Below are 57,671 nucleotides of genomic sequence, written 5' to 3'. Positions count from 1 at the left end.
CTCTTAAAGCTTGCACAATTGCCCGACGGTTAGAATCCTCATCGGTATACAGACGAATTTGACTCACGATTGTTTGCTATATCTGTGCAACGCTAGAAGACGATCATATTCAGCTTCATCTGCTGCAATGTCCACATCGATTTCATTTTTGTTGGCGTAGTAATGGGTTAATGCTGCATAAACCTGCGCCAAGTTTAAATGCCCTATTTCATGGGCAATTTCTTCTATGCTATGACCCGCGTTATGCCAAATTGCAATTCGACGAACAGTAACTCCTGTGCCTGCAATCAAAGGAGTACCCCCATGAATTCCAGGATCAGAGTCAATTAAACTACCAATGTTAACTCCTACAGTCAAAACGTTTTCCTCTACACTCAATGCTTTTATAAGGATCTTAGCTTAATCTGACGCTCTCGCGGTTTTGAGGCAACAACGAAAAAAGCTTGGGAAAACATATTCAGAGCAGCAGTTTAGGATATAACTACCCCTACTACATCCCTATTTTTTTATATAGTTTCTCACCCTTGACTATCTCTTCATACTGCTGCTCATAGGGAGTGAACCTGAGCGATTCTTGTCGTCCTAAACCCAAGATACCAAAAGTGCAGAGGCTATTATAAAAGAGTTCATTTACCCGCTTTTGAAGTACCTGATTGAAATATATGAGGACGTTACGGCAAAGAATAACATTAAACTCATTAAAAGAGCTATCAGTTGCTAAATTATGCTGGGCAAAAACAATATTTTCTCTTAGAGATGCTCGAAAAATAGCGTTATCATAAGCTGCTGTATAATATTCTGAAAATGACCTCTTGCCGCCTGCTTTCAGGTAAAGCTGAGTATATTCCTGCATCAGTTTCAGGGAGAAAATACCACTTTTGGCATTTTGTAATACCTTCTCGTTCGTATCAGTGGCATATATGCGGCAACGGTGGTAAAGTCCTTCTTCTTGCAGTAAAATTGCCATTGAGTAGACTTCTTCACCGGTTGAACATCCAGCGTGCCAGATGCGAATAAACGGATAGGTTTGTAAGACAGGGATAACTTTATTTCTGAAGGTGTTATAAAAGCTAGGGTCACGAAACATTGATGTTACATTCACCGTCAGACAAAGCAAAAATCGTTCCAGATGTACACGGTTGTGGAGTAACCGCTCTTGTAATGCAGAAACATTGGCTAACCCTTCTAACTGCATGAAGCCATGAATACGGCGCTTGAGTGAGGAAAGAGCATAATTTCGGAAGTCATAACCGTAGTATTGATACACCCCTTCTAGTAGTAGATGTATTTCGATATCCTCCAAAGTAGGTTTGAGCAAAGTCATAATAATTCGTAATTCGTAATTCGTAATTCGTAATTCGTAATTCATAATGATATAGTCCCCGCTACGTTCGCGGAGCGTCTCGTAGAGAAGACGGTAATTTCGTATTATTACCCCACCTATGAATGAGCTTTTGTAAATAATGATGCTGGGCTTTTGATCATTTCGATTATTAAAATTTTAGGCTGGTAAGGTTTTTAGAATCCAAGTGAATTTTATACCTAAAATAGGCTTACTAGATTTATAAAATTTGATCAAGGTCTTATTTATGTGTTTTAGTTTAGCCAAGTGGCTGTTACTCCTAAAACAGCGATCGCTATTATTGAAATTCCAGCTAGCCATCTGACTTGATAGCGGAGATTTTTAATCTCTTGGTTCAAAGTTTCTGTTTGTGTTACAGGATATAATTCAACTTGTGCAACTTCGATAGCTACTTCTTGGGGTCTATTTTGGGTATTTCTAAAAGCGACCTGCGAGTGTAGCCAATTAGTAATCAGTTGTGGACAGTTTTTCTTAAACCAATTTAAGGCGAAGACTCTAAAAACTGGTTTGGACATTCTGGCAATTAATTTCATCACCCTGTTAAAAGGTTGTGAGCGAAGCTTTTGGTTGATTAGGTTGACTGAGCCAATATCGTAAAGACAATCCAGAATTAATTTAACAGTGGCTTCTTCACTGTTAAACAAGTTTTGCAGTAATAGCTGAATATCATGTAAACGCTCCGCTTCAATATATTTTTCTGCCAACGTTTCTGGAGGAATTACTGATGGATTTAGGGAGTCTTGTCTTGCTAATGCCATATTTTAAACATATCAATCATGCTAATGTAAGTACAACTATCGACCGAGAGAAAGAGGTTTTATCTAGAGAGGGAACCTAAAAAGTTATATAAAATCAAGCCCTCTGGCTAAAAAATGAGAAGTTCCATAAATTATTTTATGACCGAAGTGAGTTTTCTGTCATTGCTATTGTTTTGACATTCTTCCCCATTGCTGACTCCCTTAACGATACAGCCAAACCCGGAGTAGTGAAAGTAGTTGCTCGGTATCTACAGGTTTGGTAATGTAGTCAGAGGCTCCAGCTTCGATGCACTTTTCTCGATCGCCTGGCATGGCTTTGGCAGTTAAAGCAATAATTGGTAGTGAGTGAAACTGTTGTTGCAGGCGGATGGCGCGGGTGGTTTCATAACCATCCATTTCTGGCATCATTATATCCATCAAAACTATATTAATGTCAGGATTAGCTTGCAGCTTGTCTATGCCATCTCTGCCATTTTCGGCAAACAGCACTTGCATTTGATAACGTTCTAAAAAGCTGGTGATGGCAAAGATATTTCGGAGGTCATCATCTATAATCAGAATTTTCCGATTAGCTAGCACCGGATCGTTTTGATGTAGTTGCTCTAGCATTTGACGCTTCGGTGGGGGCAAATTTGCTTGCACCCGATGCAAAAACAGCGCAGTTTCGTCTAATAACCGCTCTGGCGATCGCACATTTTTAATAATAATTGTCTCTGCCAGTCCCCGCAATTGGGTTTCTTCTTGTCGGCTAAGTTCTTTACCTGTGTAAACGATGATTGGTAGTTTCGAGAGCCTGGATTCTTGCTTTATCTGCTCAATCAGTGCAAACCCGCTCATATCGGGCAGACCTAGATCCAGTACCATACAATCAAAGTGATGCGATCGCAAAACGAGCAGTGCTTCTGTCCCCGTACCCACTGCTGTACTCTGAACATCGCCATTACCAATTAATTCGATAATACTCTGGGCTTGTACAGGGTCATCTTCTACCACTAAAAGATTTTTTACCTGACGCTCAATAAAGCCTTTAATCTCAGTCAATACTTGAGTTATTGCTTCTGGAGAAATGGGTTTTTGTAGATAAGTGATTGCTCCTAGCTGTAATCCTCGTTGCTGTTTGTCATCAACAGAGAGTATATGTACTGGTATGTGTCTGGTATCTGGGTTATGCTTCAGACGATCCAGCACCGTCCAACCATCCATCTCTGGTATATGGATATCGAGCATAATTGCATCTGGCTCAAATTGTTGTGCCAGTGCTAAACCTTGTTTGCTCTGTAAAGCAACGATTGTTTTAAAGCCCTGCTGACGTGCCATATCTAATAAGATGCTGGCAAATTTATCGTCATCCTCAATTACAAGTAAAATGCGATCGCCCGGTTGAATTGTTTCTCGGTCATCTGGGATTTCGTTGGGGAAGGTAGGAAGCACTTTCGCTGATGAAGAGGCATCCACAGACGTAGGTCTACTTGCCTGTAAAGATACGGAGGTGGTTGGCTCAGAAGGTAGTATGGTGAGAGTGTTTATACCCCTCTCTCCTTGTAGCGTGGGCAAGTAGAAGATGAATGTGCTTCCCTGCCCTGCTTGGCTGACTAGCTCAATTCTCCCCCCCAAAAATTGAGCTAACTCGCGACTGATGGACAAGCCCAAGCCAGTTCCCCCGTACTTGCGGCTAGTTGTGCCATCTGCTTGCTGAAATGCTTCAAAAATAACCTTCTGCTTTTCGACTGAAATGCCAATGCCCGTGTCGCTGACTGCAAAAGCAATCATGGGATTATCAGCTTGGTCTGGCTCAATTGCCATGCTAATTTGTAACTTCACGCCTCCCTGTTCAGTAAACTTAAAGGCGTTAGCTAGTAGATTCTTTAGCACTTGTTGCAGGCGTTTAGAGTCGCTATAAATTAACGAAGGTAATTTATCATCCAGTTTAATAGTAAAACTGAGTTCTTTATTGTCGGCAACTTGACGGAAAGTTTGCTCTAGAGATAACTGCAAATCTGTAAAAACGATTTGTTCAATATTGAGCGACATAGTACCCGACTCAATTTTTGCCAAATCTAGAATGTCATTGATCAACTCCAGCAGATCGGTGCCAGCAGAGTAAATAGTTTGGCTGTATTTTACCTGTTTGTCGGTCAAGTTGCTTCCAGAGTTATCTGCTAGCAGGCTTGCTAAGATTAACAGGCTATTTAGCGGTGTCCGTAACTCGTGGGACATATTCGCTAGAAATTCCGATTTATATTTGGAAGACAACGCCAGTTGTTCAGCTTTTTCTTCTAAAGCCTGCTTCGCCTGCTCAACTTCCTCGTTCTTACGAGCAACTTCCCAATTTTGTACTTCTAACAATTCAGCTTTTTCTTCTAGCTCTTCATTTAGTTGCTGCAATTCTTCGTTAGATTCCTTCAGAAGAAATTGTGATTCCTTCAACTCTTGCGTCTGCTTTGCTAGGAGTTGATTGCTCTGTTGGAGTTCTTGTTGCTGGCTTTGCTGTTCCTCTGTTAAAGCAACAGACTCTTCAAGTAGTTGCTGAGTTTGCAATTGTGAGGTGATGTTATTTAAAAATACACCAACGATTTCACTGAATTGCTCTAAAAATTTCAGATGCAAATCGTTGAAAGTCTTAAAAGAAGCAAGTTCAATTACAGCACTCACTTGCATCTCAAACAGTATAGGCAACACAATAATATTCAGAGGTGGAGCTTCTCCCAAGCCAGAACTAATGCGGATATAGTCACTGGGAACTTCTGTTAGGAGAATTCTTTTTTTTTCTAGGGCGCATTGTCCCACTAGTCCTTCGCCAAAGCGAAACTGATTTGCTACGTTTTTGCGCTCTTTGTAAGCATAACTACTCAACAACTTTAATACAGGCTCGTCATCTATTGAGTTCATTACATAAAAAACGCCCTGCGACGCCCCAACCAACGGCGCCAGTTTCGACAAGATTAGGCGAGTCACACTTTCTAGATTCCGATGCCCTTGAAGCATCTGGGTAAACTCAGCCAAGTTAGATTTTAGCCAATTTTGCTCTTCATTTTTTTGAGTTGTGTATCGCAAATTAACAATCATTTGGTTGAAAGTGCGCGACAACACACCAATTTCATCCTGGCGATCGCTGTCTGGTAAAGTAACTGATAAATCCCCATCTGCCATTTTTTCTGCTAAATCAGAAACTTGCTTCAGTGGTACTGAAATATGTCGGGTTAGGGAGAATCCAATCACAACCAAGATCACAAAAAATAGGGGAATACTAAAGAAAATATTAGCGATCGTTTGCTGGGCAGCTGCTTGTGCTTCTTTAGAACGCTGCTTTAGAAGTACATTCTCCTCGTTTTCCATCGCCAGGATTACCTTGCGGATTTCACTCATCAATCGCTTGCCCTGATCTGTCAGAACAACCTTCTGAGAAGCTTCAAAGCTTTGGTTCTGGCGCAAGTCAATAGTTTGTTGAAGTTCAGCCAGTTTGTTAGCAATTAGTGGCTGCAAAATATCTAGTCGCTGCTGTTGCTTAGGATTATCTGCTGTTAATCGCTCAAGTTCTCTTACTTTTGAATCTACTAGATTAACGGCAGCGTTATAAGGTTCTAAATAGCGTTGTTCTCCAGTAATAATGTAACCGCGTTGTCCAGTCTCAGCATTTGTCAGTTGCAAGTTAAGGTCTTCAAGCTGACTGATCACCTGATAAGTATGTTTTTCCTTCTGTGAAGTTTTAATTAGTTCATTAGTGTTTTGGTAGAAGATTATACCAATAGTAGTAAGAGTTGCCAAACTCAGGGCAAAACTAACTCCAATCTTGGTTCCAATCTTCAAACGTTTCAACATTATTCAACATTATTTAGGATAGTTACTTAAATGATTTCTATTGCTATTATGTTTCTTTGAAATATACCTAATGATTTTTCAAGTCATACTCGACTACTTTTGCAAAGTTTATTTACAATAGAAATTTTTATAACAATAATATTTTTGCGCTGGAATTAACAGCAAATTCTTAGATAGTATAACGTGCTTTAAAACAAACAACCGGATTATATTTTAATTGAATTTTACGGAAAATAATTAAATATCTATTTTTGAAATATAAGTTTAATATAATATTTTTTTAGTAATCAAAAAGCGTTTTAAGGATATTAAGTAATTCAAGGAGCCTTCAATGTTCTATTGTGATGATTAGACAACTTTTAAGGCTGACAAAAAGGCTGGATAGCAAAATAAAGCAAAGAATACGAAAAATAGACCATCTGTAGAAAGGCGATTTATCGCGTCTCTATGCAAGGATCTGTTGCAATCATTAATTAAATTGGTATTTATGTGAAAAAATGAGGTTTCAAAAGGTAATTTCTGCTCATATTAGTATGTAATTTATAGGAAAAGTAATATGCTTATCCTATAAACTTTTACGAATATACACAATAAAAGTATGTTGTCAAACCTCTTCAAATTAACTTTGAGGTTTAACTATAGCAATCCGATTTCATATTTAAACAGAACAGATAAAATTCAGAATTATTATGAATCACGTATGCCAATCGGCATACTATTTATGTTCATTTAGGACTGCTATATGTACCCAAAGCACCACCACTAACCGAGCTTTGATGTATTGCTAGTATGCTTTTTTACTTCCACACTAGCAATATCATCTTGTTCTTCTGGATTCCGTGCAATTACAGAAACTTTGGGTATTGGAAAATCAGCAGTTTTTAGCTCCTGAAATGCCAATTGTGCGTATGAGCATTTAGCAAAAATGCTTACAAACTCTCGCTCTTTTTCTAACGTCATTTTACTGGTTCTATTGACTAGAAAGGATTCCCCAAATTGTTAAATCAACTGAGGAAATTACGCAGCGCGACGAGTTACTAAACCCCAAAGGAAAATTAATAGCATAGCACCAAGAACTGCAAATAAAATGCTTCCAAGTGAGAAAGCTCCTACGGATGCTCCTGCTGCTGCACCACTTCCTAAGAATGTTTGACCCAAATAACCCCCGACTACAGCCCCAAGAATTCCTAATATAATGGTGGAGAGAATACCGCCACCTTGAGTTCCTGGATAAAATAACTTAGCTAACGCACCTGCAATTAAACCCAAAACCAACCAAGCTATGATGTTACCCATAAAATTTCTCCTTTGTGAAAAAGTCGTTTGTTTGCTTTTGACTATTCCATATTAAAATTTATCTGCAAAATTCCTGATCTATCTGAAGAACTAATATCAAAAATCTTTAGACATCATTTTAATGTTCCCAAGGTCATCTGTAACGATAAATATATAAGTTAGTAACAATAATATATTTGGTGTGTTTATTTCACATCTACAATTACTGGTGTTAATAAGCTAATCGGCATTTAAGTTGCATAATCAGGGCGGATAAGATTTCGGCGTGAGCGCTCAGTCCTTCCCTGCGGGGCGCTACGCGTAGCTTACTTCCCCGTTGGGGGTACGACAAGGTGATACAGTGAGCTTGCCGAACTGCTCAGGAACCATCGAATGCTGCCCACCCCGCAAGATTTTGATAAAATCAAAATATGCAAATTAGATGTGTTTTAGCTTAGGAGGCTCCTTTTGTTGACTGGCGGCAGCAGCCCAATGAGGTGTATTTCCAGTCAGAGGCTAGAAACGAGGTTTTGTTTTATGACTCTCCTACGTATATTCTCAAAAGATTAAACAATAATCTTATACAAGCATTGTTGCTGCTAATACGGCGGTTATATTTTTTACCTTACTTGAATTATTAAGAATTAATAGTATAAATACTTTCTATCTTTGGAGCTACAGCAAAAGGTTGAAGCTGGCTGTATCTCATGATTTTTTATCCTGTCAGATAATTCACCACTGTCTACCTTAGGTAGTAAATGATTTCATCTTCAGATAGAGCAATAGAATAATTCCTTTCCATCTTTCGGATATTAATTTAACTCTTAAAGATGAATTTAGCCTTTAAAAAACTATCTATAACGAACAAAAATATTTTCCATAAAAACATCTATAGATAGAAGATATAAAAGTTATCTAGAAAGTATTCTATAAACATTGCAACGCCTAAGTTGGCAAGCAATAAATAGTAATTAGTGAACAAATTTAGGAGCATAATATTATGAGTATCGAAGATAGAGCAAAAGCTGTTGCTAAAAACGTTGAAGGGAAAGTGCAAGAGACAATTGGCGAAGTAACTGGCGACCCCAATGATAAAGCTGAAGGTAAAGCTAAACAAGTTGAAGCTCAAATTCGCCATAGCGCTGAAAACGTCAAAGATGAAGTTAAGAAAGCTATAGACTAGATTTAGCTTTATTATTCTTTTGTGTTTTAGTGTTTACAGGTTTTGCCTGTAAACACTATTTTATTTTTGATTGAACTGGAAACCAAGAATACATATTTAGAGATTTCGCCTGCATGTTTCGCATCTCCATAGAGATTATTAATAAGTAAATTATTTTATCTAACCCGTATTGCTTTATTAGCCGCAGAACCGCAATAAAGAGTGTTTCCTTCTTAGAACTTGGAAAAGAGATTTGCAAAAGGTTTTATTTAAAATTGACACAGACGATAGATGTGCACTCCTACCGCCTATCCAAAGGAGAACTTCTAGTTTTCGCCAGCCACAGGTAAACGTATAGTAAATGTACTACCTTGCCCTGGCTCAGATATTACATCAATTGTGCCTTGATGTGCTTCAATAATGCAACGAGATAGATATAGTCCTAAACCACTACCAGAACGCTGATGTTTACCTTGGCGAAATCGCTCGAATAAAATTGCTTGGTCTTGTTTAGAAATTCCCGGACCTGTATCTTGGATATCAATATTCATAGCCGCTAAAGTAAGATGGCAGTGAATATTTATAGAACCTTGATCTGTAAATTTAATGGCATTGCCGATGATATTTGTTAAAACTCGCCGCAGTTCTACGCGATCGCCCATTATGGTGTTTGCAGTTTCACTTTTGTAGGTTGTTTTTTCTCTCAGTTCAATGCTTACAGCTAATCCTTTTTCTTCAGCTAAAGGAGTTAATTCCTGGGCAACTTCATTAACTAATTCTTGAATATTACATGGTAAAATTTTTAAGGTTTTACAGCCTGCCTCATGACGATAAACTTCTAACAAGGTATTTACCATTTCTAGCAGGTCTTGGTTACTGCCAATCATCGTATCAATTATTTCTTGCAATTGTGGTGAGACTTCGCAAAACCTACCTTCCAGCAATAATTTTAATATCCGGTTAGAGGCTACCAGGGGTATGCGTAAATCGTGAGTAAAACGCGAGACAAAATCTGCACGCAGGTTAGCCATTTGATCTCGTTCGTCGATACTATGCTTGAGGCGTAGGAGCGATCGCACTCGTGCATCTAGTTCATCAGGATCGAATGGTTTACGAATGAAGTCATCTGCACCAGCATCAAGTCCTTTAACAACGCTTGACTCATAGTGAGCCGTGATGAGCAAAATGGGGATAAATGGCAACGCCTGATTCTGTCGGATGCGTCGAGTGAATTCATAGCCATCCATCTCTGGCATCATCACATCTAAGAGGATTAAGTCTGGCGGCGACTCCTCAACCATACTTAGAGCAATTTTGCTATTTTCCACCAAGGTAATTTCATAGTCCTTATCTTCTAGGACTGCTTCTAATACCAGTAAATTGTCAAAAACATCATCGACAACGAGAATTTTATCTTTTTTGACAGTTTTAGTTAAAGACATGGCTAAATAAAAAAAGAAGTGCTTGGCTATTCCCCGCAAATTTAGTAATCGAAACTCTTGCCTTAGAAAAACTTACGAGATAAGGTTATTTATGTCCAATGGTGGATGAAGTTCGAGAAACAATACCAAACGCATTGCTTTTTGTATAAAATCCCGAATGAAAGAACAAGATTATTTTAATCTGTACTCTAGTATAGATAGCAGTAAAATTAAGCAACTATGAGTGAAATCAAGATCCTTGTAATTGAAGATCACAATCTTACAAGAATCGGCTTACGAGCCGCCTTGCAAACCCAGCCAGATTTAAACATTGTTGGTGAAGCAGCCAATGCAGCAGAGGGAATCAAGCTTCTGAAAACTCTCAAGCCTGATGTTGCTACGATTGACATTGGTTTGCCTGACATGGATGGTATTGAATTAACACGCATATTTAGGCAATATCAAGCAGAGAATGAAGATTATACAACAAAGCTGCTGATTTTAACGATGCAGAATAGTGAGCAGGCAGTCTTAGCAGCATTTGCAGCAGGTGCAGATTCTTATTGTATGAAGGATATCGAAAGTGAGAAACTAGTCGAAGCTGTGCGAACGACTCATGCAGGTAGCTCATGGATCGATCCAGCGATCGCAGACCTTGTACTACAGCAAATACGTCAAGATTTCCCCGATGGCAGCAAAGGGGTAGCAGGAAAAAGAGTGTTGATTGAAGGCATTGACCCAGATGTTGAAAAAAGTATAGTCAGCTATCCTTTAACTCACCGCGAAATGGATGTTTTGGAGTTGATTGTCGGTGGGTGTGACAATGCAGAAATTGCCAAAAGGCTTTATTTGACGGTCGGTACTGTAAAAACTCATGTTCGAGGTATTCTCAATAAACTCTGTGTTGCTGACCGGACACAGGCTGCTGTCCGTGCTTTGCGGGCTGGGTTGGTACCGTGAGTAAGTAATATCATGTTCGATACAAGACTTATTATTACAGCAGTTTTCGGTGTTGCATAAAATAGGGATGATTTTTGTGGGGTGGGCATCCTGCCTGCCCGAAAATATAAGGGACGGGGAAGACTTCGGCTTCTCTACGAGACCCTACGCGATCGCTCAGTCCTTCGACAAGGCTCAGGAACCATCGAACGCTGTTCAGCCTACAAAACCAACAGGCGTTGCTGATTAATGGGATGAATTTTGTTTCGCGCAAAGGCGCAAAGGCGCAAAAAATCTAGATTTACCTTTTGCTAACAATCTCAATTCATCCCGCATTTATGGAACGCCAACCAACAAAATCACCCTGCAAATATTCAATGCAAGGTCATAAAAATTTAAAGACAAAAGTTAATATTGACTAAATAGTAAAAACCCTGTCTGGAATAACCCGATAACAAAACCCAAAACACCACCTAAAGTTACAATCGCCTGCAATTCATTTTTGACAATTCCTTCAATAGCCGCTTCTAAATCAGCCGCCGAAGTTGATTTTACCCGGTCCACTATCACTTGATCTATCGACAAAATCGGAATGACCTGGGTCACAATGGCTTCTAAATCTTTTTCCAAATACTTTTCTAAAATTAGAGCCAACTCTTGACTCATAACTTCTAAAGAAGTACTTACAACAGATGAAGTACCAAGACGATTCAGCAGCACTACAGCAATATTTTCCCAATCAACAGAATCAGTTAATCCCTGTAGTAAATCACTGCCACCGCTCTGCACGTAATGACGGACACTTTCGTGTGTGGTCTTTCGCAGTTGTCGCACAGTGCCAATTGGCAAGTTTTGTAATGATAAATTTTGCATTAGTTTCCTAATGCGATCGCGCATCTGCAAATCTTGAGTCAATTCTTGCAAGCGAGCATTGGTAGTCTCCTTTTCATCCAAGCAAAAAGTCCGCAGCCGGGTGAGAGTATTACGTAAACCAAATAAATTTGCTACTACCCAATAAGTACCACTCGTTTTTTCTCGAAAGCCTTCATCAATAATTTGAATGGTGCGATCGGTCAAAAAATCAACTATCGCCTGGCGCAGCATATCTGGCGGTAAAACTATTTGCAATAACCAATCCGCAAGCCGCGTTGCTTGTTCTTCACTCAGTTGAAATTCCAGCAATATCTGGTCAAAAATTTGATTGATCTGTGCTTCTAAAAAATCTTCACGTCGCGCCAAAACTTTGAGTAATCGTGGCAATGATTCCCCTATCAAATCCCGCAAAATTCCCGCCACAATTTTGGCGCTTTTCTGGTTTTTATCTGTTTTGATTTGTTCGATCGCCAACTGCAACAACCAGATAATTGCTGCTTGTACTCGTTCTGTTTGCAACAGACGCCTTGCCAGCTTTTGTAATTCTTGTGGTGTCAGAAGTGACCCCATGATTGTATCGGAAACGTTCACAGCCAGACGTTCCTGGTTGCGAGGAATCAATCCAGGGGTGAAGGGTACTCTTTGTCCAGCGATATAAATTGCTCGGTAAGGACGGAACAACATTTTTATGGCTATATCATTTGTGAAATAACCAATAATTCCACCCAGTACCGGGGGAGACACATAAAGCCAAAGATGAGACCAGTCCACAGGATTTTGGATTTTGGATTTTGGATTTTGGATTCTAGATTAGAAATTCAGGATTGGGGCTTGGTAATTGGCGGTTATTAGTTATGAGTTATTTTTCTACTAACTAACTGACTACTAACGATTCTCCATTAGCCATTACCTATTCCGCAATCCCCAATCTAAAAGACGTTCGTAGACTCGCTAACGCTACGTTCGCGGAGCGTCTCGTAGAGAAGAAAGCAAATCTAAAATCTAAAATTTGCTGACTACCAGCACTCCCATCATATCGTTCGCAATGGGGTAGTGTGTGGCAACAGCAAAACCAACTTGACGGGCTAACTCTGCTTGCTCTTTCCCGATGGGAAAGCGGTCTAAGCTGGGACTGATGTATGCATATTCTTCCTTTAAGCCTAAATGATTGGCAACTGGCACTACAAAACCGTCCAGATACCACTGTTGAAAGGCACGTAGCGAAGGATTACTCGGTCGATGAAAGTCTAAAATTGCGGCTTGAGCGCTTGGCTTGAGGACACGGTATAACTCTTGGAGACTAAGGGTAATATCTTTAACATTTCTTAAACCATAGCCCATTGTTGCCGCGTCAAATTGGTTGTCATCAAAGGGTAGATTTAGCACATCGGCTTCTACCCAGTTGATAACAGGTTGGCGGTACTGCCTTTGGGAGCGTTCTCTAGCAGTTTCTAGCAGGTTTGAGGAAAAGTCCACTCCGTACACATGTCCTGTTGTTCCGACATGCCGTGCCAAACGCAGGGCTAAATCACCACTACCGCAACACAAATCTAATGCAGTATTTCCCGGTTTGGCTGCACTCCATTTCACTGCCATTTCTTTCCAGATTCGATGCTGTCCCAGACTCAACCAATCGTTTAACTGGTCATAAACTGGAGCAATGCGGTTAAAAATGGACTGAATTTCGTTAGTCATTGATCATTGGGCATTGGGCATTGGGCATTAGTCATTGTTTTTTGACAACGGACAAAGGACAAATGACTAATGACAACTATAACAATGGTTTAATGGCAGCCACTAATAGTAAGAGCGATCGCTACTAGTTGCGCTGATAAATCAACTAGCTTTAATTCATCTTCTCGCAAAGTGCACGGTTGTTTCCACTGTAGTGACAATACGCCCAAGAGTTGATTATGGTAGCTAATTGGCATAACTAAATGTGCTTGCACACCAGTGTTCTGGTAGTGAATAGCATTATTTAAGTTAGTGTCTTTAAGTATATTAAAGCAAAATTGGATTTTCCCTGTGGCGATCGCTTCTTTTGTTAATGTGTCTTCAGAGAGCCAATTTTCTATTGCACCTGCATCACTGTAAGTTCCTTGAGTTGCAACCAGAGTATTTCCATTTAGAAGTTGCAGAATACAGCCTTGGGCCCCAAAGGTTTCACTAACAGCTCTAGTAATTAGGGCGAGAGTTTCCTCTAAGCTAGAAGCTGCATGAGTTATCTGCACCAAAACACTCACTAGTGCCATTTGAGCATGAACACGGCGTAATTCTTCTGTACGTTGCTTGAGTAAATCGTAGGTTTCTGCTGCTCTTTGTACTACCGCCTTCAGTTCCCCTGGGTCCCAAGGCTTGGTAATATATTTGTAGACTTGCCCAGCGTTAATCGCTTCTACCAAGTCTTCAATATCAGTAAATCCAGTCAGAATTATCCTTACTGTATCGGGAAACTGAGGTACAGTCTTGCTGAGGAATTCAGTTCCTTTCATTTCTGGCATTCGTTGATCGGAGATAATCACCGCTACTTCTCCTTCTGTTGCCAAAACTTGTAGGGCGTGGACTCCACTATCAGCTTTCAAAACATTAAAGTCGCGTCTAAAGGTGCGATAAAGCAGATCGAGATTATCTGGCTCATCGTCAACTACCAAGATTTTGAGCTTTTTCGGTCGTTCTAGAGTCATAACTTGATATTGGAGTTTATCAATTTCGAGACTGGGATTATCCATTAAGATATTTCCTTTAAATATTCACTATCTCGTTATATTCCATACCAAGCTTAGTTGAGAATAGCTGAAAATTATCAAGGGTTTTTACGGCCTTAGTTTGCGTTTTTAAACACATTTAATTTAAAAACACGGAGAAAGTTTTCTTTCCCAAATATCTTGTCCCACCTGCCTACACAAGCGAAATTTGCAGCCGATGTGAATATATCCACCCAGTCAAAGGAAAGTCGGATCGTAGCGGCAAGATTTTTAAGTGTGGGGATTGCGCTTCTGAACATGATTCCGATAGAATCCTTCCGCTTGGGTTTATCTGTAATCCAGATCGAAAGTCTGGGTCTTTCTTGTCAACTAAAGGTCAGATTTGAGGCTGAATCTCAAGGCTTATAGGCGTGGATTGCCTACAGATTAGAATTAGAATAAAACTTGCTCATGAGGTATTAATCAACCTCTCAAGTTGAAACTGGCACTCCGATTATGACTGATCTACCACCCAACGCTCAGAATCCCGAAGAAAATGCTACCAACGATGTAGCACAAGAATTACTGCGAAAGCTGAGGCAAAAACAAGGCAACTGGGTGGAATGGGGAATAGCGATCGCCTCGTTGCTCAAGTCCGGTTACAATCCCCAAGAAATTTTTGAGGCAACTGGATTTGAGCCGATTCAACAAAATCAGGTTGTTGTTGGTTCTCAAGTTTACAATTCTTTGGAAAACTCTGGAGTATCGGCAGCCACGCGATCGCACTATGCCATACGCGGCAGTGATGTTTTGTACGAGCTGCGTTTACTTACCCAAGAAGAACGCGCCGCCGCCGCCGAACTGATCTTCGTCCATAAAATCGACGCTGATGAGGCACGGGATGTGGCAAAAGTAATTAAAGAGTTTTCCTATTTTCGTATTTTGCCAGAAGGATTTTCTGCCCATCCTGGAGATGCCGTTGCTCACCAAGTTTGGAAACTGGCACGCCAAAATACAGATTTGCAACAGCGATCGCGCCTAATCGCTAAAGGTTTACGCTTTGCTCACACGCCAGCAGCAAGGCAAAAAATCGAACAGTTACTAACTGACTTTACTACCGTTCCCCAGCGTCCGGCTCCAATTTTACCCTTTTATCGTCTGGAATCTGAAGAACAATTACCCCGAATTGTTCCTGTGGTAGGCGAGTTGCCATTGTCACAGCAAGATTTGCAAGCTGTACCCATAGTCACAGAAATTGAACCATTTCGGATGGTCAAGTTTTCTGGAGAACAAGCTTGGGTATCGTTACCAGGTTGGCAAGTGCTATTGGCAGCAGAAGATCCAGTAGTGATTTTAGCAAATAGCGATCGCTTCCCCATCCAAAACCAAAGCCGAATAGAATCCGTCGTCGTAGTGGTAGATCGTGCCCAACGACAATGGGATGCCTCCAGCTACTTTGTTGTTGAAAAGGGCGGTGAATTAGATTTTCAGTGGTTTGAAACTGAGCCAGAAATTCCTTTACTAGGACAAATTATTATCATTGTGCGTCCTCAGAAAATTCTGGATGAAGAATTAACTAAGGATTCCTGGCAAATTGATGAATAATTTAATTTTAGGCAGGACTAACTCAGTAATGTGATCTATTAAGATTGTCCAAACAGCGTATAAGATGGGCATTGGTTGAATGTTATGTTTAGCCAATGCCGCCAATTGCTTTAACTCTTTTAAGCAGAACAAAGCACTGCCCATTGGTGTCAACTTAAGCTAAAAATAGCTTGTCTTTTGGCTTCCACGCTCGCCCGGAAATGAATTTTAGCGCTAATAGCCAAAGTCTATAGTTATCAAATTTTAAATAAATTTTCAAACTATTTTTAATAGAACGCACTGGATTAAGAATCTTCACAGATATATCATCCGAGCAAAATTCTTAAGAAATTAAGTATTTTTTTTGTGGTTTGAGATTTTCTGGTATCTTCATATTTCATTACCACAATTAATTAAAAAAAATAAATCCTATTTTTTTGATTTAGTTTCATAACGAAACAAACGCAATGGGTTTTCCTTTGACAGGAATGACTCAAGCATTTTGCAAGATATCTATCACTCGTTTGTAGCTGAACAAGGAGTTTTCCAAAAATGTCTCTGACGAAACAACGTCGAGGAGCTAGTCTAAAAGTCTTTTTCAACTGTACGAAAGCTCGATTTCCCATTGTTCTCTCGTTCCCATGTTCTGCATGGGAATGGCTGATTAGGGGCTGCTGCCTCCAGTTAGACATTGAGCCAGAGACTCAATGAATGCATTCCCAGGCTCCGCCTGGGAACGAGGAAAGCCTTATCAAGTTTTACTACCGATAAAAGGACTTTTCAGAGTTCTTAACAATCCTTCGACTTAGATAATAAATTAGCAAAGCAAAATTTGTTATCTAAGTCGGAGGATTATTCATATCTGCGGTTTGGGAATTACATTCAACATACACATATATAAGACTTATGCAAAACTGCACGCGCTCTGGGGCAATTCATGAATTGCCCCTAACTGAAAATCATTTTTTCGGCTATTGTTTGCGTAAGTTCTGATATATTTAAAATATAAAATTTGATATGTCTGATTATAATTTTACTGTTCCTGTGGCTCAAGAATCGCTCAACTCAGAATTGTCTGAGCGATCGCCCCTTCCCTCTCTGCGTGAGAAAATTCTAACAATCCGCAATGGTCTACGCCCTGGACAACAGCAAATGGCTGACTGGCAATCTGGCCCCCTGGCGATTTCTGCTGTTCCAGGCGCAGGCAAATCTACTGGTATGGCGGCGGCGGCGGCGATCGCGATCGCACGTCAGTATGAACGTTCATCCTCGCGTCGTCATCTGGTGGTTGTCACCTTTACTCGTTCAGCTGCTGCCAATATTAAAGCGAAGATCCGCAAAGACTTAAAGAAATTATCTTTACCGCAGATGGGCTTTTTTGTCTATACCCTACACGGTTTAGCATTAAATATTGCCAGTCGCCATCCTGATTTGTCAGGTTTACAGCTAGAAAATGTCACATTAATTACACCAACTCAAAGTCATCGCTTTATCAGGACTGCTGTAGAACAATGGATTGCAAATAATCCAGGACGTTATTTGCGGTTATTAGAAGGTCATCAATTTGACGGAGAGGAGACAGAAAGGTTACGTCGCCAATCGGTGCTGCGAACAGAAGTGTTACCGGAATTGGCTAATACGGTAATTCATGAAGCAAAAAGTTCTGGGATATCGCCAGAATTGTTACGGGAGTGGAGTAAACAAACTACAGACGAATATGCAATTTTGAGCGTAGCGGCGGGGTTGTATGAGCAATATCAAAACTTAATGCGATCGCGTGACTTCATTGATTACGACGATATGATTTTAGCCGCCCTACGCGTTTTAGAAAATGACAGCGCTCGTCGCTACGAGCAAAACCAAGTTTTCGCCGTCTTTGAAGACGAAGCCCAAGATTCTAGCCCCTTACAGACGCAGTTGTTGGAAATTTTGGCGAGTGATTCGGGACATGGGGATAAATCCTCACTGCTAACAGACGCGATGAATCGCGTCTCTCCTCACTCAGCACTCAACCTAGTCCGAGTTGGCGATCCCAACCAGGCGATTAACTCCACCTTTACCCCAGCTGATCCGATTTATTTTCGGCAATTTTGCGAAGAGTGCGATCGCATCGAACGATTGGCAACGATGGATCAAGCCGGGCGCAGTACCAGAATAATTATTGAAGCTGCTAACTTTACCCTCAAATGGATCAACAGTCAGTGGTTAGCAAAAACGAATAACGGACAACAGACTACTTACAAACCACAATTGCCATTTCGCTTGCAGACAATTCGCCCTGTTGATGTTGGTGATCCGCAAACTAACGCCAACCCAGCACCAGTAGGACGAGGACTAGAACTTTATACCCCGCGTGATATTCATCACACCCTAGAATTATTGTCTCAAAGAGTGATTGAATTATTTGGCGAAGACCCTACACAAAATAGTGCAGCGATTTTAGTGCGGGAAAATCGCCAAGGACGGTGGTTAGCAGAAGCTCTAAGTACTGTATGTAAAGAGTATAAAATTATACTTTATGACGTTGGAGAACGCGATCGCCGTTCTCATGTTCCTCAAGAAATTTTAGCATTACTCCAATTTTGCGATCGGCCCCACTCCCCCGATTACCTCAAAGCTGCCCTAGAAGCATCGGTGCAGCGCCAATTAATTCCTACCCAAGACCTCAACGCCCTTGCTAGTTTGCCAGAAGAGTTTTTGTATCCTGGCCCCCTAGCAGCACCGCAGTCAGAGCCAGTACAAAAAGCCGCACGTTTATGTCGCAGTTTACTCCGCGCTCGGTTGGAATTGCCACTGTATCAGCTAATTTCTTTCCTCGCCTTGACGTTAAATTATGACCAAGCAGAATTGGCAACTGCTGACAAACTCGCAGAACGGGTAAACCAGCAGATAGCTAGCAATAGTTCAATGGGGGGAATGCTGTCAGCTTTGAGTGAAATCGTCAGTTCTGAAAGGTTTGAACCAGTGGAAACCGAGGATTCGGAAGAACGATACACTCGTAGCGGTCAACTGACGATTATTACCATGCACAAAGCCAAAGGGCTGGATTGGGACTATGTGTTTCTTCCCTTTCTCCACGAAAATTTGATTCCTGGTCGATTTTGGGTTCCTCCCCAAAGTCAGTTTTTAGGCGACTTTACCTTATCAGAAGTGGCTCGTGCCCAAATTCGCGCTACTCTCCACGAAGAATCCACCATACCGGATGTTAGTCAGGCTTGGGAGGTAGCAAAGCATTTGAAAACATCTGAAGAGTATCGTTTACTCTATGTTGCTATGACACGGGCAAAGCGTTTAGTGTGGATGTCTGCGGCGCAGAAGGCTCCCTTTACTTGGAGTAAACCAGAGAATTTACAAGAACAAGCGCCTTGTCCGGTTTTTCCAGCATTAAAGCATCAGTTTCCTGAATGTGTGATGAATTTGGCAGCATTGATCAAACAAGCCTAAGAGGATGTTTTAAAAGTATTGAGCGAATACAATTTGCCACTATACAAATAAATTAATATTCTATCTGTTAGCAAAAAGTGACCTCACCCAAATAGGCTACGGTGTACACACAAGTCTTATAAAGTTGCCTAATAGCGTTTTGATCCCCCCTAACCCCCCTTAAAAAGGGGGGAAAATTCTTGAAGTCCCCCTTTTTAAGGGGGATTTAGGGGGATCAGATAACTTGTGTGTACACGGTAGCCCAAATAGGTGGGGTATATTGAGTTTAGGACAAGTAGACTAAAGCTCTAGCTATGGGCTTACTTAATCATGCAAACCTTGAGATTTCGTATGATTGAAAACAGGTTGAGATTAATACCGTCTTTTCAAGGTCTAAGATTTAGACATAGTAAGGGCGGTAAATTTTACGTTGTAAGACATTCTTCCAATACTCAAGGCATATCTCATAAGTCTGAATTTGAAAAGGCAATGGAAGCTTATAAAAAGGTAAATAGAAAGTATCGGAATGCACTTCGTGATCTGGCTAAGTGAATGGAATTTTTTGGTTGAGTATAGCTAGGTTTCAATCCCTAATAGGGATTTTGATGAATTGCGATATAGATGCAAAATAATTCGATGATGATGGATTCTTGGTTTCAATCCCTAATAGGGATTTTGATGAATTGCGATCTTACAGGCATCTCGCAAAATCCGATCAGCTGTACCACGTTTCAATCCCTAATAGGGATTTTGATGAATTGCGATAAATTCCTCTTGCTTGTTGGCTAGTATTCCTATGGTTTCAATCCCTAATAGGGATTTTGATGAATTGCGATAGTTCAACCGCTTAATTGCTTCACCGTCTGGTGTACGTTTCAATCCCTAATAGGGATTTTGATGAATTGCGATCCAGAAGTGGTGATAGCGTAATATGAGCCGGTGTAGGTTTCAATCCCTAATAGGGATTTTGATGAATTGCGATCTATGTTTCCCTTAAGAATTTTTTAGGAGAAAAATGTTTCAATCCCTAATAGGGATTTTGATGAATTGCGATATCCAAAATAGAGGCAGTGCCTATACCTTGTTGAGTTTCAATCCCTAATAGGGATTTTGATGAATTGCGATGCTGTTGCTCTTGTAGCTTGACAAGCTGTAAATTGTTTCAATCCCTAATAGGGATTTTGATGAATTGCGATGCTTCAAACTCGTTTTCTGCCTCAATGTATCTGTGTTTCAATCCCTAATAGGGATTTTGATGAATTGCGATGTAAAGCGTAGTATGTTGCAAAATGAGTTTTATTAGGTTTCAATCCCTAATAGGGATTTTGATGAATTGCGATCTTTTGATGTTGAAGCTTACTATGCTCACGTTTCTGGTTTCAATCCCTAATAGGGATTTTGATGAATTGCGATTCTTTACAGGTTTTTGCTAATCTTTTTCAGGTTTATGTTTCAATCCCTAATAGGGATTTTGATGAATTGCGATGTAGTGGCATATAGTTGCAATCGTTCCTATTGAAGCGGTCTGATGTTTCAATCCCTAATAGGGATTTTGATGAATTGCGATCGCGGGAGCCTGAAAGCCAAGCTGTATTTAGTTTTCAAGGTGCAGTTGCGCGAGTCAAGAGCAATCATAGCATTACAGAATTCCTTTGGGAAGAGTGTCGGGAAAGATTTAAGGCTGAAACCCAATTTTTGTAAGCCTTTCAGAGATTGCGCGGATGATAATTGGGCGACTGATGGGTGAAATGCTTGCTGGGATTGACATAGAAGCACTTTTTGTCAGCTATGAGATTTGTACACCTACCCTTCCGCGCATTTGACACCCAGGAACCTAATCAGAAGGATACTCAGCAAAGAAAATTGTTTCATTCTGTGACTGCTCTTTGCCAATAAATTCGACTTTTCCCTGACAATAGCTATAGAGATTCGCCAAGTTAATTTTATCCAGAGCGATCGCAGTTGGTTAAATCATTTATTTAATTGCCGTTCTAGCAATTTTAATAGTATATAATAATGGATCGTGTCGAATCAAAGTTAGACCATGCCTAAATTAAAGACTCGTAAAGCCGCAGCGAAGCGATTCCGTGCCACCGGCACCGGCAAAATCGTCCGTCGTAAAGCTTTCAAAAGCCACCTTTTAGAACACAAGTCTTCTAACAAAAAGCGTAGTATGCGTCAGAGTGCACTTGTACATGAACGCGATGAACTTAACGTGCGGTTGATGCTCCCATATTTGTAAGTCCTTCAGGAAATAAGTTATGACACGGGTAAAACGCGGTAATGTAGCTCGGAAGCGCCGCAATAAAATTCTCAAATTAGCTAAAGGTTTTCGCGGTTCCCATTCAACTCTGTTTAGAACCGCCAACCAACAAGTGATGAAGGCACTACGCAGTGCCTACCGCGATCGCAAAAAGAAAAAGCGCGATTTTCGTCGCCTCTGGATCACTCGGATCAACGCTGCTTCCAGGCAACACGGCATGAGTTACAGCCAGTTGATCGGCAATTTGAAAAAAGCTGATATCCAACTAAATCGCAAGATGTTGGCGCAATTGGCAGTTCTCGACCCTGCTAGCTTCGGCAAAGTTGCTGAATTAGCACATCAAGCTAAAGGATAAAGGTAACAAGGGATGTATAACAGATGTAACAGATGGCAAGTAATCACTCGGTTACATCTGGTATTATCCGCCATCTTTTTTTGGTTTTCGTTTGTGGGGACGGGTTTGAGTGCATTTGCCGCCGAAATGCCAGAAATTCAGGAGCGAGGCTATTTAACAATTGCAGTTAAAGATAACTTGCGTCCTTTGGGCTTTAAAGATGCCAAAGGTAATTTACAAGGCTTAGAAATTGACTTGGCACAGCGATTAGCAGTTGATTTGCTTGGGAAAGCAGATGGTGTCAAATTTAAACCTGTAGCGAATCGCGATCGCTTATCTGTAGTCTTAGACAAGAAAGTTGATTTTGCGATCGCTAGGGTAACAGCAACTGAATCTCGCAGCCGCATAGTTAATTTCAGTGTTCCTTACTACTTAGATAGCACTGTATTAGTTACAAAAGATGCCTCTGTGCAGCAGTTGAAGAATTTGGCAAAACAAAAAATTGCCGTACTGAATAACTCCAGCACTATTGCTAAAGTGCGGTACTACGTGCCAAACGCCGAGTTAGTAGGAGTGAATTCATACAAAGAAGCGCGAGAGCAAATAGAAAGTAGTGCTGCCGTAGCTTTTGCCGCAGATGCTAGCGTTTTGAGCGGTTGGGTGCAACAATATCCCCAATATCGGCTATTGCCAATTAAGCTATCAACTGAACCCTTGGCTGTAGTAATGCCCAAGGGATTGCAGTATGATCCATTAAGACGAAATGTGAATGAAGCGATCGCTCGTTACATAAAGGAAGGCTGGCTCCAGCAACGCTCTCAATACTGGGGTTTACCGTAAGTGAGTTAAGAGTTAGGAATTAAAATCATTATCCTCATCTTTCTCATCTCCAATAGGCTGATAATAGATACAGAAGTAACTTTTAATATTTGTACTTGCAGATAATGGATAATAATCTAGCCATTGTTTATCTCTCAATTTTTGTGGGTATACTCACATTTGCTGCTGTGGGTGTTTTTCGCCAGATTTTGAAAACTCGCAAGATTGAAGGCTCTTTTGCAAGGTTACGAAAGAAATTAGAGAAAGAAAAAGGTACGACTCAAGAATATTACGAATTAGCTAGTATTTATTCACAAAAAAAACTGTATTCTCAAGCGATCGCACTTTTTCAAAAAGCTCTCAAATCTGCCCAAGAAGAGGCAGAAGAAAATATCGCCCCCATTTACAACGGGCTGGGCTATGTTTATTTTAGCCAAGAGCAATATGACCTAGCAATTCGTCAGTATAAAGAAGCTCTCAAATCTAAACCAAACTACGTGACAGGATTGAATAATCTTGGTCACGCTTACGAGAAGAAAAAATTAACTTCTCAGGCATTAGAAACTTACGAAGAAGCATTAAAACTTGCTCCAAATGACTCTATTGCTAAACGCCGTGCTGAATCTTTACGCCGTTTGGTTTCTGCATAAATTAAGGTCATTTGTCATTGGGTTATTTTCCTTGTCTTCCCTGTCTTGCTAATCCCTAATCTCCAACTATACTTGTTGCCAGGTTGAGCCTGGTAACGCGTTCCTTTAATATCGCATTCTTTTCTGTTTTCAGCCTTTGCAAAAAACTTACCTCCTGTAAACTACTTTTACAAGTCTGCTGCTTGAATAAAGAAAACAATTTATAGATTTTGTGTTATCAGTTCAGCAAGTAATCCACTGACAACCATATTGAGATTTAAAGTGTAATCAATATGTCTAAAAGTCTCCTCTAAAGGACGTAAAGTGGTTTTCCAACCAAGCCCATCTGTTACCCAAATAAATTTATGCCCTTGTCTTGATATAAAGTCAAATAGTGTTTTGTATTCTCCAGCTGTAGATTTAAGTTTAGAACCGCCTCCGCTATAAAAATTAGTTTCTATTAAATAAAGATTGTTTTGATTTTTAACTGCAAAATCAAAACGACGGCTTGATTTATCTACTTGAACATTAATATTCCATTGAGCTTGTATTTTTTGAGATGTAGCTTGTGGAATAAACAAAAAAGTATTTTGTTGACATATTGTGCTAACCAAGTTTTCTAATATTGTTTCCATCGTGGCTCCACCACGATTTTTTCTCCCATTACTATCTAATCCTACCTCTATACCCAGAACATAATCTGGTATGCTTTTGATATTTTTATTTTTGAATAACTCTAAAACTCCTGTATTTTTGGTAAACTCTAAAATATCATCAATTTCTAACTGAGATAATGAATCTTTTCTTTTAAAATTAAAAGATTTATATGTAAAATTACCACTTGTATAATCAGTTAATATTTGAAAATTTGCAGTACGACAAGCTATTAAAATTGGGATAGCGCTGATAATTTGAGGATATTGCTGTAAAAGCAAGCTAAATTCATTTTCTATATCATTCTTTCCAACTAGATAGTTAAGGGTATTTAAATGAATTTCTACATCATTAAATTTTCTTAAAACTTTTTGCCAGTCAACAAAATAGTTCCAGCCAGTTATGGAATCTGTAAGTGTATTTTGAAAATGTTGGAAAACTTCAGTTTCATTTGAGCAATTTAAATATGTTTGGAAAATGTAATTAAATCTCATCTCTGGTTTAACTTATTATCTAATAATTCATAATTAATAGTTCATTGATTGAGTTTCGTTTTAACGCATTGCTATTTATATTTCGTGTGGCTCTAACCCTCTCTATTTGGTAACCAGCATAAGCATTTTCAAAAAAATTATCATTTATATTTTCATTTTTAGGGTCGGAGTTACTAAGCATAATTAATGCGCCTTTATTATCTAGTTTTTTAAAATAATCTCGTAACTTTAATTGTTCAGAGTCATTAAATGGCAGTTGTGAATAAGATGTAAAGTTAGATGTATTACTAATTGGTCTATAGGGTGGGTCAAAATAGACGAATGTTTTCTCATTAACAAACTTTTCGCATTCAGTAAAATCTCCATAATAAATTTGAGTATTTTGTAGAATTTGAGCAACAGATTTCAAGTTTTCTGGATCGTAAATACTCGGTTTTTTATATTTGCCTGCTGGAACATTAAAATCGCCTTTAGAATTGACACGAAAAAGTCCATTAAAACAAGTTTTGTTCAAAAAAATAAGTTGGGCAGTTCTTTCTATCCATTCAAAATGGTAATTATCCAAGTTTATGTGTTTTCTTTGGCTGTTAAATTGTGTTCTCATTTGATAGAAATATTTGCTTTTCTCAATTTCATCAAAAGACAAATATTTCGTTGTAATTTCAGATAAAATTTTAATTAAATCATTTACATTATATTGAATTGTCTTGTATGCTATGACTAATTCTGCATTGATATCAGAAATAAATAATTCTTGAATATCATATTTATGTGCTATGTAGAAAAAGACTGCACCAGCCCCTATAAAAGGTTCGATATACCTTTTGATTGAGCCGTTAAATAATTCATTTGGGAAAAAATTGTTTATTTGCTCGATTAACTGGCTTTTACCACCAGCCCATTTCAAAAAAGGCTTTGGAACTGTTGGAATCGTTGAGAGAGTTAGAAGCATTGGCTTAATCTGTAAAGATGTAGCAAACTTTTTAATATTAGTTCATGCGTACTAATTTTGTTTAATCACTATAGCATAAATTAAAGCAATTAGTAGAAATAATTGACACTAAGCGCCTAATTCTCAGATTTGTTTGTATTTTTAGGAACAAAAAGTCATGACAGAAGCACAATTAACAGCGACTTAAATACCTGTTAATGACTTTTATCACGTATTTCAAAGTATTAAAATTAACTTATTCACGTATGATTGAATCTAATTTATTGACAAAATCCCCATGTTCAGCAGACTGCAAACCTGCTTGTAAAACCTTCAACACACCCTGCATATTACCTGCTAATAACTCCGTTACCGTTAACCACAACCCTGGAAATACCCGACTTCGGAAAACGCCTTCATTGTCAGGTACTAATTCCAGATATTCACCCTGTTCAAGAGAAAACCAAGTCAATTTTTGGTCTAAAACTTGCCAAACAATATATTCTTTGACACCGTTGCGACGATAAGCCTGTTTTTTGCCATGAAGGTGAATAGCCGCACTACTAGCAGCAATTTCCACAACTAACTCTGGCGCACCTTCAATATAATCATCTTCACTCAGCCGCGTTTGACCACCTGCTTCCGGTACAATCAGGAGAACAGCATCGGGTTGAGGTTCGTTATCTAAGTCTAAGCGGACGGTAGGTTCAACTCCCAACGCTACACCAGGAGTTGCAGCTTCATAAGTACCAAGCCATGCCAAAATCCAACCATGCGGTTGACCGTGACTTCGGAAACGCAGAGCAGCAGGCATAATATAGACAATCCCTTCGGTTAATTCAGCTTTTTTTACGCTAGGGGTGGCATTATAGCGACGCTCAAACTCATAGCGGGTGAGTTTGTCGCCATTTTCTAGAGGAGGAATTGTCCAAGGCTGGGAGGGTGTTTTCACCATAATTGTTATACTGAAAATGAGCTTGTGTACATCCTAGCGAATTACGTAAAAACGCAACTGACTAGGGAACGAGAAATTAATAAACAGATTTACCGAAACATTAAGATTTTTTTACAAAAACAACAGGAATGTTGTTCAAATAGATAGCTGCATTTTAAGCGGTAACTAGGTTTCAGCTTCATCGCCTTCCGTAAAACCCGCAACAAACCTTATTTTTTATCAGCCAGCAGGTTTGAGAAAATTAGAAACGATTTAATAATAATCAAGCACTTATAAGTAGATGGGCTGAATTAAATATAAGACCTCTCTCTTTGCAGGGCAGAGGCTTTAATCCTAATTCCCTTCTCTGCCAACAGCACGCTGCGCGATGCCTACGGCGGTAAACTACGCACCGAAGGGGTTAGGTTTATCTTATATTTTTTTTACGCCCACTTACTTTAGTTATTTGAGTTTAAAAGGGAGAACAAAAGCATGAAATTGGCTTATTGGATGTATGCAGGCCCAGCCCACATCGGCACTCTGCGAATTGCTACTTCTTTTAAAAACGTTCATGCGATCATGCACGCCCCCATTGGCGATGACTACTTTAACGTCATGCGCTCCATGCTATCGCGGGAGAGGGATTTTACTCCGGTGACAACCAGTGTCGTCGATCGCAACGTTTTGGCACGCGGTTCTCAAGAAAAGGTGGTAGATAACATCATTCGCAAGGATGCCGAGGAACACCCGGATCTGATTGTGTTAACTCCTACCTGCACCTCTAGCATTTTACAAGAGGATTTGCACAACTTTGTCGAGCGATCGCAGTTGGAAGCGAAAGGAGATGTAATGTTGGCGGATGTGAACCACTACCGCTACAACGAACTGCAAGCCGCCGATCGCACTTTGGATCAAATCGTCCAATACTACATTGAAAAAGCTCGAAGACGGGGCGAATTGCCAGAAGGCAAAACTGAAAAGCCCTCAGTTAACATTATTGGTACTACTACCCTTGGTTTCCACAATAATCACGACTGCACCGAACTGAAACGGCTGATGGCTGACTTGGGGATTGAGATAAATACCTTAATTCCCGAAGGTGCTTCGGTGAACGACTTGAAGAAGATGCCGAAAGCCTGGTTTAACTTGGTGCCTTACCGTGAACTCGGTTTGACCACAGCTCGTTACCTAGAAGAACAATTCGGCACACCTTATGTAGATATTACTCCAATGGGTGTAGTGGAAACTGCCCGTTGTATTCGCAAAATTCAGCAGGTAATTAACGCTCAAGGTGCAGAAGTTGACTATGAAAACTTCATCAATGAGCAAACCTTGTATGTATCTCAGGCTGCTTGGTTCTCTCGTTCGATTGACTGTCAAAACTTGACTGGCAAAAAAGCTGTGGTTTTTGGTGACAACACCCACGCCGCCGCCATCACCAAGATTCTGGCGCGAGAAATGGGGATTCATGTTGTTTGGGCTGGAACTTACTGTAAATATGATGCAGACTGGTTCCGCGAACAAGTTAGCGAGTATTGCGATGAAGTGCTAATTTCCGAAGATCATGGTGAAATTGGGGATGCGATCGCTCGTGTCGAACCCTCCGCCATTTTCGGCACCCAAATGGAACGCCACGTTGGTAAGCGCTTAGATATTCCCTGCGGCGTAATTGCTGCACCAATCCACGTCCAAAACTTCCCCATTGGTTACAAACCATTTATGGGTTACGAAGGCACGAATCAGATTACAGATTTGATTTACAATTCCTTCACTTTGGGAATGGAAGATCACTTGTTAGAAATCTTCGGTGGTCATGATACCAAAGAAGTAATTACTAGGGGAATTTCTGCGGATTCTGATTTGAATTGGACAAAAGATGGTCAAGCAGAATTGAATAAGATTCCTGGATTTGTGCGCGGTAAAGTGAAGCGTAATACTGAAAAATTTGCGCGCGATCGCGGTTTCAAAGAAATCAATGCTGAGGTATTGTACGCCGCGAAGGAATCTGTCGGAGCTTAATGATAATTTAGTTATCAGCTATAAAACTGATACCTAGAATTCCATAGAAGAGTGTTTCTTTGAAAGAACACTCTTCTGCTTATTATCAAAAAAATTTTCCTGGGCAAACAAACTAATTGATTAAAAATGAGATATTTATGAGCAGCAATCAATTACCTAGTAGTCCTAACGAAAATCGACTACACACCAGATTAATTACGACTCTAAAAAGAGTTCAGTTCATCGCTTATTTTTTTATTGTAATCGTTTTTTCTCTTGTCATATTTTCAATTTTCATGTTTGGTGGATTTAATATAATAGTTTTTGCGTATTTAATTTATGCAGGGATTACCTGCATTATTATAAATATATTTACAGCAGTATTGATAGCAATCATCGACCTTTTAAGCCGCATAGAAAGGAATACAAGGTCTGAATAATAACTGCTATTTAGCAATGATTTCATGTAACAGAATATAAATCTAGTCCAGCACCAAGAAATTTAATTGCGATCGCGGTTTCAAAGAAATCAATGCTGAGGTATTGTACGCCGCGAAGGAGGCTGTCGGGGCGTAGATTTGGGAGTTAGCAATTATTTAAACTAAAGGGTGTCCTGTATGGATGCCCTTTTTGCTTATTTATTTCGTATTGTTCGCTGCTAAATTAAAAATAATAAATCTGTTATAAATGACACTAATGAAAATGCCATCATGTTTAATAATTCAAGATGAAAAAATAACTAAATACCTACTTGTTTATCAACCTAAAAGTGATAAATCAAGATACTTAGCTTTAGCAGGATATAATCTTGACAACTGGGAACTTCTTAAGAACGATATAATAAATGCTGTAGAAGGTTCTGAAATTGCAAAAGTCACCCGTAGTGATTGGGGGACTCAATTTGAGGTTAAAAGCGAGTGGTCTGGGCCTAATGGTCTATTAATTAAGGTAATTACTATCTGGCAACAAGATGAAGAAACAGAATTTGTTAGATTTATAACACTATATCCTGATAAATCACGGGAGAATTAAACGATGACAACAGCTAGTTTATTTCAGTGGGTAGAACTGAAGCAGCATGTTCCTAACAGCCCTGTAAAAGCTGGTGATAGAGGGGTTGTGTTGGATCATCTGCGTCCTACTAAAACTCAGCAAGAGCCAGGATATATTTTAGAAATCTTTAAAGATGATGAAACTCTAGATGTTGTTTCTGTGCCTATTTCCTGGGTCAATCCTCTACCTGAAACTTGGGGAAGTATTGAACATGATACAAGACAGACAGTTTAATATAGAAAAAATCAAACTTATGGCTGACTATGGATGCTATCCGCTATGGTGGGTAAGTCCTGAGAAAGTTGGCAATATTGACCCAAAAACATTGCCATTAATTCAAGAAACTATTAAACGCTTGGACAAATGGGAAGAAATTTACAATGCAACATTAAATTTGCAAGATCCTACTAACTCACCAGAGGTGAGTACAGAGGCTGAAGCGGCTTTTGAAGAAGAAGGAATTAGTCTGTGGAAGCAACTGCAAACAGAACTTGCACCTAATTATCAAGTTGTTTATTTCAGTGAGCTATTAGGCAAGGTTTTAACTCATCCTAGTGAATTAGAAGTTTTACCTGCCATTTAGCAATGATTTCACCTAACATAATATAAATCTAGTGCAGCACCAGTAAATTTAATTGCGATCGCGGTTTCAAGAAAATCAACGCTGAGGTATTGTACGCCGCAAAGGAGGCTGTCGGGGCGTAGGTTAGGGATTTAGTTTATATTGCTTGGAAGTGAAGTTTAATATTTATGCTTCACTACTAAGTTTTACTTTTTTTAATATAATTTATGTTATTATATATACCAAGTATTTAAAATACTGCTAGACCTTACTGAGAAAAATATAGCTGTGAATGTACATGAATTTATATCATCTCTACAAGAAATTAAAGATGATGCTGCTGTAATAGATTTATGCAGGAAAAAAGTTTTACATGGCACTCCACATATCTTTGAGGGACAAGAAGATAAATACTACGAATTTAGAAAAAGAATTTCTGAAAAATTTGATATTGCTTTTCATGAAGTTTTCATAACAGGCTCCGCGAAATTGGGATTTAGTCCACGTAAAAGGAAAAATTTTGATTATGACTTAGACATTGATGTTGCTATAGTATCGCAGAACTTATATGACAGAATTATTGATATTATTTGTATTTATCAGATGGAACTAAGGAGAGCAAGAAGAACAGTCACACATGATGAGTTAAATATGTACCATTCTTTTTTGGAATACACAGCAATCGGATGGATAAGGCCTGACAAGCTTCCACTGTCGTTTAAGGTTAAGGAGTTAAAGAATAAATGGTTTGATTTTTTTAACTCTATTTCTTACGGTAAATCAGAAGTTGGTGACTATAAAGTAAATGCTGGTATATTCAAAACTTATCAACATTTTGAAATGTATGAAGTAAGTGGATTAATAGATCTAAAAAAATCTTTAGAAATCGGTGGAGAACATGGCAAATCAAATTAAACCATCAGTGACTAATCCTACTATTGCTGATATTTACCAGAATATTGAAGGAGGAAAATTTATATTAAGACCTGACTTTCAACGAAAGTTTGTGTGGACTCATGATCACCAAGAGGAATTTATAGATACTATTTTAAAAGGATATCCTTTCCCTGAAATTTATGTTTGTCAAGGTGACATTGATACGAAAAAGCTACGTACAACACAACACGTTATTGATGGACAACAAAGACTAACTACAATAAAACGGTATATTGATCATCAATATGATAACGATAAAAGCTTAAATAAAATCCCTAAATTTGAAGATTTAACAGAAGATAAAAGAGAAGAATTCCTGTCATATCAAATTGTTGTAAGAGATATAGGTAAAGTCTCAGAGGAAGCAATCAGAGAAATATTCCGCAGAATTAATTTGACAGAGTTTAAACTGGACGATATAGAAATACATAATGCTATATATAGTGGCTATTTTATCAAAACTGGCAAGAGTATTTTAGAAGATATTTCTTTGCAGGAATATGGTGTTTTTCATGAATCAGAATTCACCAGAATGGCTGATTTATACTTTATATTATTAGTAATGGCAACTATTGAAAATGGTGGGTATTTTCCTCAAGATAAAGAAGTTGAAAATTATATCGCTCAATACAATGATGAATACCCTAATAAAGATCACATGAAAGCTATGCTCATAAAGACTTTTGCTACCATTAGTGATATGGCTTTACCATCTGATTCAATTTGGTTTAGAAAGTCTAATTTCTTTACGCTTGTTGTCGAGTTAGCAAAGCACATAAACCAGATACCAGACAATGTTGTTGAACGTCTAACAAATTTGGAATCACTACTCTTAGAGAATAGAAATAAACCTGATAATAAGTATGGAAAATATTATTCATATATGTACGCAGGAACTACTAATAGAAAGGGGAGAGTGGTAAGAGCAGAGGTATTTAATGATCATATTTTCGCTTAAAAATATATACTCAAGTTAACGGTTTGGAAACCAAAAAACAATTGCAGGTCTATAACCTTCTTGCTCACGACCTTGAGGGTTTTGTTGAGGAAAACGTGCTGTTACAACATCCCCAAACTTTAAAGAACGAGTAGTCATTCCTCAACAATGACTACTCCCATTCCAGGAACATACTTAACAGGCAAACCTTTATCTAGTTCGCCGGGTTGCCAATCATAAGGTTCATAGCTACCTAAATTTGATAAGTCGCTTTCTAGCCATCCCGCATCAGATTCTTCATCTAATTCTTCACTGACTATAGATAACTGAGATTCTTGACGATTCTCCTTTCGCCACTCTAGAAACCGTACAAAATCTAGAACTTCCTGCTGTGCATTTTCTGGAAGGCTTTCTAGTTTTTCCAAAATCTTTTCTTTGAGAGAATCCATACTTGCAGACACTATCTTTATTGAACAGTGTAACTCATAGTCTCTATCCAAATGATAAGCTTTTATCCCAGAAGTGATGTTTGACAGATGCTCTGCATCTACGATTCCTGATAAAGCTTGTCTTGTAAAATGTTACCCTATAGCGATCGCTGCTGCAACTCCTCAAGCGATCGCATTCCTTAACGCATAAATTTACTGATAAATAAAAATTAATAGCGAACAAATATCACAATACAAAATTATTACTTCGGGGATCTAATAGGCAGAATAACCCACTAGAGCCTTAACCGATGTGTCTCCTAGAACGTAGTAAAAAAAGCATCATAAAAGCTTCGCAATATTGCTTATAAGGAACTAGGAGATGCGTGTTAATGTTTTAATCTCATTGTCTTCCCTTCGGGGCTTTTCCTATGCATCTGCACTATTTACACCCCCAACACCTTGAAGAATTAGTCAAGATTAGTGGTATAGATTTACACCTAGTGCATCTCAATTTTCGGTCGCTCCAAGGCGTAACCGCCTACGAGTACCTGTTGATTTCTGAACTGCTTCCTCGCACCAATAGCGGAATGGTGAAAAGTAGTTGGTTACAGCGTTATGCTCATATCACTGAAGGCGGTTGGTGGTGTTCTGGACTAGACCCCCTCAATAATTGGCAAATGATGGAGTGGGGATGCTTTAAGCCAAGCCAACCGCGACAAAATGATAATGGCAAGTCCATAAAATACGAGCATCCCCCCAGCACACCAACGCGGGTGTTTTGTTTGCGAGTGACGCTGCAAATATGGCAGCAAGTCGCTGAACGTTACAATCTAGCCATGCCTGACAATATCACCATTACGCCCGATGGGGAAGCTGGAGGCTTTTGGCAATGGGTGATGGAACAGAATATCCCCCTCGTCATCTGCGAGGGTGTGAAGAAAGCAGCAACGCTGTTGACTCAAGGATATGCAGCTATTGCCATTCCCGGAATTACCAGTGGTTATCGGGTTGTCAAAGATGAATTTGGCAAAGTTACCCGTCGTCAGCTGACTCCAGATTTAGCGGCATTTGCGATTACAAAGCGTAGCTTTTATATTTGTTTTGATTTTGAAACTCAACCTAAGAAAATTGCTGCTATAAATAATGCCATTTCTCAACTTGGTTGTTTATTCCAACAAAAAAATTGCCCTGTTAAAGTTATCGAACTTCCAGGAATAGAAAAAGGAGTTGATGAGTTTATCGTTGCTAAAGGTGCAAGTAGTTTCGATAGAGTTTATCGCCAAAGCGTTGATTTAGAAATTTATCTTGCTCAAACTAAACCCCACACCGAGTTAACCATTCCTGCTGCACTCACATTCAATCGTCCTTATATAGGTGAAATCCCTTTCCCCGCCTCTGGATTAGTAGGAGTAAAGTCGGCGAAAGGAACGGGGAAAACTACAGCATTGCAAAGCGTTGTTCAGCAAGCAAAAATTAGAAATCAACCCGTTTTATTAATTACTCACAGAATTTTACTAGGACGATTTTTGTGTGAGAAAATTGGTATTCAATGGGGAACACATAAAGAAGATGGGGATAAAAGGATTGAGAAAACACTTACCCCCGCTCCTCCCGTTCTTCGCTCTCCCTCTCCTCAACACTCCCTTGGATTGTGCGTTGATTCTATTTGGAAACTTAACCCGGAAAATTGGCGCGGGGCAATAGTAATTTTAGATGAAGTAGAGCAATCTTTGTGGCATCTATTAAACAGTAGTACTTGTAAACATAAGCGTGTAAAAATATTAAAGTTATTTCAGCAACTAATTTCTACAGTTTTAACAACTGGGGGGTTAGTAATTGCCCAAGATGCTGATTTATCAGATGTTTCACTAGAATATTTACAGGGATTGGCAGGAATTAAGTTAACACCTTGGGTAGTTCTCAACCAGTGGAAACCTCAGCAAGGTTGGGACGTTACTTTTTATGATTCGCCGAACCCAACGCCGCTAATTCATCAACTGGAATTGGATTTACTTGCTGGACGTAAATGTTACGTTACTACCGATAGTCGCGCTGGGCGTTATAGTTGTGAAACCATTGAACGTTACCTGAAAGAACGGTTACAAAAATTACGGCGACAATTTCCTAAAACTCTGGTAGTTAGTAGCCATACTACAAACACACCTGGTCATGCGGCGGTTGATTTTATCGCAGCTATTAATCAAAAAATATCTGAATATGACGGCGTTTTCGTTACCCCTAGTCTTGGTACGGGAATTAGTATTGATGTCCAACATTTCGACCGAGTTTACGGCATTTTTCAAGGGGTAATTCCTGACTCGGAAGCAAGACAAGCATTAGCGAGGGTGCGGGACGATGTGCCGCGTGTTGTCTGGTGTGCTAAACGAGGTATTGGTTTAATTGGTAGTGGTAGTACAAATTATCGCTTGCTATCTGATTGGTATCAAGAAAATCAAAAAGAAAATTTAGCTTTGCTTAGTCCACTACATAAAATAGATGTAGATTTACCTTTAGTTCATGACCCGATTCATTTGCGAACTTGGGCGAAGTTGTCTGCAAGAGTAAATGCTTCTATTCGCCTTTACCGTCAATCGATGCAAGATGGTTTGATTGCTGATGGGCATCAAATTCAGATGCGGAGTAATGCGGTTCATAATAATATTATCAGAGATTTACGTCTGGCCTTTTTGGCAACTGACATCGATGATTCAGTAACTCGGAGAAGGTTAATTTTAGAAATTGTCAAAGTTCAAAAAGATTGGGCGCAAAGCCGTCAAAAAGCTAAAGAAATTAAACGCAAAATTAAAGACATTAAGCAGCAAAATCAATTAACATTAGCGACGGCTGTAGCTAATGCTAAAGATATCGATTATGTAGAACATGAGCAGCTATTAGTGAAGCATTCTTTGACCGATGGAGAACGTAACCAAATAAATAAATATGTTATCAGACAAAGATATGGTGTAGAAGTTACTCCTTGGCTGAAGTTGCAGGATGACCAAGGATACTATCCTCAACTTTTAATTCACTATTATCTAACTCACGAAAGCGAATATTTTCATGTTAGAGATGAGCAAGAATGGCATCAGCAATTATCTTGGGGTGAAGGGAAAGTTTTTCTACCAGATTTAAAAACTTATACGCTGAAAGTTGAAGCTATGAGAGCTTTGGGAATGCTTCAATTTATTGAAGCAGAAAGAGAATTTGCCGAAAGTGATACAGATTTGATATTGCTGAAAAATATTGCTTTTCAGCATAGCAAGCATATTAAAAGAGCGCTTGGGATTAACTTAATTGGCGAGAAAGAGCAGGTTTCAGCGATAAAAATACTCAGCCGATTGTTAAATTTGTTAGGTTTGAAACTGAAGCGGGTAAATGAGGCTTATCAAATTGATTTAGAGACGCTATATGATGGCAGGGAGAGAATATTTGCAGTTTGGTATCAAAGGGATGAGTTGATGTTAGCTCATGTTAAGAGTGTTGGCTATGAGTTGTCTAATTATTCTTCAGACTGGAAGGTTGAGATTATACCAACTAAGCCTGTGAAAGCGAACTATATGGTGCCTGTTTCTACTGTGCTAGTATCAAAGATATAGCAATCATAATTGAGTTATGAGAAAATACGGAACGTCAAAAACCGTAGAATAAAATGGAGCCAACGCCAGAGCAGTTAAAATCCTTCTACTGAATGTCGATTGAAGAGGCTGAGGCTGAATTGGAAAGGAGAGTTAATCAAGGTCAAAAATAGTAAACTAAGAGTATTGAGAGTGCTGGGTGAAAATCTGGCGCAGACCTCTTGTATAAATAATTTTTTGTCTCACGCAAAGGCGCAAAGGCGCAAAGAAGAAGTTGAAAAGAAGGACTTTTGCAAGAAGTCTATTATACTGAGCAAGATTCAAGTAGGATTCCTATATAACAGTAAACTTTCCTAGAACACCGATTCAGTAATCGCAGAAGAAAAGAAAAATCAACCCAGAGTGAAGTAAATAATGGAAGAGAAAATAGAGAAAACGTTTACCAGACAATACTTATAGCAACAAACAAGCTTTGAGGAATGTTTAATAAAGTCTCAAGGAGAGACATAGCCCGAATTGATGTAAATTCAGGTAATAAATGTGCATTACCAACAGCGAAATTACGTATGCGACCCCAGATATGGCAGCCACCGATAGAACTATCAGCATTAGAGCAAAGCATCGTTAAGCGAATTAAACGAGCAAAGCTGTTTACGTTCTTACGGCAATATCGCCATCAATTATTTGATGAAGAATTTCAAGCAGAACTGGGCAAGTTGTATGCAGATTCTCCAAAAGGACATCCACCAGTACCACCAGCACAGTTGGCGTTAGCAGTCATCCTGCAAGCATATACAGGTGCCTCAGATGCCGAAGCAATTGAAGAGACTTAAATTGGGATGACCCAGACCAAAAAAATTTAGCTTTGGGAATTGTACTGGACGCTTTAGAGCGATTTGAAACTTTTGCACAAGCACAGCCCGAAAATATTGACCACCCTCAAGTTCGTTCGGCGTTGGAAACTGCAAGGCTGATTGAAGCACAGGATGTGGAAGTCGATGCTCATGGTGAGATCAAACTACTGTCTGGTGTTGCAAAAGAACGACGCATCTCCATCGAAGATGATGAAATGAGGCATGGACGTAAAAGTAAGAGCCAACGATTTGATGGTTATAAGCGTCATATCTTACGTGATTTAGACAACGGGCTGGTTCGAGCCGTGGGAATCACAAGAGCAAATGTCCCTGAAGCATCTGTTGGTGATGCAATTGCTATCGATTTGAAATCTCAGAAAGTCAAGTTGGTTGAGTTACACATTGACCGTGCTTACCTCAGTAGTTCCTTAGTTCAAAACAGAGATGAAGAACTAATTATTTACTGTAAAGCTTGGCAGGTCAAAAACGGCAAGAGGTTTACCAAAACTGCTTTTATCCTCGATTGGGACAATCACACTATTTCCTGCCCGCATGGGGTCACTTTACCTTTTAGCGTTGGTGGCAAAGTTCAGTTTCCAAAAAATATTTGTGCAACTTGCCCGGTAAGAGAACGCTGTACTACTTCCAAAACTGGGCGCAGTGTTTCGATTCATCCTGATGAACCATTATTTCGGGAACTACAACAACGTCAATTAACGCCTACTGGTCGTGCCAAGCTCCGAGAACGTGTTGCTGTTGAGCATTCCTTATCTCACATGGGTCGATGGCAGGGGGATCAAGCTCGTTATGTTGGTTCTCGCAAAAATTTATTTGATCTTCGCCGTACTGCCGTTGTTCACAATCTTCATGTCCTTGCCAAAATTTTTACTCACACTACTGAGCAGTCTGCTATTTCATCCTGATTACTGAATCGGTGTTCTAGTAGCGGGATTGAAACTATCGTATGCGAAGCATCGCAATTGATGCTCTTACACTTTCAAATAAATGAAGCCCGTTTGCGGGATTGAGCAAAAAATTCTAGTAACAGTCATAATAATAATTGAAATGAGTTTGAAAACATATCGTTAATAATCCTGATGTTTTAGGGTAAGGAAATATCAAAAGCCAAAAAAATTATATGAATGCTGAAGATTTTTTTAACGAAGGATTAAATAACAATTTGCAAGGGGACTATCAAGCAGCGATGCCTGCGGCAACCCCAGAGGAGAACGCAGCTTACACCCAAGCAATAAATATAAATCCTGATTCTGCTGAAGCTTACCATAATCTAGGGCTTATTTTAACTGGTCAACTCAAAGATTATCGGAGTGCGATCGCAAACTTCAATCGCGCACTAGAAATCAATCCCAATTTTGCTTTAGCCTACTGCAACCGGGCTAATGCACGTTACTTTTTAGGAGATTATGAAGAAGCGATCGCCGACCATAATCAAGCATTACAAATCGATCCCAATTTAGCCCAATCTTACCACAGCCGGGGGAATGCCTACTTTGCTTTGGAAGATTATGACAAAGCGATCGCAGATTATATTCAAACAATAGAAAATAGTACCCAATTGGCTAATAATATCAATATTGACATTGCCAACGCTTATCATAATCGCGGTGTAGCTCGTTTTGAGGAAGGTGATTACCAAGGAGCGATTGCAGATTTTCAGCAAGCTTTACAATGGCATCCCCATTTTGCCGCAGCTTATAGCAATCGGGGCAATATTCAGCATATCTTAGGAAATTATGAGGAAGCGATCGCTGATCATGACCGAGCATTAAAGTTAGATTCTAACTTAGCTGAAGCTTATCATAACCGAGGTAATGCCCACTATGCTTTAACAGATTATGAAAGTGCGATCGCAGATTACAACCACGCCCTAAAAATCAATCCTAGCTTTGCCGGAGCATACTATAATCGGGGTCTTGTTCTCTCTCACCTCAAAAACTATCAGGAAGCAATTGAAGACTTTAACGAAGCACTGAGGCTGAATCCTGATGATGTGCAGGCATATTGCGAACGCGGTCTTATCCGTAGTACTCTTGAAGACTATCAGGGAGCGATCGCAGATTATGACCAAGCGTTACAAGAAAATCCGACTCTAGCCTTAATATACGGCTTTCGGGCAAATGCTCGTCGCCGATTGGGAGATTATCAAGGTGCAATTGAAGATAGCAATCGCCTATTACAACTCAATCCTAACTTAGCTGAAGGATATTGCGATCGCGCGGCGGCTCGTCGTTCTTTAGGAGATCATAAAGGAGCCATTAAAGATTATGATCGAGCATTGCAGATTAATGATAACTTAGCCGCCGCTTATTATGGTCGGGGTATTGCCCGTGAAGCTTTGCAAGATTTACAGGGAGCAATTGATGATAACACTCAAGCCATAGAGCTTGTTGCTGATTTTTCCCAAGCGTATTGCAATCGGGGAAATACTCGTCGTCTTTTAGGAGATGAACACGGGGCGATTGCAGATTACGACAAAGCATTACAAATTAATCCCGATTTAGTTGAAGCTTATTATAACCGGGGTTCTACCTGCTATGCTTTAGAAGAATATGAAAGTGCGATCGCAGATTACACCCAAGCTTTGCAAATTAATCCCCAATCTGCTGCATTTTACAGCGATCGCGCTAATGCTCGCTATGCTTTAAAAGATTATCAAGGGGCAATAAAAGATTACAGTCGGGCGATCGCGATCGATCCCAGTTTTGCTGAAGACTGGTATAATCGGGGTCGTAGTCGTTCTTTGGTAGGAGACTTGCAGGGAGCGCTTGCAGACTTGAATCAAGCCTTACAGCGTCAGCCTAATTGGGCTTCAGCTTACATCCTTCGGGCAGATGTCCACCAAAATTTGGGAGACTATCAAGGAGCAATTACCGATTTCCAGAAATCCGCAGACTTGTATTATCAAGAAGGAAATATCCAGAATTACCAACAAATTATTGATCTAATTGAACAACTTCAGCAATAAACATATTGCAAAAATATTAGTTTATTACTTAATTATTTATGTCTGGCAAATTCCCCATGACTCATATCATGTACGGTAAATTACTTGTGATATGTCATTGCGAAGGTCGTGAAGCAATCGCAAGGGTTTGGAGATTGCTTCACGACCTTCGCAATTGACTTGTGTTCAACCGAACTTGATATCAGAGATAATTTTGGCATTGAGCAAGGTAAAAATTCTATCCAGTTCCGTATGCCTGCCAATTCAGCAGCTTCCTCTGATGTTAGCAATCCGGCTTTTTTATTCTGTGACAGTTCTTCGAGTCGAGACTGCAATTCTTCAGTAAATTTAAATAGATATACGTCCCTAATTTTACTGAGTTTTATTCCAGAATCTACCCAGAATGAGGGTTGAACCATCATTTGAGTAATCATAAGCTGTGTATCTCGTTTAATTGAGCGGACTGGTCGTATTCTAACAACGAATCCTGCATACTTTGCTTTAGTTTAAGAGGTTGTTTGAAAAATCTATGGTTGTATTGAGATCCCCCCTAGCCCCAGGGCTGTTTCATTCCATTTCAAACAGGATTTATCAAGATGGTTAGCGATAAAATTTCTTCTTAAATCCCAAAAATTACCTACTTAATCGCAGTGATGGTTAGGGTGGGGTAAAACTAAAGCTAAAACCTTAGTAAATCAGGTTTCAAGTGAGGTTTCGAGAATTTATGCAATAAATATATTGAATTCGGGTGGTCATTTATTGAATTCGGGTGGTCATTTATTGAATTCGGGTGGTCATTTATTGAATTCGGGTGGTCGTTTATTGAATTCGGGTGGTCGTTTATTGAATTGGAGGTATCGTTCATTAAATTCAAGCAGTGGTTAGAGTGGGGTAAAACCCAGATTCTTGAACAACTTCAGACTTGTGTGTACACCGTAGTCCTTAAAAAGCTATGGTGTACACACAAGTCATCGAATTACCCGAAATCCTTGGAAAACCTCACCCTGTCCTGGCGGACATCCCTCTCCACAAGTCATCGAATTACCCGAAATCCTTGGAAAACCTCACCCTGTCCTGGCGGACATCCCTCTCCTTACTAAGGAGAGGGACAGGTTTTGCGTAGCATAACCAGGGTGAGGTTTTAGGAAAGATTTGTGTGTACACGGTAGGTTAAAAAGGGGGGAACCGGAATCAAAGTCTCCCAAGTTATCGGGAGATTTAGAGGGATCTAAAACTTTTGATACCGACAAGAGGACTTTTCAAACATCCTCTTAGAGGATGTTTGAAAAGTAGTTAGCTATGATTTTAAGCACTTGGGGAATCTCTTATCTATAATCTTGCTTTTGAATGCTCCCTAAACGGGCAGCATCACGAATGTTATATTCAGGACGAGTAAAGCGATTTAGCTGCATTTCAAAAAAATCTCGATTGGCTTGTAAATGTTTGGGATTTGGGTCATCTAAAGGATACAAAAGAGCAGCTCGTAAGGCTTGAATTACCGCAGAAGTTACACAGTACATTGAGCGTTGAAAACTAACACCCAATTGAATCAACATATCTTCTTCACCCCGGCAATGTTGGCTGTAGTAATCAATAAGATAAGGGGGCAAAAAATGCAACATATCTTGCATTAACAAGGTGGGGGGAATGCCAGCAGTACCCACTGGAAATACATCAGCGTAAAGAATACCATAGTGAAAGTCTTTCTGGTCTTCTGGTACTTGACGCGCTTGAGCATTATAAGATTTTGTCCCTCGGAAGGGTGCGGTGCGATAGAAAACAGCTTCTACATAAGGTAATGCTGCTTCATATAGCCATGTGAAACCCTTGGATTTAGAGATGATTTCGTAACATTGTCCACGAATATAAACGTGATGGTAAATGGGACGACCTGCGATCGCAAATATACCATTAACTAAGAAGCTCATCGCCTCTGGAACGCTGGTAATCGTGCCTTCGTCATAGCGGTCAGACATTTCAAAGAATACCGGGGCCATGACTTCCCAGAATAAGCCCAGATTAGCGTAGTATGACATCTGGCGGCACTGTTCTAAAAACATATCAGGGAACAGTTTGTACAGTCCCAGCATTACGGGGTTGCCTTGGAAGTAAGCTTTAATTGCCTTGTCAGCGTTGGCTTTGTATTCTTCTGAATCTAGGTAAGGGTCAAATTGTCCACCCATCCCTCTATGCCACAGCATCGCCCGCATACAAGCTTCAGCGAATTCCATGTTAATGCGATCGTGGAACAAGTGGTGCAACAACTTTGGCATTTTAAAAGTTTCACCCTTCTCAATAAATGCCAAAAGTTCTGGATGGGCTGTGGCTTCGCCGCGCCAAATTCGTAAATCGGCATCATCGCCAGCATAATGATTATGCAGTTCTAAATATTCTTTAGGTAAGAAGTATTTAAAGAAGGGTAACGGGTTTAAAAATTCGCGTTCGGCAATATAAAGCAGGTCACGCCAATAAAAATCCATTGGTACAGCATAAGCTTTATATAAACCGATGATTTGCATCAAGTTTTCTGGAGTATCAGGTAACATTGCACCGCCTGCTTCTAAGCGGTGAATTACTTCAGCAAATTCATGCTTTGAAGGAGGTAATTTAGTCGCTGTTTTAATTGCTGTCATGGTAATAAATGGGTAGAGACGCGATTTATCGCGTCTGTGGGGATAGGTTTTGAGACGCGATAAATCGCCGTCTCTACAAGTGTTTTGCTCTATTTACTATTTCAGCGCTACTTTCGAGATTACGGTTTTTTCTAAGGAGGGAATTGCAGCCACCATTGTTGTAGTTGTGGATTCACTCCAACGCACTAACCAAATGGGTTGTACTCCTAAAAAGATGATCAAAGCTGCCAAAATCAACGCTGGCATTTTCTCAGACCATAGTACTTTGGGATAGTAGGCTAAATTATCGAGTCTGCCAAAACAAGTGCCGTTGAGGAGGATGACAAAATAAACTGCGGTTAAGCCACTAGCTACTACACACAAAATTGTCGAGATGGGAAAGACAGAAAAACTACCTTGAAAAACGAGAAATTCGGCGATGAATCCTGTTAAACCGGGAATACCTGCACTAGCCATACCACCTAAAACTAGTAGGGCACTAATTAGAGGTAAACCGCGTATGGGACTCATCAAACCATTGAGTTTATCTAACTCACGGGTGCCGACTTTGGCTTCTACAACTCCCACCAAGTGGAAGAGAATCGCCAAGATGATGCCGTGGCTAAACATTTGGGCGACTGCACCAACGAGTGCTAGGGGAGTGCTGGCGGCACAAGCTAGCAATACGTAGCCCATGTGGCCGATGGAACTGTATGCTACCATGCGCTTGATATCTTTTTGAGCGATCGCAATTACTGCCCCATAAATGGCGGTAATTGCTCCCCAAATTGCCAAAGTCGGTGCAATAATACTCCAAGCATGGGGAAACATACCCAAGCCAAATCGCAACAGTCCATAGGTTCCCAGTTTTGCCAACACACCACCGAGAAGAATGGCAATTGGTGCTGAAGCCTCAACATAAGCATCGGGTAGCCAAGTATGAAAGGGAACTAAGGGAATTTTTATACCAAAACCTAATACTATTCCTGCTAGTAAAAGGATTTGTTTTGCTGTTGACAAGTTTTCTGTAGAGACTGCATCAAAAGCAAAATTGGTAGAACCACTCAGCCACACCATACCCAAAAATGTTGCCAGAATTAATGCTCCCGAAACAGCAGTATAAATCAGGAACTTCATCCCAGCATAAGCTCGTTTTTCCCCTCCCCAAATGGAAATTAGTAAATAAAATGGGATTAATTCTAGTTCGTAAAATAGGAAGAATAGCAACAAATTCTCTGCTAAAAAAGCACCCGCTACCCCGCCACTAACTAATAAAATCATCGAGTAAAATAGGCGGGGGCGTTCAGTTTGGCTACTGCTGCTGTAAATAGCAATCCAAGTTAGCAGGCTATTTAACACCACCATCAATATAGAAAGCCCATCAACGCCTAATTGATAACTCAAACCGAGAGTTTCATTCCAGGGAAGATATTCTTGAAATTGCATTCCAGGATTGCTGATATCAAATTTTAGTAGGATGAAAAGGTTCCAGACAAAAACTATCCCAGAAAACCATAATGCTGCTAAACGAATGCGATGAGTAGGGATATTGACAGGTAATATTGCGATGAAAGTAGCGGCAAAAATCGGGAGCCAAATCAAAACACTTAACATACTAATTTTCTCCTTTGTCCTTTCTCCTCGTTCCCAGTCTCCGACTGGGAACGCACTTCATTGCGGCTCTGCCGCGAATTCGTGAGGCAGTAGCCCCTGAATTCGCATTCCCAGTCGGAGACTGGGAACGAGATTTAGAAAAAAGCTAATTGACTAGACTGATTTTGCCAGTATCTAAATCATAGTAACCACCGGCTATTGTCAGTTTTTCTTCATCTATTAACTTAGATAAAACTGGCGATGATTTCAACTTTTTAATTTGTAACAAAATATTTGCTTTACAGGCGTTTTCTAGCTTGTCTCCTGATTGCTCTTTTGAGCTTTCTACACTTGGTTTAATCGCCTCAAGCAAACTGCCAATTTGCCCCGGTACTTGAGCGCCTTTAATTGCAGCTTCTACTGCACCACATCTTTCATGCCCGACTACCATGATCACTTTAGAACCTAACACTAAGCTGCCAAATTCTAGGCTACCAATTTCTTCTGCTGTAGCAATATTACCAGCTACACGGCAGACAAATAAATCTCCAAGTCCTTGGTCAAAAACAATCTCTGAAGGAACTCGTGAATCTGCACACCCTAAAATAGAAGCAAATGGTTTTTGACCTTTGGCAACTTCGACTAAACGTGAATAGGTTTGGTTGCCGTTACGACGTTTTCTTTTCACAAATCTGTCATTACCATCTAGTAATTCTTGCAATGCCTTATCGGGGGTAATTTCATCTTCTGCGGGCGCTTTTTCGGCTGCAAGTAAGTTTGAGCCAAGTCCTGCTGTCACTACCCCTGTACCGATCGCACCTGCACCAAACTTGAGTAAACTTCTTCTAGAAAGATTTAATTGGGTATCTTGTATGCTCATTGAATTATCCTCGCAATATTAAACTGTCAGTTTGCACTAAAACGGTCACTAACTACCTGATTGTAGATATTTGAAAAATCATATCTAAAAACTGCACTCCCCAAAATGGCCAAGTTACCCACACTCCCAAAACGCTGACTCCGAGAAGAACAGTTAAAGCATAAAACTGGGGTTGTCCAGAAGTACTGTACTTGAGACTTTCGCCACCTAATAGGGAAAATAAACCAACTAAATTAACGATGCCATCGACTACAAAGCGGTCAATCATATCGGCAAGTTGGGAAATTTTAGCAACGCTGAAAATAATGGTCATCCGATAGAGTTTGGGGGTGTAAAAATCGTAGGCGAATAAGTCTTGTAAACCTTTCCAAGGGAGACGAATCGGTTTAGGAATATTGCCTAAATAAATCAACGCAGTGATGCTGCAACCGGAAATACTCGACCAAATTAAAAGTAGTGCGACATCTTTATTTAAAGTTGCCCAATCGGGTAAAAGTGATAAGCTTTGCAACACTAAAGGTAGATGCAGGGTAAAGCCAAGTAAAATCATCATCGGTAAAATCATCGGCCAGTGTGCTTCAGGCGATCGCTCACTCATTTGTTTAGGTTTACCAGCAAAAATTAAACAGAATTCTCTGGTTAAACTCACGGCTGTCAAAGCATTTACCGTTATTATTATTCCTACTAACCAAGGTTGCGTTTCCCACAACCCATCGGCTAACTTTATCAGCGCCCAAAAGCTACCCAAGGGTGGAAAACCAATTAACCCTAAAGTCCCGACGATAAATGCTATTCCTGAAATCGGGCGGCGTGTCCAAAGTCCGCCTAATTGGGTGACATCTTGGGTGACGCTATTCCAAATAATTCCCCCAGTACTCATCACCAAAAGCGCTGCGGATATCGCATGGGTGAGGACTAACAATAGTGCTGCTTCGTCTTGCTGCACTCCCACAGCAATGAACACTAACCCCATGTATGCACTGACAGAATAGGATTGACAGCGTTTAACGTCAATTTGAGCGATCGCAATTAAAGAAGCACCCACGGCTGTTACCGCACCAATTCCCACCATTGCGGAGGAAACTATGGGCGACAGGCTTAACACAGGTTGCAGTTTAATCAGCACCCACGCACCACTAGCGACTACTACCGAGTTCCGCAAAATTGTACTGGGAACCGGGCCTTCCATCGCTTCATCTAGCCATAGGTGCAGGGGAAATTGAGCGCATTTACCCATCGGCCCAGCAATTAAAGCTAAACCTACAAGTGCCATTATTGTCGGGTTAACATTTGCAGTAGCCGCCCACTCGGCTAGTTCTGGATAACTCCAAGTTCCGGCGAGGGGCCATAGTGCCAACACACCCATCAGTAAGAATAAGTCTCCCACCCGCTTAGTTAAGAAAGCATCTCTCGCACCCGTGACTACCAACGGCTGACTAAACCATAAGCCAACTAACAGGTAGGTTCCTAAAGTTAGGACTTCCAGAATTATATAACTGAAAAACAAGTTATTACAGAGAGCAAGGGCGCATAATCCTGCTTCAAATAATCCTAATAGCGAATAGAAGCGTCCCCAACCCCAATCCATTTCCATGTAGCCGATCGCAAATATCTGCGCCAGGAAATTCAAGCCAGTAATCACAACTAAAGCGCCGACACTAATCGAGGAAATTTCTATAGCAATGGTGAGGTCTAAACCAGCCGTAGACAGCCAAGGAATAAACACTTGTTGGGGTGGATGATTCCAAGTTAATTGTAAAGCGATCGCACTATGCACAAACGCCAACAATGTCATGATCAAATTGACATAACCCGCCGGTCTTGGCCCTGTGTTACGAATGATCCCCGGCGACCAAGGCACGGCTAACAAGCCACCTATTAAGGCATAGCAAGGAACTAGCCAAACAGTCTCAAGTAGAAACTGACCCATCAATTTACCTCTAGATTTTCATCAAAAATTCTGGTTTTAAATCAACTTGCGTTGATCCCAGTTAATCCTGCCATGTCTACGATGGGCGTAGCTGCCGCAGATAATGCAAATTTATCTTTGCTAATTCTTGTTAGAAACAGCTTACCTTTATATCAAGCAAAATGGAATTACTTTATTAAATAAATTTGACATACTAACTCTAATTAAATCTTATATAAGGAACGATTTAAGTAACGAATAGTAACGATTAATTTTTATCTATACATTGAGTGAGGGATGAATCAATAGTAATCATTGGTTTTATCAATTGATCTAAATGACAAGAGACGCAATCAATTGCGTCTCTACAAATCGAATAAATATAATCTATATTTGTGTGCTTTTGTCAACCTGCCAGCAAGAGATAGCAATGGCAGGTGGTGAGTCAACTTGGCTGATAGGGGCGGGTTTCATATCGCGGTAGTCTAGGAGTTGGACTAAGATCAGGTAGGCGATCGCTAAAATAACAGAAATCGCGCCTGTAAGAATGGCAACTATTTTTGAGCGGTTCATTAGTATTTCCTGTAATGCAAGTTATTGATTAATACTTGAGACCTACACCACACTTACCGATAAGCTATCAATAAAACGCGTAAACGTTTCTCAGCTTCCTGAAGAATAGTAATGTCATCTTGCTTTGATTCCATCCTTATCTTTACATTAAACGCTGTCTAAATAGATGGCGTTTAATGGAAAGATGATCTACACTCTTATAATTAAATCTCTTGCTGGGTAAAGGTTTTGTGTACTTTATACGAGTGAGAAGCGCTATATAGCAATCCACATAATAAACTCGGCTACAGTTTTTCTCAGCGTGAGCAATCCGATGCGATCGCGATTTTGAGTAGGAATTAGATTGTAAAACTGTATGCCAGAGTCTCAAACCAGTAAAGTCCGGCGCAAGGTACTTCTCTCTCCTGAAAAGAAAGGTGTTGATCAGGGAAACCCCCTCTTCTGCACACTTTTCGCTTTGTCTGAAACTCTTTTGAATTTTGAATTATGTTTGTCAATACCTTCATCAAACGTCCAGTCCTGACGACAGTCTGTACGTTGATCATTTTGCTGCTCGGAGGCATCTGTATTCCGATCCTTCCGATTTCTCAGCTACCAGACCTCGCCCCGGTACAAATTACCGTTAGCTCCAACAATATTGGTGCGGATGCTCAAACAACAGAAAGCACTGTCACCAACATTATTGAGCGACAAATTAATGGTGTTAAAGATGTATCTTATATATCTTCTAATACGGGTAATGATGGTTCCAGCAATATAACTGTCTCCTTCCCAACTAATGTCAATAGCGATATTGCTCAAGTAAACGTTCAAAATAAACAAGCACTTGCTTCACCTCAACTGCCAGATACTGTTCAACGAACAGGTGTCAACGTTGAAACGGCATCAAGCAGTCTGCTTCTCGTCTATGGATTTTACTCAGAAAATAATGAGTATGACAACATTTTTATCAGTAACTATGTCGATCTGTTTATTCTCGATCAGATCAAACGGCTTCCTGGTGTAGGAAAAGCCACGATTCTTGGGGAGCGCAAATATGCCATGCGTCTTTGGCTTGATCCTAACAAGCTTGCTCAACATCAATTGACTCCCCAAGATGTTACAGTCGCCCTGCAAGAACAAAATATTCAGGTGGGTGCAGGGGCGATTGGTAAGGAACCAGCCCCAGATAATCAAAGCTTTGAATTTGCTTTACGGGCAAGTAGTCGATTTAAAGATGCGGCTGAATTTGAAGAGATGGTGCTGAAGGTGAGTCAAGGTGATACTAATAGCACCCTGGTTAAGGTCAGAGATGTCGGTCGAGTTGAACTGGGAGCAGAGAACTATCTCGCTGATGCCAAATTCACCATACCAGGAAATGATCCCAAGGCAGCCGTAGGTTTGGGGATATATCAACTTCCGGGTAGTAATGCCTTGGACGTTGCTCATGCTGTTGAAGACCAAATCACAGAGCTAACGAAGAATTTTCCACCTGGACTAAAAGCGCAGTTAGCATTTGATACCACTCCATTTGTAGAAATTTCTTTAGAAGAAGTTCTGCACACTTTGGTTGAGGCTATTATCCTGGTAGTCTTGGTAATTTTTGTCTTTTTGCAAGACTGGCGCACCACAATTATTCCCACTGTTGCGATCCCCATTTCCCTGGTTGGGACATGTGCGGCTCTGTTAGTTTTGGGATTTCAGATTAATACACTGACCTTATTTGGTTTCGTCCTGGCGATCGGTATTGTTGTGGATGATGCCATTATTGTGGTGGAGGCAGTTGCAGTCAAACTAGAGGAGGGGATGAAGCCCTTTGATGCCGCCGTCGAAGCTATGAAAGAGTTAACCGGGGCAATTATTGCCACTTCACTTGTACTCATGGCGGTATTTATTCCAGTTGCTTTCATTCCAGGTACTACTGGGATTGTCTACAAACAATTTGCGTTAACCGTTGCTTGCTCCATTGGCATTTCGACCTTTAATGCCTTAACTTTCTCTCCGAGTATGGCAGCTATCCTGATGCGCCCGGCTCAGATTCCACGAGGGCCTTTAGGTTGGTTCTTTACGCAGTTTAACGGGGGATTTGCCTGGTTTTCGCGCCGATATCTCAGGTTTGTTAGCTACCTTACCCATATCAAGCCGATTGTAATTGGGGTTTTCATCACTGGTTTACTAGCAACGGTTTTGATGTACAGAGCAGTGCCTACCGGATTTATTCCAGAGGAAGATCAGGGTTACTTTTTTGTAATTGTTCAAGGGCCTGACGGGGTTTCTTTGAAATACACCGAATCTGTCATGGACAGGGTTGCCAAAGAAGTAACATCGCTTCCCGAAGTTAGAGCTAGTTTTGTGATCAATGGCTTTGGTTTCGATGGCAATGCTTCTAATTTAGCCATTGCCTTTGTTAACCTGAAACCCTGGGAAGAAAGAACTGAAGAATCTGAGTCTGTCTATGGAATACTTCAGAGGTTGAACAAAAAGCTCTCTGTAATTACAGAAGCCAGAGCGATCGCTGTGAATGCTCCTCCGGTGAGAGGATTAAGTAGTACGGGTGGTTTTGAGTTTATGATTCAAGACAAAACCGGAAGTGCGCCGATTCAAACCCTGGTTGATACTGCTCAAAAGTTAATTGCATCGGCAAATAAAAACCCTGTTCTACAAAGAGTCTTCACTCAGTTCACTGCAAACACTCCCCAATTTGAAATCGAGGTAAATCGTAACCAAGCCAAATCTCTCAACGTCGAGATCAACGACATCTTTGGGGCACTGCAAGCTTACTTGGGGTCGCAATATGTGAATGACTTTGTGCAGGGACAGCGACAGTATCGAGTATATGTCCAAGCGGATGGGGTTTTCCGCTCTAATCCAGATGATATTGGCAAGCTGTATGTGCGCTCTGGAAGCGGGGCGATGATTCCGTTGAGCAATCTGGTGAAGATTACTCCCTTTGTGGGGCCAAAAACCATCTCGCATTACAACTTGTATAGGTCAATCAAAGTACAGGGCGCTCCTGCTGCCGGTGCTAGTTCTGGACAGGCGATTAAAGCAATGGAGGAACTAGCAGCAGAGATATTACCTCAAGGATTTGGTTATGAGTGGACAGGGACTTATCTCCAAGAAAAGACATCTGGGGGATCTACGGGCTTGATTTTTGCCTTAGCGATCCTTATTGTCTTTCTGGTGCTATCGGCTCAGTATGAAAGCTACGTTGACCCAATCATTATTTTGCTAACAGTTCCCTTGGCAATTTTGGGAGCGATGACGGCGATTTGGCTACGTTCCAATATTTTCATGGCAGATAGCATTTTCCCGAAAGTGGTGGATGATATCTATTGCCAGGTGGGTTTGGTGACTTTGATTGGTCTAGCCGCGAAGAACGCTATTTTAGTCGTAGAGTTTGCTAATCAGCTGAATGAGCGGGGAATGAGCTACACGCGGGCAGCGATAAAAGCAGGGCAAGAACGTCTGCGGCCGATTTTAATGACTTCCTTTGCAGCGCTGTTAGGATTTTTGCCCTTGGTGATCTCTGAAGGGGCTGGAGCAAGCAGCCGTTGGTCTTTAGGAACAGCGCTCTTTGGGGGGCTGCTGCTTTCGACGTTCTTGAGTTTGTTTTTAGTGCCAATTCTTTATATTTTGGTTAAGAGCCTGGCTCATGCTATATTTTCTCCGAAGCGATCGCAAGATTCAAAGCCTCCAGATTTTTCTAATGGAACTTCGGGATCTGAACATCGGGCTTTACCTGTTGGCTCAAGTCAGCCAAAGGCACAACTCAGGTCTTAGAAGGATGGGATAAGCTGATTTTTTCTGTTAAGTCTTTATTTGGCTCTGCCGTCAAGTTAAGAGGCAGAGCCTCTTGTTATCTCGTTCCCAGTCGGACACTGAGAACGAGATAACTTTAGGGGCTAAACAGGACTCTCAAGAATAAGATGCGATCGCTAAAATAACAGAAATCGCACCTCTAATAACGGCAACTATTTTTGAGCGGTTTATTAGTATTTCCTGTAATGCAAGTTATTAGGACTTACGCATTGACGAGGTGGTAAAATAGTGCATTGAAAAAAGATGTCGTCTACTTTCAAGGTATTGGACAATTAGAGAAATCAGCAAACCCTCAACAGCACAATGTAATTTGGAGTATTACACCCTGTTCTTGCTGTCAGAGCCAAAGCATGGAGGGTGCAGTCGATTAGCAGAAATATTGGGAGATGTTTCACATGATAGTGTGAATAGATTTTTGCTCAGAGAAAGATACGAACCAAAAGATTTATTTGACATAGTAAGAGAAATAATCAATTTAGAAGGAGGGATTTTAAGTGTTGATGATACAGTAATAGAAAAGCTGTACAGCAATCCAAAATACGCAGAATTAATTGGATATTTTTGGTCGGGTAAATATCATAAAAGCGTAAGTCCTAATTTCTAATATTTGTAAAAATCCTTCAAAACCTGAATAAGTTCCATCATTAGTAATGGGAATCTCTCCATTCCTAATTTTTTCACCTTGTTAATTTACTGAAATCCTTATTTAATAAGGGTTTCGCTAAATCCCACTCTGATTCAGACTCGTCAATATTTAGATGCGTTTGCGCTGCATCTCACATGAGCCGTAGATATTGGGTGGGACATTCTCCGCCCTCATATATGATGTTATCTGATGTTAAGTATCGTTTCGGCTATTCGCATCTTGTGTATGAAAATAGTAGTATTTTATTCTGTTTATAATTAAATCCAATAATGAGTTATCAAAATAGCTTACGTCTGGTGTTTGCCGGTGATTTTCAATCAGATGTCTCCACTGTCAACAACGATGTGAGACATTATGACAATGCAACTTTTGAACAGCGTTTTCAAGACTTTCAAATGGGCGAAGTGTTAAATGGTTGGTGGAATCCTATAGGTTCAGGAGCATTCCGTTTAATCAACTGTAAAGTTAAGTCTCTCTTTATCGATAGCGAAATAATTGAGGATTCTGCTGTAAATCTTGCCATTGATGGTTCTAACAACCGAGTGGGAGGCAAGATGGTAGATCTTGACCCACAAATGCAAATGGTCTCTGGAATTTGGGGACTAACCATCCGGTTAACAGACGGTCAGCAGGATTTTCTGGTCGCGCAGTTTGAGCCAGCATCTTTCCGGGACATCATGTTTGGTCGTCGTCAGGGAGCAGGTGGTTCTACGGGAGCCTCTGCTGCTTTTCAGTCGGTGCTGACAGACCTGCAATGGGGGAATGATTTACGGGGATCTAGGTTTTTAGAGGCGCTAAAGATAAAGGCTGCATCAGCAAATGGGAAACTGTCAATCCGGTTTACCACCTTTGGCTATAGTACAGACAAGAACGCGGATCGGTTTACCCTGGGTACAGTAATTGGGGCGATCGGCCCTTACGATGAGAATGAGCCTCGCTCGTTTGTTAAAGGGCGACGGATGGTACCGAATCTTGATGAAAAGACGGGATCTCTCCTGAACAAAATCAACTTCTTTGATGCCTTAATTGATGACCATAAAAGCTCTGTCTTAGTTGATTTGGGCAATGCTCTACCCTTGACTTTTGAGTTGGGATTGCAAGACCTTGGTGAACTTCAGTTAGTAATTCTCAAAGATGAAAATACTCAGGAGTCTGAAACCCTGTCCAAAAACGAAGGGTTTGTGGCATTAGGCAGCCTAATTCCCTATCGCACGCCAGACTGGTTGTCGAAAACGGCTGGAATTTGGGCTACACCTTTGCTTCCCGAACAACGGGAGTTAATACAGAACAGTCCTTTGGCGCTGATTCAAATGCTTGATAGCAATACAGGGAAAGTCTTGGTTCGGGAAAGTCTTGGCGGGTTATTGGTTCGCGCCGATAAGTTTGTGCAACGAGTTGAGCCAACAGAAACAGCTGAGATCGAACTTTTTGCTAGTCGTTATGGCAAACCACTCCCCAATGCCTCAGTGAATATAACTTTCAGCGATCCGAACAATAATGCCGGCGGTGGGGAAAATGATCGCCGACCTCCCAAGGCTGAAAGCCCTTGGACAGACTGGCCCAAGAAGGCACTAAAAAACTTACCCCTGAACCTGACAACAGATACTGCTGGTAAAGCCAAGTTGTTAATTGAAACGCAAGACCCTGGTAATCCCCGTGGTTACATTGATGGGCAAATTTATACGCTGCTATACTCTCTGCAAGGGCAGGCAGACAGTCAAAAACAGTCACTTGATGGCATCTACGTTTTACTCTTTGATGCTTATCCAATTCCCGATCGCCCTACCTGGTTCGAGCATATTCACCCCATTTTCCAACAGTATGGCAACCTCTATCCAATTATGAGTAAGCGCTTGGTTGACCTGGGAGACTACGATTCAGTGCGGGAGAATCGGGCCATTTTAGAATTGGCTTTTTCTTTAGATATTGATGACCCCAATTCCATGCCAGTTACCCGTGACCTCTCTCGTGCCAAGCGAGTCACAATTCTGCGATGGTTGCGGGAGCAGTACGCCGATGGCAGCTATGTCCTGCGGCTAGGACAAGGACAGAAACTATCTCTAGCAGAAGGGCTACAAGCAATTGAGAAAACATCTATCCCATCATTTGCACTAGAGTCTAAAGATACAGCTGCACCATTAGAAGACGATAGCACCGCACACGGTTACCAAAATTTCCAAATCGCCCTGCGGCGAATTCAACGCAACCCGTAACATAAAAACGCTTTACACAAGAAGGAGAAGTGTATGTTAAAAATTCCCGTTCGCATTATTCAAGAGATCCAAAACGCCACACAAGCTGCGGATCTTTATCGACATCTGCAAGCAGCGATCGAGTTAGAACATTCAACCATTCCGCTTTACCTAACAGCACTATATTCTATCCAACCTAACTCTAATCAGGAGGTAGCCGAAATCCTTTTCTCAGTGGTGCGGGAAGAAATGCTGCATATGGTCATTGCAGCCAATGTTTTGAATGCCATTGGTGGTACACCCCAAGTCAATAAACCTGACTTTATCCCCACCTATCCAGGGCACTTACCATTGGTGCAACCGGATCTAATCGTGGGACTTGCGCCTCTCTCGATAGATCAAATCACCAACACCTTTATGCAAATTGAAACCTCTATAGACCCGGAAGATTACCCAGCCAAGCCCGTCCCCTTCGCCCTGAGAGCAACGGAAGAAGAGTATCAAACGATTGGAGCGTTCTATCAAGCAATTATTAAAAAAATCACAGACTTACATCACCAGGGAGCATTAAGCATTCAACCGCGCACTCAGGTTCTCAATGAAAAATGGTTTCCAAGAACGGAATTATTTGAAATCACAGATGTGGACAAAGCCACCTCAGCCTTGAAGTTGATTATTGTGCAGGGCGAAGGAATGTCAACCGAACAGAAGACACGAGTATGCTCTCTTAACGGTAAGGGTAAAAGCCAAGCCACCCAGACGTCTAGCCCCCTTGATCCACAAAATCAGCCTGCTCATTACTATCGCTTTGCTCAAATTATCAAAGGTGGTCGCCTGGTGCCAGACCCAGACCCAGACCCAGACCCAGACCCAGAAAATCCAGGTAGATTTGTCTACGACCTGAATCAACCAATCAATCTAGACTCTGAAAAGATTTATCCACTTGTAGAGAATTCTAAAGCCGAGATGTATCCCGAAGGTAGCCGAGCGCGTCGCTTGGTAGATCAGTTCAACCACTCTTACACAAGCTTATTGAACGGCTTGCAAAAGACTTTCAATGGTCACCCAGATTACTTAAATACAACTATCGGAGTGATGTTTGAATTAAAGTTGCAAGCTGAGGAGATGGCAGAACTGAAAATTAAAACAGGGCCTGATGCTGAGAAGCGTGTTGCACCTTCATTTGAATACCAATTGTGAAGGGCAGAAAAAGCAATTTTTTTTGGTAGTAGAACAGATTTTTTACTCGGAAACAGTACCCCTGTCCTTACACTAGCCAAAACTACACTAATTTATGCCTGGAAAAGCCAAATCCAGAGATTTGGAGTCAGGGTTACAGCCTAGTGAAAAGAACACCCAACATCCAATTAAGAGGCTTCATGAACAATTTCAGTTGGATTTTATTGATAACAAAGCGAGTCTTACTTTCCTTAGTAGCTTGCTTTTTAATTGCTATGGTCTTTCTAGGCAGTGGTGACGCGGGGGCCTTTGGATTACGCACAGCCTCTGACGACTCCAACGTATACCCCACTCGAACTGTACATAATGAGACTTGCCAAGAATCAGAAAATTTTGGTGATAATTGTCTAGAAAAGCGAAAGAAAGGTGAACCAACCGATCCACAATACCCAAAGTGGTGGATTAGTGATTGGACAATGTATCGGGTATTTCAAGATTATAAAGAGGACAAGTTTCGTCCTCCCTACACTTCACCACCTGAAAATTTGACCCCCAGTGATTACGAGGTTTCGTCTGGTACAACGTACTACGATTCCACTTACATTCTCAAAGATCAGAAAGATGGATCTGGGGCGATGATGGAATATTATCGAGATCGGTGTTTGCCTATCTTTCCACGTAGCAATAAATATACCTGTGCTTTTGTGTCTTTGGGGAATAAAGCCTATTTTCTGAATTATGGTCAAGAACCGAACCAGAAGCCAAGGATCTGTTTGTTCTCACCTCATAACCACCCTCCACGCACTGATTTTATTAAGCATTTGCCTTATCAACCAAAAGAGAGTACTCATCTCAATAATTCTCTGCAAGCATACTCCATATTTCTTCCAAAAGATAAGCTAGAAATTTTATTTGGATACGCTTTCTATAAAAACCCCACTCCAGACAGTTTTGACAAGACGGCTAAACCTTATCGCCATCCCCAATCTTTCTACTTCTCTGGTAATCCCAACGAAGCTAAAGCCCCGTTAGTAAGTCAGAACTATACAACTTTCGGGATGGAACAGCCAGATTCAAAGATTTGGAGTAAAGTTGCAAAGATGTTACCAGAGCAGCCGAAAGAATGCTGCTTGTATCAACAAGGATGTCCTGACTAATACCAATTTGCTAAAATTTGGCAACAGATGAGACAAGGCTCTATCTGTTGCTGGCTTTTAAAGAATGGATACAAGTAAGTGGTAATACAAAATTAATTACACAAATTTTGTTCTGAAACCCTTATCCAGTCTAAAAACTCATTCTCATTTTGGCAAAGGTATTTCTAGGATATTAGTATATGGTTATCTCAGTAGAAAGGAGAAAAAAATGACAAGTGAAGAGACTAAGCAGGTGATCGAGCAGTTGAAGCAGTTTGCCAAACGTTGGAACGAGTTGTACGCAGCGGAAAAGTTTGAGGAGATGAAATATCTGGCGACAGAGGATGTGGGAATTGCCAACGCAAAAGACTCGAAAGAGCCATCTGGACTTATCTATGGGCGTGATAAATATTATGAAGGAATTGTTAATGCCTATGGAAAGGAAAAAAACCTTCTCGTTATGAAATACGAAAATTGGGAATACATCCCTTTGGACGACAACACTTTTTATACGATTGGTAAATATACCCTTGAGCCTAAAATGGTCGGTGTTAACTGCTGGCTTCTTCGTCGCAACTCTCCCGCCGACCCTTGGCGAATATTTCGTGTCATTGACAACAACGATAGTGAACAAAACCTGACGTAAAGCTTATGTGAGCGGGTTTGATAAAATGGCACTTCCTCCTTATCTTGGGATTTAGTGACATCAAAAGGACTACTGTTGTTTAGTTGATGAAAATTCTCTAAATTAGACATGACACACCTTCAGAACTTACGCATTGACAAATAAGACAAAGAATGTATTAGTGAGAGGGAGAAAAAATAAGAGATCGCTAGCAGTAGGGGACTGAAAAGATAGATAATTTACGCTGTCTCTATTGAGGGCATAGACAATCAGAGTAACTACCAAGCCATCCACTGCAAAGTGTGACCTCAACACTTATACTCTGTTTTTATTGGCAGAATCAAAGTATCCAGGCTGCACACGTTTAGCTTCTTCTCTTTCCTCCAGATCAGCGAGAAAATCACTCACTATCTGCAATCTTTCTGGAGACAGCCGCCGTAAACGCTTCTCAACTTCCTGAAGAATAGTAATGTTATCTTGTTTTGATTCCATAGTTCATTTCTACACTCAACGCTTTTTAACGTGTTGCGGAAGTCCCCACCTTCAATGTACTCATAAGGTGGGGATAGGGAGCAGGGGATGAGGATTGCATCTGGAATTGATTTTTTGCATCAAGCAAAAACAAATTTCGGATGTATGACGAATCCCTAATTATTTTGTTTAAGTACTTTATCATAAAATACATTTGTGGTAGAGTATTCCTATCAAGGAGGTGAAAGTGAAGTGTTACACAAAGTGGTACAAGTCCGTTTATATCCGTCACTTGAGCAACAAATCCAATTAGCTCAAACTTTTGGGTGTGCTAGATGGTGGTGGAATTACGCTCTAAATAAATCTATCGAGACTTACAAAGAG

General features: G+C 40.4%; 44 protein-coding genes, 4 pseudogenes and 1 CRISPR repeat array (1 of these 49 running past the window's edge). Of the genes and pseudogenes, 26 read left to right on the top strand and 22 right to left on the bottom strand.

Annotated features, from left to right (window positions below):
- The 7 genes from F8S12_RS40115 to F8S12_RS40085 all read right to left on the bottom strand — a co-directional run.
- Positions 1–67 carry the beginning of a DUF5615 family PIN-like protein gene (locus tag F8S12_RS40115; RefSeq protein ID WP_196521828.1) on the bottom strand. Its footprint begins 299 nt before the window's first position, so only the first 67 of its 366 coding nucleotides appear in the window; its start codon is at positions 65–67; its stop codon lies off the left edge, out of view.
- Positions 64–357 carry a DUF433 domain-containing protein gene (locus F8S12_RS40110; protein ID WP_196521827.1) on the bottom strand — a complete coding sequence of 98 codons (294 nt, stop codon included), beginning with the start codon at positions 355–357 and terminating at the stop codon, positions 64–66. Before F8S12_RS40110 ends, F8S12_RS40115 begins: the two co-directional genes overlap by 4 nt.
- Positions 358–490: 133 nt before the next feature.
- Entirely contained in the window at positions 491–1,324 is an 834-nt protein-coding gene (locus F8S12_RS40105) for a CheR family methyltransferase (RefSeq protein ID WP_196521833.1), read from the bottom strand.
- A gap of 272 nt (positions 1,325–1,596) precedes the next feature.
- On the bottom strand, positions 1,597–2,121 hold the full coding sequence (locus tag F8S12_RS40100; RefSeq protein WP_196521826.1) for a hypothetical protein: 525 nt from the start codon (positions 2,119–2,121) through the stop codon (positions 1,597–1,599).
- Between the two features lie 201 nt (positions 2,122–2,322).
- Complete coding sequence (locus tag F8S12_RS40095) at positions 2,323–5,940, bottom strand: response regulator (RefSeq protein ID WP_196521825.1); 3,618 nt, start codon at positions 5,938–5,940, stop codon at positions 2,323–2,325.
- Between the two features lie 762 nt (positions 5,941–6,702).
- Positions 6,703–6,900 (bottom strand): hypothetical protein, encoded by a 198-nt coding sequence (locus tag F8S12_RS40090; RefSeq protein ID WP_196521824.1) that lies wholly within the window; start codon positions 6,898–6,900, stop codon positions 6,703–6,705.
- A 57-nt stretch (positions 6,901–6,957) separates the two neighbouring features.
- A complete protein-coding gene (locus F8S12_RS40085; RefSeq protein WP_196521823.1) occupies positions 6,958–7,236 on the bottom strand; it encodes a GlsB/YeaQ/YmgE family stress response membrane protein in 279 nt (92 codons plus the stop codon).
- A gap of 979 nt (positions 7,237–8,215) precedes the next feature.
- On the opposite strand from F8S12_RS40085, the gene F8S12_RS40080 reads away from it, so the two are divergent.
- Complete coding sequence (locus F8S12_RS40080; protein WP_196521822.1) at positions 8,216–8,398, top strand: CsbD family protein; 183 nt, start codon at positions 8,216–8,218, stop codon at positions 8,396–8,398.
- 305 nt (positions 8,399–8,703) lie between these two features.
- On the opposite strand, the gene F8S12_RS40075 is transcribed toward F8S12_RS40080, so the two are convergent.
- Positions 8,704–9,819: a hybrid sensor histidine kinase/response regulator gene (locus F8S12_RS40075; protein WP_196521821.1), complete on the bottom strand. Its 1,116-nt coding sequence runs from the start codon at positions 9,817–9,819 to the stop codon at positions 8,704–8,706.
- A 219-nt stretch (positions 9,820–10,038) separates the two neighbouring features.
- On the opposite strand from F8S12_RS40075, the gene F8S12_RS40070 reads away from it, so the two are divergent.
- The gene (locus F8S12_RS40070; protein WP_196521820.1) at positions 10,039–10,758 is read left to right on the top strand and encodes a response regulator; all 720 of its coding nucleotides are present in this window, start codon (positions 10,039–10,041) and stop codon (positions 10,756–10,758) included.
- Between the two features lie 387 nt (positions 10,759–11,145).
- Here the strand turns inward: F8S12_RS40070 and F8S12_RS40065 are convergent, their stop codons facing one another.
- The 3 genes from F8S12_RS40065 to F8S12_RS40055 all read right to left on the bottom strand — a co-directional run bounded on the left by F8S12_RS40065 (position 11,146) and on the right by F8S12_RS40055 (position 14,339).
- On the bottom strand, positions 11,146–12,381 hold the full coding sequence (locus F8S12_RS40065) for a DUF445 domain-containing protein (protein WP_196521819.1): 1,236 nt from the start codon (positions 12,379–12,381) through the stop codon (positions 11,146–11,148).
- Between the two features lie 231 nt (positions 12,382–12,612).
- Positions 12,613–13,305 carry a bifunctional demethylmenaquinone methyltransferase/2-methoxy-6-polyprenyl-1,4-benzoquinol methylase UbiE gene (gene ubiE, locus F8S12_RS40060; RefSeq protein ID WP_196521818.1) on the bottom strand — a complete coding sequence of 231 codons (693 nt, stop codon included), beginning with the start codon at positions 13,303–13,305 and terminating at the stop codon, positions 12,613–12,615.
- Positions 13,306–13,394: 89 nt separating this feature from the next.
- A complete protein-coding gene (locus F8S12_RS40055; protein ID WP_196521817.1) occupies positions 13,395–14,339 on the bottom strand; it encodes a response regulator in 945 nt (314 codons plus the stop codon).
- Between the two features lie 182 nt (positions 14,340–14,521).
- Here F8S12_RS40055 and F8S12_RS40050 point away from each other — a divergent pair, with 182 nt between their 5' ends.
- The 7 genes from F8S12_RS40050 to F8S12_RS40020 all read left to right on the top strand — a co-directional run bounded on the left by F8S12_RS40050 (position 14,522) and on the right by F8S12_RS40020 (position 23,367).
- Positions 14,522–14,701: a hypothetical protein gene (locus F8S12_RS40050; RefSeq protein WP_196521832.1), complete on the top strand. Its 180-nt coding sequence runs from the start codon at positions 14,522–14,524 to the stop codon at positions 14,699–14,701.
- Between the two features lie 109 nt (positions 14,702–14,810).
- Entirely contained in the window at positions 14,811–15,899 is a 1,089-nt protein-coding gene (locus tag F8S12_RS40045; RefSeq protein ID WP_196521816.1) for a RuBisCO accumulation factor 1, read from the top strand.
- Positions 15,900–16,895: 996 nt separating this feature from the next.
- Positions 16,896–19,322: an ATP-dependent helicase gene (locus tag F8S12_RS40040; RefSeq protein WP_196521815.1), complete on the top strand. Its 2,427-nt coding sequence runs from the start codon at positions 16,896–16,898 to the stop codon at positions 19,320–19,322.
- Positions 19,323–19,881: 559 nt separating this feature from the next.
- Positions 19,882–20,868: direct repeats of the CRISPR family, unit length 37 nt; unit sequence GTTTCAATCCCTAATAGGGATTTTGATGAATTGCGAT.
- A 477-nt stretch (positions 20,869–21,345) separates the two neighbouring features.
- Positions 21,346–21,543: a 50S ribosomal protein L35 gene (gene rpmI / locus F8S12_RS40035; protein WP_196521814.1), complete on the top strand. Its 198-nt coding sequence runs from the start codon at positions 21,346–21,348 to the stop codon at positions 21,541–21,543.
- A gap of 19 nt (positions 21,544–21,562) precedes the next feature.
- Positions 21,563–21,919, top strand: coding sequence for a 50S ribosomal protein L20 (gene rplT, locus F8S12_RS40030; protein ID WP_196521813.1), 357 nt, complete (start codon positions 21,563–21,565; stop codon positions 21,917–21,919).
- Between the two features lie 12 nt (positions 21,920–21,931).
- Complete coding sequence (locus F8S12_RS40025; protein ID WP_196521812.1) at positions 21,932–22,738, top strand: transporter substrate-binding domain-containing protein; 807 nt, start codon at positions 21,932–21,934, stop codon at positions 22,736–22,738.
- Positions 22,739–22,842: 104 nt separating this feature from the next.
- Positions 22,843–23,367: a tetratricopeptide repeat protein gene (locus tag F8S12_RS40020; RefSeq protein ID WP_196521811.1), complete on the top strand. Its 525-nt coding sequence runs from the start codon at positions 22,843–22,845 to the stop codon at positions 23,365–23,367.
- Between the two features lie 200 nt (positions 23,368–23,567).
- Here the strand turns inward: F8S12_RS40020 and F8S12_RS40015 are convergent, their stop codons facing one another.
- From F8S12_RS40015 to F8S12_RS40005, 3 genes are all read right to left on the bottom strand, one after another.
- Positions 23,568–24,494 carry a type II restriction endonuclease gene (locus tag F8S12_RS40015; RefSeq protein ID WP_196521810.1) on the bottom strand — a complete coding sequence of 309 codons (927 nt, stop codon included), beginning with the start codon at positions 24,492–24,494 and terminating at the stop codon, positions 23,568–23,570.
- Between the two features lie 19 nt (positions 24,495–24,513).
- Positions 24,514–25,446 carry a DNA adenine methylase gene (locus tag F8S12_RS40010; RefSeq protein ID WP_196521809.1) on the bottom strand — a complete coding sequence of 311 codons (933 nt, stop codon included), beginning with the start codon at positions 25,444–25,446 and terminating at the stop codon, positions 24,514–24,516.
- Between the two features lie 235 nt (positions 25,447–25,681).
- The gene (locus F8S12_RS40005; protein WP_196521808.1) at positions 25,682–26,380 is read right to left on the bottom strand and encodes a Uma2 family endonuclease; all 699 of its coding nucleotides are present in this window, start codon (positions 26,378–26,380) and stop codon (positions 25,682–25,684) included.
- 471 nt (positions 26,381–26,851) lie between these two features.
- Between F8S12_RS40005 and bchB the strand changes: the two genes are divergently transcribed.
- The 6 genes from bchB to F8S12_RS39975 all read left to right on the top strand — a co-directional run bounded on the left by bchB (position 26,852) and on the right by F8S12_RS39975 (position 31,866).
- Entirely contained in the window at positions 26,852–28,378 is a 1,527-nt protein-coding gene (gene bchB / locus F8S12_RS40000; RefSeq protein WP_196521807.1) for a ferredoxin:protochlorophyllide reductase (ATP-dependent) subunit B, read from the top strand.
- A gap of 675 nt (positions 28,379–29,053) precedes the next feature.
- Positions 29,054–29,389 carry a DUF6883 domain-containing protein gene (locus tag F8S12_RS39995; RefSeq protein WP_196521806.1) on the top strand — a complete coding sequence of 112 codons (336 nt, stop codon included), beginning with the start codon at positions 29,054–29,056 and terminating at the stop codon, positions 29,387–29,389.
- A gap of 3 nt (positions 29,390–29,392) precedes the next feature.
- Entirely contained in the window at positions 29,393–29,644 is a 252-nt protein-coding gene (locus F8S12_RS39990) for a hypothetical protein (RefSeq protein WP_196521805.1), read from the top strand.
- Entirely contained in the window at positions 29,622–29,993 is a 372-nt protein-coding gene (locus tag F8S12_RS39985; protein ID WP_196521804.1) for a hypothetical protein, read from the top strand. The genes F8S12_RS39990 and F8S12_RS39985 overlap by 23 nt, the downstream gene beginning before the upstream one ends.
- A 267-nt stretch (positions 29,994–30,260) precedes the next feature.
- Positions 30,261–30,887 carry a hypothetical protein gene (locus F8S12_RS39980; RefSeq protein WP_196521803.1) on the top strand — a complete coding sequence of 209 codons (627 nt, stop codon included), beginning with the start codon at positions 30,261–30,263 and terminating at the stop codon, positions 30,885–30,887.
- Complete coding sequence (locus F8S12_RS39975; protein ID WP_196521802.1) at positions 30,871–31,866, top strand: DUF262 domain-containing protein; 996 nt, start codon at positions 30,871–30,873, stop codon at positions 31,864–31,866. The genes F8S12_RS39980 and F8S12_RS39975 overlap by 17 nt, the downstream gene beginning before the upstream one ends.
- 15 nt (positions 31,867–31,881) lie before the next feature.
- Here F8S12_RS39975 and F8S12_RS41460 read toward each other — a convergent pair whose 3' ends face one another.
- Complete coding sequence (locus F8S12_RS41460) at positions 31,882–32,004, bottom strand: type II toxin-antitoxin system PemK/MazF family toxin (protein WP_230968597.1); 123 nt, start codon at positions 32,002–32,004, stop codon at positions 31,882–31,884.
- Entirely contained in the window at positions 32,001–32,306 is a 306-nt protein-coding gene (locus F8S12_RS39970) for a DUF2281 domain-containing protein (RefSeq protein ID WP_331001498.1), read from the bottom strand. Before F8S12_RS39970 ends, F8S12_RS41460 begins: the two co-directional genes overlap by 4 nt.
- A 398-nt stretch (positions 32,307–32,704) precedes the next feature.
- Here F8S12_RS39970 and F8S12_RS39965 point away from each other — a divergent pair, with 398 nt between their 5' ends.
- The 3 genes and pseudogenes from F8S12_RS39965 to F8S12_RS39955 all read left to right on the top strand — a co-directional run bounded on the left by F8S12_RS39965 (position 32,705) and on the right by F8S12_RS39955 (position 39,691).
- Complete coding sequence (locus tag F8S12_RS39965) at positions 32,705–35,872, top strand: plasmid replication protein, CyRepA1 family (RefSeq protein WP_196521800.1); 3,168 nt, start codon at positions 32,705–32,707, stop codon at positions 35,870–35,872.
- A 545-nt stretch (positions 35,873–36,417) separates the two neighbouring features.
- Positions 36,418–37,628 (top strand): annotated as a pseudogene (locus F8S12_RS39960) (transposase).
- A 215-nt stretch (positions 37,629–37,843) separates the two neighbouring features.
- On the top strand, positions 37,844–39,691 hold the full coding sequence (locus tag F8S12_RS39955; RefSeq protein WP_196521799.1) for a tetratricopeptide repeat protein: 1,848 nt from the start codon (positions 37,844–37,846) through the stop codon (positions 39,689–39,691).
- 165 nt (positions 39,692–39,856) lie between these two features.
- Here F8S12_RS39955 and F8S12_RS39950 read toward each other — a convergent pair.
- From F8S12_RS39950 to F8S12_RS39925, 6 genes and pseudogenes are all read right to left on the bottom strand, one after another.
- A pseudogene (locus F8S12_RS39950) lies at positions 39,857–40,104 on the bottom strand (hypothetical protein).
- Between the two features lie 891 nt (positions 40,105–40,995).
- On the bottom strand, positions 40,996–42,303 hold the full coding sequence (locus F8S12_RS39945) for a CO2 hydration protein (RefSeq protein ID WP_196521798.1): 1,308 nt from the start codon (positions 42,301–42,303) through the stop codon (positions 40,996–40,998).
- A gap of 96 nt (positions 42,304–42,399) precedes the next feature.
- On the bottom strand, positions 42,400–43,896 hold the full coding sequence (locus F8S12_RS39940) for an NADH-quinone oxidoreductase subunit M (protein ID WP_196521797.1): 1,497 nt from the start codon (positions 43,894–43,896) through the stop codon (positions 42,400–42,402).
- A 145-nt stretch (positions 43,897–44,041) separates the two neighbouring features.
- Positions 44,042–44,755 (bottom strand): carbonic anhydrase, encoded by a 714-nt coding sequence (locus tag F8S12_RS39935; RefSeq protein ID WP_196521796.1) that lies wholly within the window; start codon positions 44,753–44,755, stop codon positions 44,042–44,044.
- Positions 44,756–44,807: 52 nt separating this feature from the next.
- A complete protein-coding gene (locus F8S12_RS39930; protein WP_196521795.1) occupies positions 44,808–46,685 on the bottom strand; it encodes an NAD(P)H-quinone oxidoreductase subunit F in 1,878 nt (625 codons plus the stop codon).
- 366 nt (positions 46,686–47,051) lie between these two features.
- Positions 47,052–47,237: a hypothetical protein gene (locus F8S12_RS39925; protein ID WP_196521794.1), complete on the bottom strand. Its 186-nt coding sequence runs from the start codon at positions 47,235–47,237 to the stop codon at positions 47,052–47,054.
- A gap of 486 nt (positions 47,238–47,723) precedes the next feature.
- Here F8S12_RS39925 and F8S12_RS39920 point away from each other — a divergent pair, with 486 nt between their 5' ends.
- The 8 genes and pseudogenes from F8S12_RS39920 to F8S12_RS39885 form a co-directional block, all read left to right on the top strand.
- Positions 47,724–50,999 carry an efflux RND transporter permease subunit gene (locus F8S12_RS39920; protein ID WP_196521793.1) on the top strand — a complete coding sequence of 1,092 codons (3,276 nt, stop codon included), beginning with the start codon at positions 47,724–47,726 and terminating at the stop codon, positions 50,997–50,999.
- A 310-nt stretch (positions 51,000–51,309) separates the two neighbouring features.
- Positions 51,310–51,627: pseudogene (locus F8S12_RS39915) on the top strand (IS701 family transposase); the annotation flags it as partial.
- 326 nt (positions 51,628–51,953) lie between these two features.
- Positions 51,954–53,897: a hypothetical protein gene (locus F8S12_RS39910; RefSeq protein ID WP_196521792.1), complete on the top strand. Its 1,944-nt coding sequence runs from the start codon at positions 51,954–51,956 to the stop codon at positions 53,895–53,897.
- Positions 53,898–53,930: 33 nt separating this feature from the next.
- Complete coding sequence (locus tag F8S12_RS39905; protein ID WP_196521791.1) at positions 53,931–55,076, top strand: ferritin-like domain-containing protein; 1,146 nt, start codon at positions 53,931–53,933, stop codon at positions 55,074–55,076.
- 179 nt (positions 55,077–55,255) lie between these two features.
- Positions 55,256–56,212, top strand: coding sequence for a hypothetical protein (locus tag F8S12_RS39900; protein WP_196521790.1), 957 nt, complete (start codon positions 55,256–55,258; stop codon positions 56,210–56,212).
- 208 nt (positions 56,213–56,420) lie between these two features.
- The gene (locus F8S12_RS39895; protein WP_196521789.1) at positions 56,421–56,837 is read left to right on the top strand and encodes a hypothetical protein; all 417 of its coding nucleotides are present in this window, start codon (positions 56,421–56,423) and stop codon (positions 56,835–56,837) included.
- A 247-nt stretch (positions 56,838–57,084) separates the two neighbouring features.
- A pseudogene (locus F8S12_RS42195) lies at positions 57,085–57,207 on the top strand (IS701 family transposase); the annotation flags it as partial.
- A 332-nt stretch (positions 57,208–57,539) separates the two neighbouring features.
- The coding region (locus tag F8S12_RS39885; RefSeq protein ID WP_196521831.1) for a helix-turn-helix domain-containing protein at positions 57,540–57,671 on the top strand (132 nt) is incomplete at its 3' end.

It is taken from the genome of Nostoc sp. WHI, from assembly GCF_015714725.1.
In the GTDB taxonomy this organism is placed as follows: domain Bacteria; phylum Cyanobacteriota; class Cyanobacteriia; order Cyanobacteriales; family Nostocaceae; genus Nostoc.
This window is presented reverse-complemented; position numbering and strand designations above follow the sequence as displayed.

Excerpts from the sequence above, each read along its gene's own strand:
- F8S12_RS40105 (WP_196521833.1), bottom strand. The coding sequence starts at position 1,324 with ATGACTTTGCTCAAACCTACTTTGGAGGATATCGAAATACATCTACTA.
- F8S12_RS40100 (WP_196521826.1), bottom strand. The coding sequence starts at position 2,121 with ATGGCATTAGCAAGACAAGACTCCCTAAATCCATCAGTAATTCCTCCA.
- F8S12_RS40095 (WP_196521825.1), bottom strand. The coding sequence starts at position 5,940 with ATGTTGAAACGTTTGAAGATTGGAACCAAGATTGGAGTTAGTTTTGCC.
- F8S12_RS40090 (WP_196521824.1), bottom strand. The coding sequence starts at position 6,900 with ATGACGTTAGAAAAAGAGCGAGAGTTTGTAAGCATTTTTGCTAAATGC.
- F8S12_RS40085 (WP_196521823.1), bottom strand. The coding sequence starts at position 7,236 with ATGGGTAACATCATAGCTTGGTTGGTTTTGGGTTTAATTGCAGGTGCG.
- F8S12_RS40080 (WP_196521822.1), top strand. The coding sequence starts at position 8,216 with ATGAGTATCGAAGATAGAGCAAAAGCTGTTGCTAAAAACGTTGAAGGG.
- F8S12_RS40075 (WP_196521821.1), bottom strand. The coding sequence starts at position 9,819 with ATGTCTTTAACTAAAACTGTCAAAAAAGATAAAATTCTCGTTGTCGAT.
- F8S12_RS40070 (WP_196521820.1), top strand. The coding sequence starts at position 10,039 with ATGAGTGAAATCAAGATCCTTGTAATTGAAGATCACAATCTTACAAGA.
- ubiE (WP_196521818.1), bottom strand. The coding sequence starts at position 13,305 with ATGACTAACGAAATTCAGTCCATTTTTAACCGCATTGCTCCAGTTTAT.
- F8S12_RS40055 (WP_196521817.1), bottom strand. The coding sequence starts at position 14,339 with ATGGATAATCCCAGTCTCGAAATTGATAAACTCCAATATCAAGTTATG.
- F8S12_RS40045 (WP_196521816.1), top strand. The coding sequence starts at position 14,811 with ATGACTGATCTACCACCCAACGCTCAGAATCCCGAAGAAAATGCTACC.
- F8S12_RS40040 (WP_196521815.1), top strand. The coding sequence starts at position 16,896 with ATGTCTGATTATAATTTTACTGTTCCTGTGGCTCAAGAATCGCTCAAC.
- rpmI (WP_196521814.1), top strand. The coding sequence starts at position 21,346 with ATGCCTAAATTAAAGACTCGTAAAGCCGCAGCGAAGCGATTCCGTGCC.
- rplT (WP_196521813.1), top strand. The coding sequence starts at position 21,563 with ATGACACGGGTAAAACGCGGTAATGTAGCTCGGAAGCGCCGCAATAAA.
- F8S12_RS40025 (WP_196521812.1), top strand. The coding sequence starts at position 21,932 with ATGTATAACAGATGTAACAGATGGCAAGTAATCACTCGGTTACATCTG.
- F8S12_RS40020 (WP_196521811.1), top strand. The coding sequence starts at position 22,843 with ATGGATAATAATCTAGCCATTGTTTATCTCTCAATTTTTGTGGGTATA.
- F8S12_RS40015 (WP_196521810.1), bottom strand. The coding sequence starts at position 24,494 with ATGAGATTTAATTACATTTTCCAAACATATTTAAATTGCTCAAATGAA.
- F8S12_RS40010 (WP_196521809.1), bottom strand. The coding sequence starts at position 25,446 with ATGCTTCTAACTCTCTCAACGATTCCAACAGTTCCAAAGCCTTTTTTG.
- F8S12_RS40005 (WP_196521808.1), bottom strand. The coding sequence starts at position 26,380 with ATGGTGAAAACACCCTCCCAGCCTTGGACAATTCCTCCTCTAGAAAAT.
- bchB (WP_196521807.1), top strand. The coding sequence starts at position 26,852 with ATGAAATTGGCTTATTGGATGTATGCAGGCCCAGCCCACATCGGCACT.
- F8S12_RS39995 (WP_196521806.1), top strand. The coding sequence starts at position 29,054 with ATGAAAATGCCATCATGTTTAATAATTCAAGATGAAAAAATAACTAAA.
- F8S12_RS39990 (WP_196521805.1), top strand. The coding sequence starts at position 29,393 with ATGACAACAGCTAGTTTATTTCAGTGGGTAGAACTGAAGCAGCATGTT.
- F8S12_RS39985 (WP_196521804.1), top strand. The coding sequence starts at position 29,622 with ATGATACAAGACAGACAGTTTAATATAGAAAAAATCAAACTTATGGCT.
- F8S12_RS39975 (WP_196521802.1), top strand. The coding sequence starts at position 30,871 with ATGGCAAATCAAATTAAACCATCAGTGACTAATCCTACTATTGCTGAT.
- F8S12_RS41460 (WP_230968597.1), bottom strand. The coding sequence starts at position 32,004 with ATGACTACTCGTTCTTTAAAGTTTGGGGATGTTGTAACAGCACGTTTT.
- F8S12_RS39965 (WP_196521800.1), top strand. The coding sequence starts at position 32,705 with ATGCATCTGCACTATTTACACCCCCAACACCTTGAAGAATTAGTCAAG.
- F8S12_RS39955 (WP_196521799.1), top strand. The coding sequence starts at position 37,844 with ATGAATGCTGAAGATTTTTTTAACGAAGGATTAAATAACAATTTGCAA.
- F8S12_RS39945 (WP_196521798.1), bottom strand. The coding sequence starts at position 42,303 with ATGACAGCAATTAAAACAGCGACTAAATTACCTCCTTCAAAGCATGAA.
- F8S12_RS39940 (WP_196521797.1), bottom strand. The coding sequence starts at position 43,896 with ATGTTAAGTGTTTTGATTTGGCTCCCGATTTTTGCCGCTACTTTCATC.
- F8S12_RS39935 (WP_196521796.1), bottom strand. The coding sequence starts at position 44,755 with ATGAGCATACAAGATACCCAATTAAATCTTTCTAGAAGAAGTTTACTC.
- F8S12_RS39930 (WP_196521795.1), bottom strand. The coding sequence starts at position 46,685 with ATGGGTCAGTTTCTACTTGAGACTGTTTGGCTAGTTCCTTGCTATGCC.
- F8S12_RS39925 (WP_196521794.1), bottom strand. The coding sequence starts at position 47,237 with ATGAACCGCTCAAAAATAGTTGCCATTCTTACAGGCGCGATTTCTGTT.
- F8S12_RS39920 (WP_196521793.1), top strand. The coding sequence starts at position 47,724 with ATGTTTGTCAATACCTTCATCAAACGTCCAGTCCTGACGACAGTCTGT.
- F8S12_RS39910 (WP_196521792.1), top strand. The coding sequence starts at position 51,954 with ATGAGTTATCAAAATAGCTTACGTCTGGTGTTTGCCGGTGATTTTCAA.
- F8S12_RS39905 (WP_196521791.1), top strand. The coding sequence starts at position 53,931 with ATGTTAAAAATTCCCGTTCGCATTATTCAAGAGATCCAAAACGCCACA.
- F8S12_RS39900 (WP_196521790.1), top strand. The coding sequence starts at position 55,256 with ATGAACAATTTCAGTTGGATTTTATTGATAACAAAGCGAGTCTTACTT.
- F8S12_RS39895 (WP_196521789.1), top strand. The coding sequence starts at position 56,421 with ATGACAAGTGAAGAGACTAAGCAGGTGATCGAGCAGTTGAAGCAGTTT.